Genomic DNA, 47,750 nt, shown 5'->3' with positions numbered 1-47,750 from the left:
AAGCGTCGTCGCCCGCGTCGAGTCCGGGTTGCAGGAAGGTCCAGTCCACGGGGAGGCGGATCAGCCGGTGACCGCGCTCCCGCAACCGGGCGTACGTGATCGCGGGTTCCCCGGTCCCGGTGACGGTGGGGTGGTCGTAGATCGTGACGGCCTGCGTGAGCATGGTCGCGACGTTGATCCCGCGCATCCAGGTCGTGGCCGGCTCAGCCACCCGCGGCCGCGGTATCGCGAGCGTGGCGAGGACGAGCGCTGCGACGATCACCACGATCAGGGCTCCGCGGCGGATCGTGGTCATGTGCTCACCCCCGCAGCGGTTCTCGACGGTGCGCGGGGCACCGGGCTCGACACCGGCAAGCCTACTGCATTCGCAAACGGGACCGGTACCCTGAACCCGTGCACGACGTACACATGCTCGGGGTCCGGTTCGACGATCTGCCCTTCGACGAGGCCGTCTCGCGGCTGCGGGAGGCGGCGCGCGGCGACCGGACGCGCACCGTCGTCTTCCCCAATGCGGCGACGCTCAACCTCGCCGCGCAGTCGCGCGACTACCGCGACGTCCTGAACTCCTCGTCGTTCGTCTTCGGGGACGGCACCGGTGTGCGGGGGCCGCGCGGATGCGCGGCGTGCGGCTGCGCGCGAACCTCAACGGCACCGACGTGATCCCCGCGCTGCTGGCGGCGGCGCCCGGCCTGCGGGTGTACCTGCTGGGTGGGACCGAGGAGGTGAACGCGGCCGCGGCCGCGGCGGCCGCGCAGCGCTTCCCGGTCGAGATCGTGGGCCGCCACCACGGCTTCTTCGACCTCGACGACTGCCCCGAGATCCTGGCGGCGATCACCGCGGCCGCACCGGACGTGCTGCTCGTCGGCTTCGGCAATCCCCTGCAGGAGCAGTGGATCGCGCGCCACCGCGCCGCGCTGGCCGTGCCGCTGATCGCGGGAGTGGGCGGGCTCTTCGGGTTCTGGGCCGGCACCCGGACCCGCGCGCCCGGCCTGGCGCGGCGCCTGGGAGTGGAGTGGGTCGACATCCTGCTGCGCGAGCCGCACAAGGCCCGGCGCTACCTCCTCGGCAATCCCGCGTTCCTCGCGCGCGCCGCCCGGACCAGGGCCGCCGACCTGCGGAGCTGACCGGGTCCGATCCCCGTCACCCGCGCGGTGCTCAGCGCCGCGCGGGGCGGGCGCGCCGTGCGGGCCGGACGCTCCGCGCGAGGACCTCGGCGAGCGGCCGCACGGAGACCGGCGCGGCGTACGCGTGCAGGTAGTGCTCCCGCGCCGCGCGTCCCCGCCGCTCCGCCTCCGCGGGGTCGGCCAGGGCGTCGAACGCCCGGGCCAGGCCGGCCACGTCCTCCACGCCGATCGCGTCCTCCCCCGGGGGCTGGAACTCCGGGAGGGCGCCCTCGGTGGAGACGATCGGCGTCACCCCGAGCTGCATCGCGAGCACCTGCACCCCGCTCTGCGTGGCGAGCCGGTAGTGCGCCACCGAGCCCTTCGCGCGGGCCATCGGCGCCAGCACGTCGTCGTACGAGTACCGCCCTCGCTCCCAGCGCACCGACGGGGGCAGATCCTGCGGCAGGTCACCGTCGCCGATGAGGACCAGTTCGTCGCCGCGCCACCCCGGCCCGGCGACGTGACGCTCCCACGCGGCGAGGGTCACGCCGAGGTTCTTGTACTCCGACAGTCGCCCGACCGCCACGAAGTCCCGGCGGCCGGCGGCGGCCACGAACGGCGGCACGCGGGCCTCGTCGAGATCACTGGTCAGCGGCGCGACCGCGGCCGCGCCGACCCGCGCGCCGACGTGATCGCTGAACGCGACGGTCGCGGCCGCCGAACGGTTCCACCGGCCGAACAGCGCCCGCTCCCAGGCGGGGAAGACCTCGTCGGCACCGTGCGGTCGATCGTCGTGCACGAGGTTCACCCGGGGGCGCCGCCCGCGAGCAGCATCCAGCGCGGGTCGCGCACCAGCTCGGTGACCACCACGTCGGGGGCGAAGGCCCGCACCGCCCGCAGCCCGGCCGCGAAACCCGGCCAGGTGGAGGCCGTGCGCGGGCGGGCGTCGAGCACCCGCTCGTAGGCGCGCGCCCCGTCGGACTCCGGGTGCTGATCGGTGGTCACCAGGAGCACCTCCCAGCCGGCCTCGATCAGCTGCTCGCAGTACACCCGGGCCAGGGGCCGCATCCACGGCGAGAGCCAGAGAACGCGTCCCGTCATCGCAGGACCCCGGCGAACGCCGCCTCGTAGGCGTCGGGCCATGGCCTCGACGGAGTAGTTGGACCGCATCCGCTCGAATCCCCCTGTCGCCCAGGGCCGCCCCATTCCTGCGGGTGGGCGAGCATGTCGGTCATCGCCCGCGCGCCAGCCGTCGACGGTGACCTCCTCGACGAGGCGCCCGGCCTCGCCGTGGGCGAGGATCTCCGGGATCGCGCCGACGGCCGAGGCGACCACCGGCACGCGGCGGGCCATGGCCTCGAGGATCACCAGCGGGAAGGCCTCGTCGCGGCTGGGCACGCACAGCAGATCCGCCTCGGCGAGGGCCGCCTCGGGGCCGGGCGTCCATCCGCGCCAGTGCACGCGATCGCGCACGGAGTCCGGGGTCATGGCCTCGAGCCGCGCGCGGTCGGGACCGTCGCCGTAGATGGAGAGCTCCCAGTCCTGATCGGGAACGCCCGCCAGGGCGGCGGCCAGTAGGTGCGGGTTCTTGAACTCGACGGCGCGGGCGAGCACGACCAGGCGGCGCGGGCGGCCGAGCGGGGGCCGCGGCGGGACCTCGCCGCGGGCGGCGGCGCGGTCGATGCCGTTGGGCGCGGTGAAGACCGGTGCGTTCAGGTCCTGGAACTGCGGGCCCACGTCCCAGTGCCCGTCCGCGAGGCCGACGAAACCGTCGGCGCGGCGCATCGCGCGGGCCAGGGGCGCCGAGAAGGTCGGCTCCTGCGCGTCGAACCAGGAGTGGGAGGCGACCAGCCAGCGCCGGTCACGGCGGCCGGCGCGCCACAGCGTCGCGAATCCGGTCTCGGTGTTCGTGGTCGCGCTGATGAGGATCTGCGGGCCCGTGACGGGATCGAGCACGGGCGCGAACCAGGGCTGCCGGACGACGCGCACCGAGTGCGGGACGTCGGCGACGAGCGGGCCGAAGCGTTGCATGCACGCGATGGTCACCGGGTAGCCGCGCCGGTCGAGCTCGGCGGCGAGGAGCACGTGCTGCCGCTCGGCGCCGCCGTAGACCAGCCGGTTCGTCGTGATCACGATCGCGGGTCGATCGGTGGCGCGCGCCGCGCGGCGTGCGCGCGGCGGGTGGAGCGCTGCACGCGGTCGAGGACCGAGGTGCCGGCCAGGTACAGATCGGCGGTGCGGGCCCCGCCGTCGTGCTCGAGGTTGAGTGCGATGTTGGCGCGGAGCAGGTCGCCGGAGCGCCGGCTCGCGCGCGCGTCGTCGGCGACGGTGCCGCCGCTCGTGTGCGTGATCCCCTCGTCGTCAGTGAGGACCAGCCGCCAGCCCGCGCCGCGGGCCCGCTGCTGCCAGTCCGTCTCCTCGCCGTAGAGGAAGAACTCCTCGTCGAACGGGCCCAGCGCGTCCCAGGCGTCGCGCTGGATCGCCAGGCACGCGCCGGTCAGGTAGCCGTCGACCTCGGCCGGGGCCTGCGCGTACAGGTCGGAGAGCGGCGTGGCGCGCAGGCGCGGGGCGTACCCGGCGTACGAGACCAGTGCGCGGATCGGGCCCCGACGGCGGTGCGCGACGTCCCACTCGCGGTCGGCGGCGTCCCGATGTGCAGGATCATGAATTCTCGGCGCGGCTGCGGCGACGCCCGGAGACCGCAGCGCGGCACGGGTCGCAGCCAGATCGCCGCGCAGCACCGCGTCCGGGTTGAGCAACAGCAGATCGGCGTCGGGTGCGAGTGCGGCGAGCCGGTTGACCGCGGCGGCGAAGCCGACGTTCGTCCCGTCGCCGTGCCATGCGACATCGGGAAAATCTGCCCGCAACTCGGCCATCCCGGGCCAGTCCGCACCGGAGTTGTCCCAGATCAACGTACGTGTACGAGAAAGGTGCTCGGCGACGGAGTCCAGACAGGCCCGCAGGTCGTCCGGATTCTTGTAGGCCACGACGAGCACCGCGAGCGGGCGGTGCCCCGGCGTCGCCGGCGGCGGGGCGGACCGGAGTCCGCCGGGGAGATAGGCGCGGTCGAGCTCGCTCGGCACGAACTTCTCCTCACAGGTCGCCGGGTCCTTCAGCTTCGACATACTATACGGAAGGACAGCGTGGCATGATTCGGCATTGCACAGTCGGATCGCCGGCGCCGGCGCGAGGGAGAGGACGGCGGTGGACGAGTCAGCACGCCGCGGGCGGCCTCTCCGGGAACCCGGTCGCGTCACCGGGTCCGCGTCACATCGCGGTCAGCATGTCGGCCAGGTGCGCGGCCATGACCTCCGTCGTGAACCGCTCGCGCGCCCGTGCCGCTGCGGCGCGGCCCATCGCGATCCGCGCGGCGTCGTCGGCGAGCAGCTCGGAGATCGCCGCGGCCATCGCGTCGGGGTCCTCCGGCGGCACCAGCAGTCCCGTCACGCCGTGCTCCACGTAGTCGGAGACGCCGGGATTGTCCGTCACCACGACCGGGCGCCCGCTGGCCATCGCCTCCAGCACCACCGTGAGACCGGAGCCGGTGACTGTACGATGAAGTGCAATCGCAATCAGGCCCGCCCGGGCGTAGAGGTCGCGGATCCGTCCGTCCAAACGCTCGGTGTGCACCGTCACCAAGCCTTCGGGAGCGTCGAAATGCAATCCGGAGGCCAGTTCGAGATGTGCTCGGGGCCGCGTCGCGCGAACCCGCTGCATCGCACGGATCAGGGTGGCGTGGTCGCGGAAGCGGTCCTCGCCGGCGCTCACGACGAGATCCGTGTCTTCCGGAACCGGTTGCTCGACATAGAAATCGGTATCGATACCCAGGGGGATGAACTGCATACGGGAAGCGGCCAGCCCCCACTCCCGCTGGAGCACCGGCAGTACGGCCGAGCACTGCGCCCACACCGCCGCGGCCCGCGGCAGTGCGCGCGCCGCCAGCTCGCCGTGCACCCGGCCGGCGCCGGCGCGAGTGGTCAACCAGCCGACGCCCGCGGCGACCGGCGTCCTCCCCGTCAGCAGCGCCGGGACCCCCGTGCGCTCGTCGTAGGCGAGGATCGCGTCGCCGCCGCGCGCACCGGCTCCGAGCGTCCGTTCGACGAACTCGTAGCCGCCGGTGCGGTGCCGCACCGATCGGGCGAGCCGCTGCTCGACGCGCCCGCGGAGCCCCTCGCCGGGCCGCGCGGAGGCGAACTCGACGCGCATCCCATGATTCTCGAGCCGATGGAGGCCGTACGGTGACCGATCGGGAACTTCACCCGCCGCATGGCGGCGCGCCCACGCCGGAGCCGTCAATCCCCAGCAAGAGGCACCGTCACCCGCACCGAATCATCCCTTCGATCCGACGGCCACCCCGCCTCGGGAACGCACGCCCCCGCACCGTCTGGGGATGAGGGTATCGAGTCGCACAACGACACGGAGCGGGGGCGGGCGACACCCCGGCCGTATCGCCAAGGCGTTCGGCCTGCAGCTCGTCGCCCGCGTCGTCGGCCTCGTCGCCTCGCTCGCCACGATGGCGATCACCACGACCACCTCGGGCTCGTCTCCTACGGGCACCTGACCTCGGCGATCGTCTTCATCGGCCTGTGGACGAGCCTCACGGAACTGGGCATCGGCGCGGTCGTGGTCCGGCGCGTCACGTCCGGCACCGGCGATCTGCAGCACCTGATCCGGCTGAACGTCGGGCTGTCGCTGGCCTACTGCGTTCCCCTCGCCGCCGCGGCGATCGGGACGGGCTGGCTGATCTACCGCGACACCGCGGAGGTCCCGATGATGATCGCGATCATCGCCGGCGGCCTCGCGCTGACCACGTTGGCCTCGTGCTTCCAGCCGCTGTTCATGACCGACGTGCGGTTCGGCGCGGTCGCGGTCTCCGACGTCGGCGGACGCGCACTCTCGCTGATCGGCACCATCGTGCTGGTCCGGATCGACGCCGATCTGGTGTGGTTCGCGGCGGTGCAGCTGATCCCGCCGCTGGTGATGCTGCTCATCCAGGGCTTCGTCGCGCATCGGGCCGTGGGCATCCGCCCGGTGTTCTCGGCCCGGCAGAGCTGGGAGCTGATCCGCGAGAGCCTGCCCCAGACCGGCGTGCTCATCGTGGCGGCCCTGTACTGGCGCGCCGACGCCTTCCTGCTCAGCGTGCTCAGCACGCCGGCGCAGACCGGTGCCTACGGCCTGGCCTATCAGATCACCTCGAACGCCACGGTGATCTCCGCCGTCTTCCTGGCCTCGTCGCTGTCGACCATGACCAACCTGTTCGCCACCGACAGAGCCCGCTTCGCGCAGTTCGTCCAGCGCAGCGCGGAGGTCCTGATCTTCGTCGGCGCGCCGATCGCGGTGGTCGGCCTGGTCCTCTCGCCCAGCCTGATCGGGCTGCTCGCGACGCAGGAGTTCGTCGTGGCGGGCGGCCGGACGCTCGCGCTGCTCTTCATCGCGCTCGCCGTCACCTTCGTCACGGCGGTCCTGAGCCAGGCGCTCTTCGCGGCCCACGACCAGGTGTTCCTGCTGCGCCTGAACGTGGTGAACCTCACCGGCAACATCGTGCTGAACGTCGCCCTGATCCCGTTCTTCGGCGCGATCGGCGCGGCGAGCGCGCTCATCGTCAGCGAGGTCATCGGGATGGTCGTCGCCGGCTGGCGCCTGCGCTCGCGCGCGCCCTTCCAGGCGCCGTGGGGATACCTGCTCCGCCTGGCGGTGCCGCTCGCGGTCGCCACGAGCGTGGCGATCGTCCTGCGCCACCAGTTCGTCCTGATCCCGCTCACAGCTTCGGCAGTGGCATACCTGCTCACCAGCGCACTCGTCGGGCCGATCCGCCTGCGGACGCTGATGGGACTGGCGAAGCCCAGCTCCGGAGCCGACGAAGTGTGAGCAAGGCCGCAGGTGTGAGGTGCACTGCGTGAATCGACGTAGTACAGTCAATGCCGTATATATGCGATTGCAACAGCACTGAGGGAGACCCTGCCAATGAACGTCGCCGGCTTCCTGCGCTGGCACTCACCAAACCCGCGATCATCCTCCTGGTGATCGTCGCCGGCATCGCCGGCGGCGCCATCGGTGGAAGTCGACCACCTCGCACTTCGAGAGCAGTGCGCAGTCCTGGTGATTCCCCCGGAGCCGGCAGCGTCAACGCCAGGACAACCCCTTCACCAGCCTCGACTACGGCGCGGCCAGACGCCCAGGTGCTCACCGTGGTGGCCGGAGTCCCGCGCGGTGCCGCCGCGCTCGAGGGGGCCGGTGCCTCCCCCGACGTGACGATGATGCGCCGCGTCCGGCGACGGGCAACCCAAGCAGATCTCCCCGCTCATCACCTTCACGGTGTCCGCGCGACGGCCGAGCCAGTGAAGCACCTGGGGTCTGTGGGCTTGCGCCGTAATGAGCGCTGGCTCGGAACCGCCGGGGTGAATCACAGTTGCGTTGGAGCTGCCAAAAGTCCGGCGGACGTGCCGCCCAATCACCAGGACTGCCGCACTGCTCTCGAAGTGCGAGGTGGTCGACTTCCACCGATGGCGCCGCCGGCGATGCCGGCGACGATCACCAGGAGGATGATCGCGGGTTTGGTGAGTGCCCAGCGCAGGAAGCCGGCGACGTTCATTGGCAGGGTCTCCCTCAGTGCTGTTGCAATCGCATATATACGGCATTGACTGTACTACGTCGATTCACGCAAGTGCACCTACACCTGCGGCTTGCTCACACTTCGTCGGCTCCGGAGCTGGGCTTCGCCAGTCCCATAGCGTCCGCAGGCGGATCGGCCCGACGAGTGCGCTGGTGAGCAGGTATGCCACTGCCGAAGCTGTGAGCGGGATCAGGACGAACTGGTGGCGCAGGACGATCGCCACGCTCGTGGCGACCGCGAGCGGCACCGCCAGGCGGAGCAGGTATCCCCACGGCGCCTGGAAGGGCGCGCGCGAGCGCAGGCGCCAGCCGGCGACGACCATCCCGATGACCTCGCTGACGATGAGCGCGCTCGCCGCGCCGATCGCGCCGAAGAACGGGATCAGGGCGACGTTCAGCACGATGTTGCCGGTGAGGTTCACCACGTTCAGGCGCAGCAGGAACACCTGGTCGTGGGCCGCGAAGAGCGCCTGGCTCAGGACCGCCGTGACGAAGGTGACGGCGAGCGCGATGAAGAGCAGCGCGAGCGTCCGGCCGCCCGCCACGACGAACTCCTGCGTCGCGAGCAGCCCGATCAGGCTGGGCGAGAGGACCAGGCCGACCACCGCGATCGGCGCGCCGACGAAGATCAGGACCTCCGCGCTGCGCTGGACGAACTGCGCGAAGCGGGCTCTGTCGGTGGCGAACAGGTTGGTCATGGTCGACAGCGACGAGGCCAGGAAGACGGCGGAGATCACCGTGGCGTTCGAGGTGATCTGATAGGCCAGGCCGTAGGCACCGGTCTGCGCCGGCGTGCTGAGCACGCTGAGCAGGAAGGCGTCGGCGCGCCAGTACAGGGCCGCCACGATGAGCACGCCGGTCTGGGGCAGGCTCTCGCGGATCAGCTCCCAGCTCTGCCGGGCCGAGAACACCGGGCGGATGCCCACGGCCCGATGCGCGACGAAGCCCTGGATGAGCAGCATCACCAGCGGCGGGATCAGCTGCACCGCCGCGAACCACACCAGATCGGCGTCGATCCGGACCAGCACGATGGTGCCGATCAGCGAGAGTGCGCGTCCGCCGACGTCGGAGACCGCGACCGCGCCGAACCGCACGTCGGTCATGAACAGCGGCTGGAAGCACGAGGCCAACGTGGTCAGCGCGAGGCCGCCGGCGATGATCGCGATCATCATCGGGACCTCCGCGGTGTCGCGGTAGATCAGCCAGCCCGTCCGATCGCCGCGGCGGCGAGGGGAACGCAGTAGGCCAGCGACAGCCCGACGTTCAGCCGGATCAGGTGCTGCAGATCGCCGGTGCCGGACGTGACGCGCCGGACCACGACCGCGCCGATGCCCAGTTCCGTGAGGCTCGTCCACAGGCCGATGAAGACGATCGCCGAGGTCAGGTGCCCGTAGGAGACGAGCCCGAGGTGGGTCGTGGTGATCGCCATCGTGGCGAGCGAGGCGACGAGGCCGACGACGCGGGCGACGAGCTGCAGGCCGAACGCCTTGGCGATACGGCCGGGTGTCGCCCGCCCCCGCTCCGTGTCGTTGTGCGACTCGATACCCTCATCCCCAGACGGTGCGGGGGCGTGCGTTCCCGAGGGCGGGGTGGCCGTCGGATCGAAGGGATGATTCGGTGCGGGTGACGGTGCCTCTTGCTGGGGGATTGACGGCTCCGGCGTGGGCGCGCCGCCATGCGGCGGGTGAAGTTCCCGATCGGTCACCGTACGGCCTCCATCGGCTCGAGAATCATGGGATGCGCGTCGAGTTCGCCTCCGCGCGGCCCGGCGAGGGGCTCCGCGGGCGCGTCGAGCAGCGGCTCGCCCGATCGGTGCGGCACCGCACCGGCGGCTACGAGTTCGTCGAACGGACGCTCGGAGCCGGTGCGCGCGGCGGCGACGCGATCCTCGCCTACGACGAGCGCACGGGGGTCCCGGCGCTGCTGACGGGGAGGACGCCGGTCGCCGCGGGCGTCGGCTGGTTGACCACTCGCGCCGGCGCCGGCCGGGTGCACGGCGAGCTGGCGGCGCGCGCACTGCCGCGGGCCGCGGCGGTGTGGGCGCAGTGCTCGGCCGTACTGCCGGTGCTCCAGCGGGAGTGGGGGCTGGCCGCTTCCCGTATGCAGTTCATCCCCCTGGGTATCGATACCGATTTCTATGTCGAGCAACCGGTTCCGGAAGACACGGATCTCGTCGTGAGCGCCGGCGAGGACCGCTTCCGCGACCACGCCACCCTGATCCGTGCGATGCAGCGGGTTCGCGCGACGCGGCCCCGAGCACATCTCGAACTGGCCTCCGGATTGCATTTCGACGCTCCCGAAGGCTTGGTGACGGTGCACACCGAGCGTTTGGACGGACGGATCCGCGACCTCTACGCCCGGGCGGGCCTGATTGCGATTGCACTTCATCGTACAGTCACCGGCTCCGGTCTCACGGTGGTGCTGGAGGCGATGGCCAGCGGGCGCCCGGTCGTGGTGACGGACAATCCCGGCGTCTCCGACTACGTGGAGCACGGCGTGACGGGACTGCTGGTGCCGCCGGAGGACCCCGACGCGATGGCCGCGGCGATCTCCGAGCTGCTCGCCGACGACGCCGCGCGGATCGCGATGGGCCGCGCCGCAGCGGCACGGGCGCGCGAGCGGTTCACGACGGAGGTCATGGCCGCGCACCTGGCCGACATGCTGACCGCGATGTGACGCGGACCCGGTGACGCGACCGGGTTCCCGGAGAGGCCGCCCGCGGCGTGCTGACTCGTCCACCGCCGTCCTCTCCCTCGCGCCGGCGCCGGCGATCCGACTGTGCAATGCCGAATCATGCCACGCTGTCCTTCCGTATAGTATGTCGAAGCTGAAGGACCCGGCGACCTGTGAGGAGAAGTTCGTGCCGAGCGAGCTCGACCGCGCCTATCTCCCCGGCGGACTCCGGTCCGCCCCGCCGCCGGCGACGCCGGGGCACCGCCCGCTCGCGGTGCTCGTCGTGGCCTACAAGAATCCGGACGACCTGCGGGCCTGTCTGGACTCCGTCGCCGAGCACCTTTCTCGTACACGTACGTTGATCTGGGACAACTCCGGTGCGGACTGGCCCGGGATGGCCGAGTTGCGGGCAGATTTTCCCGATGTCGCATGGCACGGCGACGGGACGAACGTCGGCTTCGCCGCCGCGGTCAACCGGCTCGCCGCACTCGCACCCGACGCCGATCTGCTGTTGCTCAACCCGGACGCGGTGCTGCGCGGCGATCTGGCTGCGACCCGTGCCGCGCTGCGGTCTCCGGGCGTCGCCGCAGCCGCGCCGAGAATTCATGATCCTGCACATCGGGACGCCGCCGACCGCGAGTGGGACGTCGCGCACCGCCGTCGGGGCCCGATCCGCGCACTGGTCTCGTACGCCGGGTACGCCCCGCGCCTGCGCGCCACGCCGCTCTCCGACCTGTACGCGCAGGCCCCGGCCGAGGTCGACGGCTACCTGACCGGCGCGTGCCTGGCGATCCAGCGCGACGCCTGGGACGCGCTGGGCCCGTTCGACGAGGAGTTCTTCCTCTACGGCGAGGAGACGGACTGGCAGCAGCGGGCCCGCGGCGCGGGCTGGCGGCTGGTCCTCACTGACGACGAGGGGATCACGCACACGAGCGGCGGCACCGTCGCCGACGACGCGCGCGCGAGCCGGCGCTCCGGCGACCTGCTCCGCGCCAACATCGCACTCAACCTCGAGCACGACGGCGGGGCCCGCACCGCCGATCTGTACCTGGCCGGCACCTCGGTCCTCGACCGCGTGCAGCGCTCCACCCGCCGCGCGCACGCCCGCGCGGCGCGCGCCACCGATCGACCCGCGATCGTGATCACGACGAACCGGCTGGTCTACGGCGGCGCCGAGCGGCAGCACGTGCTCCTCGCCGCCGAGCTCGACCGGCGCGGCTACCCGGTGACCATCGCGTGCATGCAACGCTTCGGCCCGCTCGTCGCCGACGTCCCGCACTCGGTGCGCGTCGTCCGGCAGCCCTGGTTCGCGCCCGTGCTCGATCCCGTCACGGGCCCGCAGATCCTCATCAGCGCGACCACGAACACCGAGACCGGATTCGCGACGCTGTGGCGCGCCGGCCGCCGTGACCGGCGCTGGCTGGTCGCCTCCCACTCCTGGTTCGACGCGCAGGAGCCGACCTTCTCGGCGCCCCTGGCCCGCGCGATGCGCCGCGCCGACGGTTTCGTCGGCCTCGCGGACGGGCACTGGGACGTGGGCCCGCAGTTCCAGGACCTGAACGCACCGGTCTTCACCGCGCCCAACGGCATCGACCGCGCCGCCGCCCGCGGCGAGGTCCCGCCGCGGCCCCCGCTCGGCCGCCCGCGCCGCCTGGTCGTGCTCGCCCGCGCCGTCGAGTTCAAGAACCCGCACCTACTGGCCGCCGCCCTGGCGGGCGTTCCCGATCAGGACTGGGAGCTCTCCATCTACGGCGACGGTCCCGACCGCGCGCGGCTCGAGGCCATGACCCCGGACTCCGTGCGCGATCGCGTGCACTGGCGCGGATGGACGCCCGGCCCCGAGGCGGCCCTCGCCGAGGCGGATCTGCTGTGCGTGCCCAGCCGCGACGAGGCCTTCCCGCTGGTGATCCTCGAGGCCATGGCCCGCCGCGTGCCGGTGGTCGCCTCGGCCGTCGGCGCGATCCCGGAGATCCTCGCCCACGGCGAGGCCGGGCGCCTCGTCGAGGAGGTCACCGTCGACGGCTGGCGCGCGGCGATGACCGACATGCTCGCCCACCCGCAGGAATGGGCGGCCCTGGGCGACAGGGGATTCGAGCGGATGCGGTCCAACTACTCCGTCGAGGCCATGGCCGACGCCTACGAGGCGGCGTTCGCCGGGGTCCTGCGATGACGGGACGCGTTCTCTGGCTCTCGCCGTGGATGCGGCCCCTGGCCCGGGTGTACTGCGAGCAGCTGATCGAGGCCGGCTGGGAGGTGCTCCTGGTGACCACCGATCAGCACCCGGAGTCCGACGGGGCGCGCGCCTACGAGCGGGTGCTCGACGCCCGCCCGCGCACGGCCTCCACCTGGCCGGGTTTCGCGGCCGGGCTGCGGGCGGTGCGGGCCTTCGCCCCCGACGTGGTGGTCACCGAGCTGGTGCGCGACCCGCGCTGGATGCTGCTCGCGGGCGGCGCCCCCCGGGTGAACCTCGTGCACGACGATCGACCGCACGGTGCCGACGAGGTCTTCCCCGCCTGGGAGCGGGCGCTGTTCGGCCGGTGGAACCGTTCGGCGGCCGCGACCGTCGCGTTCAGCGATCACGTCGGCGCGCGGGTCGGCGCGGCCGCGGTCGCGCCGCTGACCAGTGATCTCGACGAGGCCCGCGTGCCGCCGTTCGTGGCCGCCGCCGGCCGCCGGGACTTCGTGGCGGTCGGGCGACTGTCGGAGTACAAGAACCTCGGCGTGACCCTCGCCGCGTGGGAGCGTCACGTCGCCGGGCCGGGGTGGCGCGGCGACGAACTGGTCCTCATCGGCGACGGTGACCTGCCGCAGGATCTGCCCCCGTCGGTGCGCTGGGAGCGAGGGCGGTACTCGTACGACGACGTGCTGGCGCCGATGGCCCGCGCGAAGGGCTCGGTGGCGCACTACCGGCTCGCCACGCAGAGCGGGGTGCAGGTGCTCGCGATGCAGCTCGGGGTGACGCCGATCGTCTCCACCGAGGGCGCCCTCCCGGAGTTCCAGCCCCCGGGGGAGGACGCGATCGGCGTGGAGGACGTGGCCGGCCTGGCCCGGGCGTTCGACGCCCTGGCCGACCCCGCGGAGGCGGAGCGGCGGGGACGCGCGGCGCGGGAGCACTACCTGCACGCGTACGCCGCGCCGGTCTCCGTGCGGCCGCTCGCCGAGGTCCTCGCGCGGAGCGTCCGGCCCGCACGGCGCGCCCGCCCCGCGCGGCGCTGAGCACCGCGCGGGTGACGGGGATCGGACCCGGTCAGCTCCGCAGGTCGGCGGCCCTGGTCCGGGCGGCGCGCGCGAGGAACGCGGGATTGCCGAGGAGGTAGCGCCGGGCCTTGTGCGGCTCGCGCAGCAGGATGTCGACCCACTCCACTCCCAGGCGCCGCGCCAGGCCGGGCGCGCGGGTCCGGGTGCCGGCCCAGAACCCGAAGAGCCCGCCCACTCCCGCGATCAGCGGCACGGCCAGCGCGGCGCGGTGGCGCGCGATCCACTGCTCCTGCAGGGGATTGCCGAAGCCGACGAGCAGCACGTCCGGTGCGGCCGCGGTGATCGCCGCCAGGATCTCGGGGCAGTCGTCGAGGTCGAAGAAGCCGTGGTGGCGGCCCACGATCTCGACCGGGAAGCGCTGCGCGGCCGCCGCGGCCGCGGCCGCGTTCACCTCCTCGGTCCCACCCAGCAGGTACACCCGCAGGCCGGGCGCCGCCGCCAGCAGCGCGGGGATCACGTCGGTGCCGTTGAGGTTCGCGCGCAGCCGCACGCCGCGCATCCGCGCGGCCCACCGCACACCGGTGCCGTCCCCGAAGACGAACGACGAGGAGTTCAGGACGTCGCGGTAGTCGCGCGACTGCGCGGCGAGGTTGAGCGTCGCCGCATTGGGGAAGACGACGGTGCGCGTCCGGTCGCCGCGCGCCGCCTCCCGCAGCCGCGAGACGGCCTCGTCGAAGGGCAGATCGTCGAACCGGACCCCGAGCATGTGTACGTCGTGCACGGGTTCAGGGTACCGGTCCCGTTTGCGAATGCAGTAGGCTTGCCGGTGTCGAGCCCGGTGCCCCGCGCACCGTCGAGAACCGCTGCGGGGGTGAGCACATGACCACGATCCGCCGCGGAGCCCTGATCGTGGTGATCGTCGCAGCGCTCGTCCTCGCCACGCTCGCGATACCGCGGCCGCGGGTGGCTGAGCCGGCCACGACCTGGATGCGCGGGATCAACGTCGCGACCATGCTCACGCAGGCCGTCACGATCTACGACCACCCCACCGTCACCGGGACCGGGGAACCCGCGATCACGTACGCCCGGTTGCGGGAGCGCGGTCACCGGCTGATCCGCCTCCCCGTGGACTGGACCTTCCTGCAACCCGGACTCGACGCGGGCGACGACGCTTTCCATCCGGCGTACTGGAACGCGATCCGGGCGGAGGTCGGCAAGATCGAGGCGGCCGGCATGCGGGTCGTGCTCGGCCTGCACAACGGGTGCGAGTGGCGCGCGCCGCGCTCGACCGCGGCACCGCGGGTCTGCGGCGCCGGGCTCACCGTCGAGCAGACGAACCGGGTCTGGCGCATGCTGTCCGCCGGCTTCCGCGACGAGCCGGCCGTCGTCGCCTACGACCTGTTCAACGAGCCGACCCGGTTCAGCCACCCCACCCGCGGGGACCTGCAGTCCGCGGACAAGCCCCCGTACGCGGTCTACCAGCGGCACGTGCAGGAGGTGGTCACGGCGCTGCGCGAGGTCGGCGACCGCAAGGTTCTCTGGGTGGAGTCCCTGTGCTGTTCGCGGTTCTCCGACTTCGCCTACACGGACCCGCGCGGCGGCTGGGTCGACGACCCACTGGGCCGCATCGTGTACTCGCAGCACATGTATCCGGTCAGCAAGAGCGGCGAGGGCGAGGTCTTCGACCCGGCCAAGCTGGACAGGAACTACGTCCGGGACGCGGGACGGCCCTGGTCGGACCGCGGCTACGAGACGGGTTTCCTCGGCCGGCTGCGCACGTTCGGCGAGTGGTGCGCCCGCAGCGCCGTGGAGTGTTCGGTCGGCGAGGTGGGCTGGTACGGCCCCGGCCAGAGCGCGGCCAGCGCCGAGCAGTGGAACCGGCTCGGCGATCGGTGGTACGCGCTCGCCAACACGTACGGCCTCGCCGTCACGTACTTCGGGACGTCCTCGGCCTTCCACGGTCCGCTCTGGGCCTACGACGCTCCGGGCCCCGACGCGTGGTTCCCCGCGCCGGGCCTGTCCCGCCTCCAGTCCCAGGCCGCCGTCATCGAGAAGCCCGAGCACCTCACCCGCGAGTAGCCGCGGGCCCGCCCTCTGCCGCCAGCTCGATCCAGAGCGCCGCCAGCCGCGCGTGCCACGGCTCGATCGCGAAGTCGTCGGCACGGGTGCGGGCCCCGGCCGAGATCGCAGCGCGCAGTGCGGGATCGGTCACCAGCCGCGCGAGCGCGGCGCTCAGCGCGGGGACGTCGCCCGGCGGGACGAGGAGGGCGTCCGCGCCGTCGGTCACCGCGTCCGGGATCGCGCCCACGGGTGTGGTCAACGGCGCCAGGCCCGCGGCCATCGCCTCCAGCAGCGCCATCGGCAGACCCTCGTCGTAGCTGGGCAGGGCGAAGACCTGCGCGGCCGCGAGCAGCTCGTCGCGCCCGGCCGCGTCGACCCAGCCGCGCACCGTCACCGCGTCCCCGACGCCGGCCGCGGCGACCGCGGCGCGGACCTCGTCCACCTCGCCGTCGCCGGCCAGCGTGAGGTGCAGGCGCGCCCGGATCTCCGGTGGCAGGGCCGCCACCGCCGCGACGAGGTCGTAGCTGCCCTTGCGCTCGCCGAGCCGGCCGAGCGCGACGACGCGGACCACCCCGTCGGGCGGCGCGGCGGCGGCCCGGGCGGGAACGGCGGGCACGGGGTTGTAGAGCACCTCCACGTCGCCGCGGGGCAGTCCCATCGCGGCCGCGTACTCGGTGGCGAGCCCGGTCCCGAGGACCAGCCAGCGGTCCGCGGGCAGGGCCGCACGCACGAGCGGCCGTGCGGGAGCGGGGAGCCCGGTGACCCACCCGCCGAAGTCGTAGCTGTGCCCGTGCACCACGGCCGGCACGCGGCGCAGGCGCGCCGCCCAGAGCACGGGGGCCTTGCGGACCACGCTGCCGCCGTGCGAGAGGTGCACGTGCACCACGTCCGCCTCGCCGCGCAGCACGGCCAGCACGCCGCGCGCCATGCCGCCGAGGCCGGTGCGCAGCCGCTGCCCGACGGTGCCGTCGACGTAGGTGGTCAGGAGCCGCACCGCGATCGCGGGATCGGGCTGCGCCGCCATGTGCCCGACGACGGTCGCGATCCCGCCGCGGCTCGCCGGGCCGGGCGCCGCGGGGCCCACCACGAGCACCCGGGTCGGCGCGGTCACGACGGGCCTCCGGTCAACCGCCGCGGCGCCGCGGTCCGGCGCAGTGCGGGCGCCACGGGCCGGCCCTCGAGCAGCCCCTCGACGGTGCCCGCCTCCAGGGCCTTCCGGTACGGCACGAGCGCCGCCGCGACCGCGTCGACGGTGTGGTCGACGTCGGCGTCCGTGTGGGCCGCGGAGATCACGAAGGACTGGCCGAGCACACCGCGCCGCAGCAGCTCCTGCAGGAACAGCGTCCGGTACGCCTGCGACGGCGCGCCGTCGGCGTCGCGGGTGGTGAAGACGAGGCACGACGGCCGCCCGATGGCCCGCACCGCGTCGCCGACGCCCGCCGCCGCGGCGGCCGCGTTCACCCCGTCGGCCAGGCGCCGCCCGGCGCGCTCCATCGCGCCCACGGGATCGCCCTCGCGGTAGGACCGGGCGACGGCGCGGAAGGCGGTGAGCGAGACCGTCTCCGGGCCGTGGGTCGTGGACAGCAGGAAGACCCGGTCGGCGTCGGTGTTCAGGCCGCCGAGTTCCATGAGCGCGCGCTTGCCGGCGAGCGCCGAGATCGGGAAGCCGTTGCCCATGGCCTTGCCCCAGCACGAGAGATCGGGCGTCACGCCGAAGACGGACTGCGCGCCGTGCGGCGACCAGCGGAACCCGGTGATCATCTCGTCGAACACGAGCACGGCGCCGTGCTCGTCGCACAGGGCCCGAACGGTTTCCAGGAAGCCGGGCTCGGGCTCGGCGAGCGCGGTGGCGGCCTCGAGGAACACCGCGGCGATGCGGCCGGGGTGCTCGGCGAACCGGGCGCGCAGGGAGTCGGCGTCGTTGTAGCCGAACCGGACCGTGAGATCGGTGATCGCGGTGGGGATCCCGCCCGCCATCTCGGTGGATCCGATGAACCAGTCGTCCACGGAGAAGAAGGGTTGATCGCAGATCGCCACCAGATCGCGGCCGGTGGCGGCGCGCGCGAGCCGCAGCGCCGCGGTGGTGGCGTCGGAGCCGTTCTTGCCGAACTTGACCATGTCGGCGGTGGGCACCATCGCGAGGAAGTCCTCGGCGGCGTCGAGCTCCGTCGTCGTGGGCCGGCTGAAGTTGAGCCCGTCGTCGAGGCAGGCGCGCACGGCGTCCACCACGGGCGGGTACGCGTGGCCCAGGGTCACGGCGCGCAGGCCCATCCCGTACTCCACGTACTCGTTGCCGTCGGCGTCCCAGACGCGCGCGCCGCGGCCGCGGGTCAGCACCGGCGGCATGAACTCGGGGTACTGGTCGGCGCCGCGGGCGTAGGTGTGCGCGCCGCCGGGCACCAGGTGGTGCAGGCGGTCCTGCAGTTCGCGCGAGCGGGTGAAGTCGGGTTCGGTCATAGCTCGGTCACCAGTCTTCCGCGGAGGGCCGGCCAGGCCTCCAGCACCTCGTCGTGCAGGTCGGGCAGGGTCAGCAGGACGGGCCCGTCGAGCGCGGCGAGGTGCTCGGGCGGCACGATCGGGATGTCGGTGCCGGGCATGCGACGGCCCTGCTTCGACGGGGAGGCGTCGGCCACGCAGGACACGAGGGCCGCGTCCAGTCCGGCCAGCGCGAACAGGGCGACGGCCCGCGAGGCGGCGCCGTAGGCCCCGACGGTGCGGCCGGCCGCCGCGTGCTCCTGCGCCCACGCCCGGAGCGCGCGCGCCTGGTCGGCGGGCGCCGCACTGAGGGTGCGCAGGCCGGCGGGGGTGCCGAGGCCGGAATCCGCCTCCTCGGCGAGGATCCGGCGGACGACGGGGTCCGCCGTGCCGGCGCCGGGGACGACGTCGGCCGCGCCCGTGTGCCGCACCGCGAGCAGCACGGTGCCCCCGTAGAGGTCGAACTCGAAGGCGCGCACCGGCTCCAGCCCCGCGGCGGCGAGCAGTCGCACCAGGGCGGTCAGCGTGTAGTAGCCGAAGTGGCCGTGCCGTAGGGCGGTCCACTGCAGGTGGTCGACGATGCCGCCGAGCGGCTGGTACTGCAGCAGGAGCACGCCGCCGGGTGCGACGGCCGCGGCGCGCGCGGCGAAGGCGGCCCGCTGGTCGGGCTCGTGCATGATGCCGAAGCTGTCGAGGACCACGTCGGCGGGACCGTCGGCCTCGTGGAAGCCGCGGTCGGCGAGCAGCGGCAACCAGGTGCCGCCGTGCGGGCTGCCGAACTCGCGCACCGTCGTGCCGCGGAGCAGGCCGGCGTCGGCGACCCGGGCCACCGCGTCCGCGGCCTGCTCGCGCAGGGCCCGCGGCTCCACGCCGCGGGGCTCGTCGGTGACGGTGTCGTCGTCGGCGAGCTGCGCGAGGCCGCACGCCGCGCACAGGTCCATCGCGAGGGGATGGGCGGATTCGCCCGGGTCCACCGGGGTACCGGCGGGCGGGAAGTGATCCGCCGCGGGGACGCGGCCCAGGTCGAGCACCCGGGTGAGTTTGACGGAGCCGCAGGCGCGGCACGTGCGCGCGTGTCTCATGGCAGCATGTCCCCATGCGCATCGAGCAGACCGACCTGGCCGACGTCCTGCTGCTGGTCCCCACCCCGCACGCGGACGACCGGGGCCTGTTCACCCGCACCTTCGACGCGGACGTCTTCGACGAGTACCTCGGAGAGCGCGGCGCGGCAGCGCGTTTCGTGCAGGATTCCCAGTCCCGCTCGGTGCGCGGCGTGATCCGCGGGATGCACGGCCGATCGGGTCGCGGCGAGGCCAAGCTGGTGCGCTGCGCGCACGGTGCGGTGCACGACGTGCTGGTCGACGCGCGACCGTACTCGCCGACGTTCGGCCGCAGCAGGGCCTTCCGACTCGACGACGAGACCTTCCACACCCTGTACGTGCCGCCGGGCTTCCTGCACGGCTTCCAGGCGCTGACCGACGTGGCGGACGTCTGCTACCGGATCGACCGTCCGCACGATCCGAGCGAGGATCTGGCGGTGCATCACGCGGATCCCGAGCTGGCCCTGCAGTGGCCGCTGGCCGCGTCGATCGTCTCGGCGCGCGACCGGGCGGCGGGCACCTGGGCGCAGCTGCGCGGCCGCCTGGGCTGAGCGGTCCGTCATCGCCGCCGCATCGCCGCGTCGATGACGTCCCTGCCCTGCAGGTCCTTGAGCACCGCGAGCCGGGTGAAGTCCTGGTGGAAGGAGTGCTCGGTGAGCCCGTACTCGGTGTAGGCCTTGTGCAGCTCGGCCGCGCCGTCCGGCACGGTCCACTGCGCCTCGAAGCCGAGTTCGTCGCGCGCGCGGGAGAAGTCGACCCGGTAGGAGCGGGGGTCGTTGCCGGCCTCGCCCGTGATCCGCACGCCGGCGTCGGGCACCACGTCGACCACGGCCTGCGCGATCTCGGCGACGGTGACGTTGTTGCGCTCGGTGCCGACGTTGTACGCGCGGGCGGAGACGGTCTCCTTGGGCGCGGTCAGGCAGGTCGCGAAGGCCCGGGCGATGTCCTGCGCGTGCACCAGCGGACGCCACGGCGTCCCGTCGGAGAGCACCAGCACCTCGCCGGTGAGCACCGCGTAGCCCATCAGGTTGTTGAGCACGATGTCGGCGCGCAGCCGGGGCGAGAAGCCGAATGCCGTGGCGTTGCGCAGGAACACGGGCGTGAAGTCGGCATCCGCCAGCGCCGCGGCGTCGTCCTCGACCCGCACCTTGCTGATCGCGTAGGGCGTGATCGGGTTGAGGGGCGCCTCCTCGTCGACGAGGCCGTCGCCGGCCGCGCCGTACACGGAACAGGTGGAGGCGTAGAGGAACCGGGAGACGCCCGCCTCCTTGGCGAGCCGGGCGAGGCGGCTCGAGGCGGCGTGGTTGATGTCGTAGGTGATCTCCGGGGCGAGCGAGCCCAGCGGATCGTTGGACAGCGCCGCGAGATGGATCACGGCGTCGAAGCCCTCGAGCTGCTGAGCCGTGACGTCGCGCAAGTCGGTGGTGAGCGTGGGCGGGTCCGTGACCGCGGGGCCGAGCACGCGATCGGCGAAGAGCCCGGAGTCGAGGCCGGTCACCTCGTGGCCCGCCTCCTGCAGGACCGGCGTCATCACTGTTCCCAGGTACCCCTGGCTGCCCGTGAGCAGGACCTTCATCGGTTGCCTCCGAATTCCACGATCGCTTTCTCCAACATGAAGCCCTCGGCGTAGGTGGAGCGGCACTGGATGCCGCGCAGACGCGCGAGGCCGAGGAAGGACTCGTCGTCGAACCAGTCGTGCTCCACCTGCGAGGGGTAGTGCTCCGCCAGCAGCCGCGTCTTCGCCATCACGGCGTACGCCGAGAGCGGGTTGAAGACGGTGGGGCGCGGGGTGTCGGTCTCCCACTTGAGGATCTCGTAGCCGAGGATCAGGTGGTCCCGGAACTCCTGCGGCACCAGCTCCGCGAGTTGCCGGTGGTCCTGGTGTGCGTCGCCGCGGTGCGGCGCGAACACGATGTCGGGCGAGGTCGACCGCTTGAACTGCGCCAGCAGCGATTTCTCCCGCTCCCAGTGCGCGGGCGTCCGCCCGTCGGGCAGGTCCAGCACGCTCACGTGCAACTCCGCCTCGGGCGTGAACGCGGCCAGCGCCGCCCGCTCCTCCGCCTCGCGGGGGGTGCCGGCGCCGGTCGCGACGAAGGCCCGCACGCGCAGGCCGGGATTGGCCTGCGCCAGCTGTAGCAGGGTGCCGCCCATACCGATCGCGATGTCGTCGCAGTGCGCCCCGAGGACCGCGATCTCGGCGACGCGGCCGGGGGAGAGTCCGATCATGCGACCGGGTCTTTCCAGACCATCCAGGGGCGATCGCCACGGGCGTAGCCGGCGTCGAGCTCGGCCCGCTCCTTGAAGGTGTCGGCCGGCTTCCAGAAGCCGGTGTGCTTGTAGCCCAGCAGCTTCCCTTTCGCGGACAGGGCCGTGCACGCGTCGGCGACCAGGTCGCCCCCGGGCGGCAGGTGATCGAAGACCTGCTGGGTGAGCACGAAGTAGCCGCCGTTCTCCCAGATCGGGAACTCGGAGACCGGGGTGATGCCGGTGACCTTGTCGTCGCCGTCGACGTCCACGCAGTGGAAGGAGGACTGCGGCGGCACCAGCAGCATCGAGGCCGCGGAGCCGCTCTCGCGCACGCGATCGATGATGGTGTTCATCGGCGCGTCGCTGAGCACGTCGGCGTAGTTGGCGAGGAAGTACTCGTCGCCGTCGAGGTAGGGGCGTACGCGCCGAAGCCGTTCGCCGATGGCCGATTCGAGGCCGGTGTCCACGAAGCTGATGGACCAGTCGCTCATGTCCGTGCCGAGGAGCTCGACCTCGCCGCCGCGGATCACGAAGTCGTTCGACTCGGTCTCGCGGTAGTTGAGGAAGTAGTTCTTGATGTGCTGCGCGCCGTAGCCCAGGCACAGGATGAACTCGGTGTGCCCGAAGTGGGCGTAGTACCGCATCACGTGCCAGATCAGCGGGCGCGGGCCCACCAGCTGCATGGGCTTGGGCACCATGTCGTCCGCGGTGTTGCGCATGCGCATGCCGTAGCCGCCGCAGAACAGGACCACCTTCATCTTCAGACCTCCTCGGCGACGGCCTGCGGCCGTGCGGTGTGCAATCGGGGCATGGGGTAGACCACCTCGGTGCCCTGCTCGATCAGGGGACGCAACTGTTCGGTGATCTCGGTCTCGAGGTTCCAGGGCAGCACCACCACCACGTCCGGGCGGTCGGCTTCGAGGCGCTCCGGCGCGTGGATGGGGATGCGCGTGCCGGGCGTGAATCTGCCGTGCTTGTACGGGTTCCGGTCCACGGTGTACTCGAGCAGGTCGGGCCGCACACCGCAGTAGTTCAGCAGGGTGTTGCCCTTGCCGGGTGCGCCGTAGCCGACGACCCGCTTGCCCTCGGCGCGCCGCTCCAGCAGGTAGCGCAGCAGGTCCTGCCGGGCCCGGTCGGCCATCGCCTGCATGCCGGCGTACCCGGCCAGCGCGTGCAACCCGGCCTCCTCCTCGATCCGCAGCACCGCGCGGACGCGGTCCGACGGTGCCTGCGCCACCGCGTCCGGCCGCGCCCACACGCGGATCGATCCGCCGTGCGTGGGGATGGTCTCGACGTCGACGACGGTCAGCCCCGCGGTCGCGAGCGCGCGCTGGGCGCTGAGCACGGTGTAGTACTGGAAGTGCTCGTGGTAGATCGTGTCGAACTGGCCCTCGGCGACGAGCGCGAGCGCGTGGTGGACCTCGATGCTCAGCCAGCCGTCGTCCGCGAGCAGACCCCGCAGTCCCGCAGTGAATCCCAGCAGATCCGGGATGTGGGCGTACACGTTGTTGGCCACCACGAGATCGGCGGGGCCGTACTCCGCCCGCACCTGTGCGGCGGTCTCCGGGCCGAGGAAGGCGGTCACTGTCGGGACGCCGCGCTCGCGGGCGGCCTGCCCGACGTTGACCGATGGCTCGATGCCGACGCACGGCACGCCGGCCGCGACCGCGTGCTGCAGCAGGTAGCCGTCGTTGCTCGCGACCTCGACGATGAGGCTGTCGGTGCCGAGGCCCAGCCGGGCGATGGACTCGTCGACGAAGCGGCGGGCGTGGTCGACCCAGCTCGCGGAGAACGACGAGAAGTACGCGTACTCGGAGAAGGTCTCCTCGGGGAGGATGAGTGCGGGGATCTGCAGCAGCAGGCACTGCTCGCAGATGCGCAGGTGCAGCGGGTAGGTCGGTTCCGGGGCATCGAGATCGGCCGCGGTGAGGAACAGCTCACACGGCGGTGTGGCACCGAGATCGACCACACTCCGCAGCTGTGACGAGCCGCACAAACGGCAATTCATGATGGTTTCCGTAACTGTCGGCGGGCGCTTCGTTGATGGCTCTTCCCAGATGAGGGTGTAGGTCGGTCGGGCGCGTCGGTCCGCAGATAGACGTCGAGGTCTCCCGACGATGGAGGTTCCTACGCCATCCATCCGAAAGACCTCGACGTGACCGACACAACCCCGCCGGCCGGCTTCGGCCGCCCTGACCTCACCGCCTTCGCGGCTCATCCCAATCGACCCTGATCGGGTCTGCTGACCCCCTCGACGAGAACGCAGCGACATCACAGCCACCCAACCCCGACCGTCCGGGAAGCTGGGGCACGTCACACGGCCTGTGCTGCGGGCGTGTCGAGTGGGTCGTCCAGGGGCGACGCAGGAGCGTCGACGCGACGTGCTGAGAGGTGGTTCCAACCGAGCGCTAGGACACTGGCTACAGGCATGGCGATAGGTCAGGAACGGCGTCGCTCCCTGCGCAGGAGGGAGCGCAGAGTCTCGGCGTTCGCGTAGCCGACCCGTAGCGCGATCTCGGCGGAGGTGAGGTCCGTGGTTGCTGAGAGGTGCCGAGCTCGTTCGATGCGAAGCCGTTGGACGAAGCCGAGCGGAGTGAGGTTGAGCGCCGCACGGACTCGTCGTTCGAGGGTGCGCCGGCTGGTGCCGAGCGACTGCGCGACGAAGGCGACGTTGAACGGTTCGTCCAGGCGGGCGCGCACGAAGCGTTCGAACTCGACGACGATCGGGTCCTCGTGCCGGAGATGTTCGTAGGCGACGAAGGCCGCCTGCGACGGACGCTCGTCTATGATGAGGAGCTTGGCGACATGTTGGGCCAGGTCGGGGCTGATCGATCGCACGAGTGAGAGCGCGAGGTCGATGTGGGCGAACGCGGCGCCGGCGGTGACGAGGTTCCCGTCGACCACGACCATGGTGTCGAGATCGAGGGCGACGGTCGGATAGCGCTTCAGGAACTCCGGCCCCAGGAACCAACTGGTCGTCGCCCGCCGATGATGCATCCGTCCAGTCTCGGCGACAGCGAACACGCCGGTGCACGCCGCGGCGATCCGGGTGGTCGCCTCGTCGAGGCGCCCGAGCGAGGCGATGACCGAACGAGCATCTCGGCTCTGGAGGGCGTCGTGGGTCGCGGCGGCCGTGAGGGTTCCAAGCGCAGGGACGACGACCACGTCGAACTCTCCGGACTCCGACAGCGGGTGGTCCACCGACAGGGTCATCGATGCCGTCGTGGTCACTCGCCGTTTCGGTCCGAGGATGGCGAGTTCGATCGCGTCGATCCGCGGGTCGACATCGCTGCGGGCTCCGTCGGCCACCCGCACGATGTCGATGATCGACGCGACAGCCGAACCGAAGCAGCCGTCGATCGCGATCAGTCCGATACGCATGGCGCCAACAATAGCAATACTGCCGTATACGCCACTTCTCACATGCCCTTGCTCGTCATACGCTGAACTCGCTTCACCAAGAAACCTCGACACCTAGGAGAACCCCTCATGTCCACACCCGCATCACTTCCGTATGCCTTCGTCGCCAAGATCGTCGCGGCCGATGGACAGCACGACGCGCTCGCCGATCTGCTCGCCGGCGCTGTCGCGCTCGCCAACGAAGAAGTAGGAACGATTGTCTGGTTCGCGGTCAGGACCCACGCCGACACCTTCTGGATCTTCGATGCATTCCCCGACGAGGCCGCTCGCGACGCCCACGCCAACGGCGCCATCGTCGCAGCCCTGATGGCCAACCAGCACCTCCTCGGCGCAGCACCCGAGATCCTGGCGGCCGACGTCCTCGCGTCCAAGCTTCCGTAGTCCGCCAACGCACGAGACGATCGCGCCCCGCCGAGCCGTCGCCAGGTCGCGACGCAGCGCCACGCTGCGTTGCCGAGCGGTGCGAGGCCTATCGGCACACGGACAGGATGTCCGAGCGTTCATCCGGCGAGGGGTCCGTCGCAGAGGAGAGCGACGTCGGGTGTCGGGCAGAGCCGTGAGGCCAGCGCATCGCGCGACCATCAGAACCGAACCGCCCCTGCCCTACGTTTCCGCAGGTCAGGGGCTGTTCGCCGGAGCCGCCTGTCGGAATCGAACCGACGACCTAATCACGTCGGCTTTGCGTCTATCGCCTGATGCGCCCACTGGGCGAACGAGCCGCTGACCTGCGCGAACGCCGAGCGTGGGGGACGCCGCCATCCGGTGGTGACCGACGACGACCGACTAGTACCGACCGTTTCACCGGAGCTTGCGGCGGCGTCGAAGCCGAGCAAGCTCCATTCTTTTAGCTCACCGCGCCCTCCTCCTCGCCGGTCCCGTCTTCGTCGAAGACGTTTCAGGGGTCTTCTCAGATGCCGGTGTAGGTCGGCCGGGCGCGTCGGTCCGCAGATAGACGTCGAGGTCTCCCGACGACGGAGGTTCCTACGCCATCCATCCGAAAGACCTCGACGTGACCGACACAACCCCGCCGGCCGGCTTCGGCCGCCCTGACCTCACCGCCTTCGCTCGACTCGACGGCCTCGGTCTGAGCGTGACCGGACAACGACTTGAACCGGATCGTGCGGTCCTAGCGTGCCGCGTGGTGGAACCAGATCAGTGGTGCCGACGGTGCGGCAGCGAAGGCGCTGCTCGTGACACCGTGATCCGGCGGTTGGCCCACGAGCCGCTGGGCTGGCGACCGACCGTGCTGGAAGTTGTAGTGCGCCGCTACCGCTGTGCCGACTGCGGACACGTGTGGCGCCAAGACACCAGCGCCGCTGCGGAGCCACGCGCGAAGCTCTCGCGCACCGGGCTGCGGTGGGCGCTGGAAGGGATCGTGGTCGCACACCTCACCGTCGCCCGTGTCGCCGAGGGACTCGGGGTCGCGTGGGACACCGCCAACAACGCGGTCCTGGCTGAAGGCAAGCGGCTGCTGATCAACGACCCCACGCGGTTCGAGGGCGTGAAGGTCATTGGCGTCGATGAGCACGTCTGGCGCCACACCAGGCGTGGCGACAAGTATGTCACCGTGATCATCGACCTCACCCCGGTCCGCGATGGCGCCGGCCCAGCAAGGCTGCTGGACATGGTCGAGGGCCGGTCGAAGGCGGCGTTCAAGACCTGGCTCGCCGACCGCGACGACGCCTTCCGTGACGCGGTCGAGGTGGTCGCGATGGACGGCTTCACCGGGTTCAAGACCGCCGCTGCGGAGGAGATCCCGGACGCGGTCACGGTGATGGATCCCTTCCACGTCGTGCGCCTGGCCGGTGACGCCCTCGACAGGTGCCGGCGCCGGGTCCAACTCGCGATCCACGGGCACCGTGGGTTCAGGGACGACCCGCTCTACAAGTCGCGGCGCACGCTGCACACCGGCGCGGACCTGCTCACCGACAAGCAGAGCGACAGGCTACGCGCGCTGTTCGTTGATGACGCTCACGTCGAGGTCGAGGCGACCTGGGGTGTCTACCAGCGCATGATCGCCGCCTATCGCCACGAGGACCGGCAACGTGGCCGCGAGCTCATGGAGAAGCTGATCACCGACCTCAGCGCCGGCGTCCCCAAGGTGCTCACCGAGCTCACCACCCTGAGCCGGACCCTGAAGAAGCGAGCCGCTGACGTGCTCGCCTACTTCGAACGACCCGGCACCAGCAACGGGCCGACCGAGGCGCTCAACGGACGGCTCGAACACCTGCGCGGCTCCGCACTCGGGTTCCGCAACCTGACCAACTACATCGCCCGAAGCCTGCTCGAGACCGGCGGCTTCAGACCCCAACTCCTACACCCCCGATTGGGATGAGCCTCGTTGATTGAGAATAGCGCTCACATCTTTTCTGGTTGCAAATACGTGTCCGTCTTGCGATTGCAATCGGTGCGGTCTACGGTAGCAAGCGGCGGCGACTCCTCACCGCCCGCGGGGTGTCGTCGAGCAGAGGCGCCGCGCCGAGGGTGGGGACGAGTCCGAACCGGACAAAATAGCACGTGAGCAGTAATAACGAGCTTGTCGGTCGGGTTCGGTGACGATCCCGGGATCGCCGTGACGGTCGTCACGCCCGCCGGGCGTGAGGGCGTGCGGTGCGACGGGGCGGTGGGTCACGACCGGGCTCGAGGCAGTGAGTGTTGAGTCACATATTCGCGATTGCAATATGTGACTTGCCAATTCTGACTCGCCCGGGAGAGCCATTCCCCGCGCCGAAGCGGATGGATGTGAGGAGCGGGACTTGTCGATCGACACCTGGACAGCGGTACCCGTCGGTCCGGCGACGAAGGCGCCTGCGCTGTCCGAACCGCGGCCCGCTCGAGCCTCGCGCACGAGTGAGGTCCCGCCGGCCCTCGTCGCGCCGCAGGCCATCACCGCGCCGCAGCCACTGGTCGTGACACCGTCGCTGGTCACCCCGCCGCGGGTGTCCTCCGCCCGCGCGCTCGCGGAGGCGCACCGCGCCCGGCTCGCGCGGCGCCTCGTGTCCGCGGACGCCCTCGTCGCGATCCTCGCCGCCGGTGCAGGGCTGACGGTCGGCTACGCCCAGGGTGAGAGCGTGCCGGAGCTCGCGGCGCTCGTGATCGGGGTGAACCTGTTCTGGTTCCTGCGCCTCTGGCGCTCCCGCCCGCTGGCCGTGCCGCTGGTGCGGCTCGGCACGCCCGAACTGCGCCGCGTCCTCACGACCGCGCAGCTCGTCTACGGTCCGGTCGTCCTCTTCGAGCTGCTCGTCCCGCGCATGCTCCCCTCGGCACTCCTGCTCGCCTCCGCGCCCGTCGCGCTGGCCGGTGCCCTCCTGGTGCGAATGCGCCACCGCCGCAGGGCGACCGCCGTCGCCCCGATGCCCACCCTCGTGGTCGGCGGCGTGGCCTCGGCCACGGCCTCCGCGGGGAGCCTGCTGCGCGCGGAGACCGCAGGGGCGCACGTCGTGGGCGTGTGCCTGCCTCCGGCCGACGCCGAGATCGGGACGCTGGAGATCGGTGATGCCCGGATCCGGGTGGCCGGCACCGATCGAGCGGTGCTCGAGGCCGTCCGGGAGACCGGCGCCGCGGTCGTCGTGCTCACCCCGACGGATCATCTCGGCCCCGACCAGATCCGGGAGCTGATGTGGCAGCTCGCCGCGGAGGGCGTCGAACTCGTGGTCACCGCCGGCCTGCCGGAGGTCGCGGCCGCCCGCATGGTGTCCGGTTCCGTCGGGCGGACGCCGATGACCCACGTCGCCGCCCCGAGTCCCGCGCGCTCCTTCGGATTCGGACAGCGGGTGCTCGACGTGGTCGTCGCCGTCACCGGTCTGCTCCTCGCGGCACCCGTGATGCTCGCGATCGCCGTCGCGGTGAAGCTCGACAGCCGTGGCCCCGTCCTCTACCGCGCGCAGCGCGTCGGCGCGAACGGCGAGCCGTTCGACATGATCAAGTTCCGCAGCATGTACGTCGACGCGGACGCGCACCGCGCGGTGCTCGTGGACGAGAACATCGGCGCCGGACCGCTGTTCAAGATCGAGAACGATCCGCGCGTGACGCGCGTCGGCCGGTTCATCCGCCGGTTCTCGCTCGACGAGCTGCCCCAGTTCTTCAACGTGCTCGGCGGATCGATGTCCGTGGTCGGGCCGCGCCCGGCCCTCGCGCACGAGGTCGCGCAGTACCCGCCCGTGATGCTGCGGCGGCTGCTGGTCAAGCCGGGCGTCACCGGCGCCTGGCAGGTGAGCGGCCGCTCGGACCTGAGCTGGGACGAGTCGATCCGCCTCGATGTGGGCTACGTCGAGAACTTCTCGATCCCCTCGGACGTGGGCATCATCGCTCGGACGGTGCGGACGGTCTTCACCTCCGACGGCGCCTACTGACGGAGCGTATATCGTCGTCGACGTGCAGGAGACGCCCCCCGATCGGACGGCCCCCGACAGTGTGCGGCTGCCCACCGACCGTCGCACCCTCGCGTGCGTCGCGCTGGGTGGCGCGCTGGCGGCCGTCGCCGTCACGAAACTCTCGCACTCGTCGACCTGGCGGGCGTTGGAGTTCGACGTCCGCATCGCCGGCCTGACGCTCGTCTCGTTGATCACCGGGGCGCTGTTCGCGCTGCGGGACGTGCTCGGCGACAGGTGGTTCGGCTTCCTCGTGTTCGGCGTCCTCGCGGGTTTCGCCTCGGTGGGCGTCTACGGGCTGGTGTCCCTGCTCGGTATGCCCCCGTCCGCCGGCGTGCGGTTCCTCGTCGCCGCGCCGCTCGTGGCGGCGCTCGGGACGGCGGCCGGGGCCGCGATCGTGCGACGGGTGCGGCGATGATCCTGCTGGTCGCGCTCGCCGGGGCCGCCGGCTCGCTCCTCGGCTACCGCCTCCTTGCGCGCGGTCCGCGATGGACGACGATGCTGTGCGTCACGCTCGGCGTCTCCCTGCTGCTGGGCGGCGTGGCGCGGATGGTGCGCATCGTCGGGCACGACGGCTACGCGGTCCTGCCCGTCGCACTGCTCGGGCCGATCGTCACGTTCCAGGGGATCGCCTGGTGGCTCACCGCCGCGCCGCGCCGCGACGCCGGGCGCGCGGCCCTCGTGATCGGCGGCGGTGTGGCCGCCGCGGTGCTCGGCTATCTGTCGATCGACCTGCTCGGGCTCGCCTACGTGAAGTTCCCGCGGATCGGCTGAGCGCTCAGGAGCAGGTGCCCTGCATGGCGGCCTTCGCCGTGCCGAAGAACTGGTACAGGTAGATCAGCTCCCAGTCGGCGGGGCCGTAGTCGTACTCCCGCGGCACCGCCCGCATCACGGTCTCGCCCGAGAAGCAGTTGTCGAAGATGTAGCGCGAGCGGGTCAGGTGGTAGCTCCAGCTGATGACGATGACCGACCGCCAACCGCGCTCCCGTGCCAGGCGCTCCGTGAAGATCGCCTCGCCGCGGGTGGTGCTCGGCGCGGGCACCTCGCAGGTCACGGTGATCCCGTCGGTCCGGGTGTCGCACAGCTCCTGCATGGTGCGATCGGAACGGTCGTACGGGTTCGACAGCACGACGGTGTCCGACCAACCCTCCTGGGCCAGCCGGATGCCGTACTGCTCGCGACCGTCGTGCTCGCCGCCGAGCACGATGATCGCGTCGACCTTGCGCAGCGGGTCCTGGCCGTCGACGCCGAACAGCGCGTAGCCGCCGGCGCCGACCGCAGCGAGAGCGAAGACGACGGTGAACGTCGTGCCCCACAGGAGCTTCTGCCATCGCCGCACTCCCGCCACACTACCGGCGGGGGCGCCGCACCGTCATACCGGCGGTAGAGCGATGTACTTGGTGTTCAGGTACTCCTCGATGCCCTCGCTGCCGCCCTCGGAGCCGAGCCCGGACTGCTTGATCCCGCCGAACGGGGCCGCGGGGTCGGAGATGACGCCGCGGTTCACGCCGACCATCCCGGCCTGCAGTGCGCGCGCGAGCCGCTGCGCCCGGCCCAGGTTCTCCGTGAAGAAGTAGGCGGCGAGGCCGTACTCGGTGTCGTTGGCCAGGGCGATCGCCTCCTCCTCGGTCTCGAAGCCGACGATCGCGGCGACCGGTCCGAAGATCTCCTCCCGGCGGATGCGGGCACCGTCGGGCAGATCGTCGACGACGGTGGGTTCGTAGAAGAACCCGGCACCGTCGACCGGCCTGCCGCCCGTGCGCACGGTGGCGCCGGCGGCGACGGCCTCGTCGACGAGCGCCGCGATCGAGCCCCGCTGCTCGGCGTTGATGATCGGGCCGATCGCGGAGGTCTCCTCCCAGCCCGGCCCGACGCGCATCGCGGCGACGCGCTCGGTGAGCTTCGCGGTGAAGGCCTCGCGGATGCCGTTCTGCACCAGGATGCGGTTCGCGGCGGTGCAGGCCTCGCCGCCGTTGCGCATCTTGGCGAGCATCGCGCCGTCGACGGCCTTGTCGAGATCGGCGTCGTCGAAGACCAGGAACGGCGCGCTGCCGCCGAGCTCCATCGAGGTGCGCAGGACGTTGTTCGCGGCCTGCGCGAGGAGGATCTTGCCCACGCCGGTGGAGCCGGTGAACGAGACCTTGCGCAGCCGCGGATCGTCCATGAGCCCGGCGACCACGGCGGGCGCGTCGAGGGTGGGGAGTACGGACAGCACTCCCGGCGGCAGGCCCGCCTCCGCGAAGACCTGCGCGAGCAGCAGCATGGTGAGCGGGGTGTCCTCGGCGGGTTTGACGATCACGGTGCAGCCGGCGGCCAGGGCGGGGCCGATCTTGCGGGTGCCCATGGCCAGGGGGAAGTTCCACGGCGTGATCGCCAGGCACGGCCCGACGGGCTCCTTGACGACGGCGATCTCGCCGGTACCGCCGGGCGCGGTGGCGGTGCGGCCCCCGATGCGCACCGCCTCCTCGGAGAACCAGCGCAGGAATTCGGCGCCGTAGGTCACCTCCCCGCGGCTCTCGGCCAGGACCTTGCCCATCTCGAGGGTCATCAGCAGGGCGAAGTCGTCGGCGCGCGCGGTGACGGCGTCGAAGGCCGCACGCAGGACGTCGGCGCGCCGGCGGGGCGGGGTGGCGGCCCACTCGTCGGCGACGGCGCTCGCCGCGTCCAGGGCGGCGGTCGCGTCGGCGGGCGTCGCGTTCGCGACGGCGACCAGGACCTCGCCGGTCGCGGGGTTGACCACGTCGAAGGTGCGGCCGGACTCACTCGGAGCGGAACGGCCGCCGTGCCACAGGCCGGTGGGAACGGAGTTCAGCAGATCGGTGACGTTCACGCGGACGCCTCGCGGATCGCCGTCTCCAGCACGGTGAGGGCGTCGTCGAGCAGCTCGTCGCCGATCACCAGCGGCGGCAGCAGGCGGATGACGTTGCCGTAGGTGCCGCAGGTGAGGATCACCACGCCGGCGGCGAGAGCCTTCGCGGCGATCGCCTTGGTCAGTTCGGCGTCCGGCTCGCTGGTGCCCGGGCGGACCAACTCGATCGCGAGCATCGCGCCGCGGCCGCGGACGTCCCCGATCACGCCGACCTCGGCGGCGAGGGCGCTGAGTCGGGCCTGCGCCCGATCGCCGATGGCGCGGGCGCGCGCGGGCAGGTCGAGCTCGGTCATGGTGTCGAGCGCGGCGAGCGCGGCGGCGCAGGCGACGGGATTGCCGCCGTAGGTGCCACCGAGGCCGCCCGCGTGCACCGCGTCGAGCAGGTCGGCCCGGCCCGTGATCGCGGAGAGCGGCATCCCGCCGGCGATGCCCTTCGCCATGGTGATGATGTCCGGCACCACGCCCTCGTCCTCGCAGGCGAACCAGTCGCCGGTGCGGGCGAAGCCGGTCTGCACCTCGTCGGCGATGAAGACGACGCCGTTCGCGGTGGCCCACTCCTGCAGCGCCGGAAGGAACCCGGGGGCGGGGACGATGAAGCCGCCCTCGCCCTGGATCGGCTCGATGATGACGGCGGCCACGGCATCGGCGCCGATCTGCTTCTCGATCTGGGAGATCGCGCGGGCAGCGGCGGCGGCACCGTCGGCGTCGAGACCGGCGACCGCGTCCCGGTACGGGTACGACATCGGCATCCGGTAGACCTCGGGGGCGAACGGACCGAAGTCCTTCTTGTACGGCATGGTCTTCGCGGTCAGCGCCATCGTCAGGTTGGTGCGGCCGTGGTAGGCGTGGTCGAACGCGACGACGGCGTCGCGACCCGTGGCCAGGCGCGCGACCTTGATCGCGTTCTCCACGGCCTCGGCGCCGGAGTTGAACAGCACGGTGCGCTTGTCGTGATCGCCGGGCGTGAGCGCGTTGAGCCGCTCGGCCACGGCGACGTAGCCCTCGTACGGGGTCACCATGAAGCAGGTGTGGGTGAAGTGCGCCGCCTGTGCCGCAACGGCTTCCGCGACGCGCGGGTCGGACGCGCCGACGCTGGTCACGGCGATGCCGGAGCCCAGGTCGATGAGCGAGTTGCCGTCCACGTCCACGATGACGCCGCCGTCGGCGTCCGCCGCGTACACGGGGACGGACGAGCCGACCCCGCCCGCCACTGCGGTGCGCCGGCGCTCGGCCAGGCGCGCGGACTCCGGGCCGGGAAGCGCGGTCACGAGGTTGCGGACCTGGGGAAGGCGGTGGGTCCGCGCGGTGGTGGCGGTCATGTCAGTGTCTCCTTGTCGACGTCGACGGGGGCGATGGAGCGGCGCAGGGTCTCGCCGCGGAAGAAGGCGGGGTGGGTGGCCCGCCGGATCAGCATCAGGACGGCCCCCAGGAGCAGCAGGCCGAACCCGATGTAGAAGACGAGCCCGATGCCGAACAGCGAGGAGCCGCTGCCGTTCTCGGGGTCGAGGCTCTCCTGCACCGAGATCACGAAGACCACCGCGAGGATGGTGCCGCCGATCAGCGGGAACAGGAACTTGTAGACGATGTTGTGCGGGCCGGTGAAGAGCTCGCGGCGGAAGAACCAGACGCAGGCGAAGGCCGTGATGCCGTAGTACCAGCAGATCATGATGCCCAGCGCGGCGATCGTATCGAGCAGGGCGCGATCCGAGAGCAGCTTGACCACCGCGTAGAACACGCCGGTGATCACGCCCGAGACCACGGTGGCGTAGGTGGGGACGAGGTAGCGGGGATGGATCGCGGCGAGCCTCGCGGGGAAGGCGCCGTACGAGCCCATCGCCAGCATGGTGCGGGCGGCGGGCAGGAAGGTGGTCTGCAGGCTCGCGATGGACGAGGCGAAGATCGCCAGGAACAGCAGCAGGCCGCCCACGTCGCCGAGCACCGGCGTCGCCAGCGGCCGGAAGACGTTCTCGGAGTTGTCCGGGTTGCCCAGGCCGACGCCCTCGGTGCCGACGCCCGCGTACATCATCACGGCGACCGCGACGAGCAGGTAGGTGATGAGGATCGACACCACGGCGAGCAGGCCGGCGCGGCCGGGGACCTTCGTCGGGTCCTTGGATTCCTCGCCGAGCGTCAGGCACGTGTCCCAGCCCCAGAACGCGAAGATCGAGCCCGTCAGGCCCACGACGAACGCCGCGATGGTGATGCCGGTGAAGGGGTTGAACCAGTCGAGGGAGAACGACAGGCCGGTGGGCACGCCGCCGGAGCGCACGATCGCGGTGACCGCGAAGGCGACCAGCACCACCATCTGGAAGCCGACGAGCGCGTACTGCACCTTGGCGCTGGTGGTGATGCCGCGGCCGGCGATGATCGTCGCGATCACCAGGAACAGCAGCGTGGTCGCGATGTTCACGGGCGTGTTCGCGGCCAGGTCGGCGAGGGACTCCCGCCCCGAGATCTGCGCCAGGAACAGGTAGAAGTAGTCCACCGCGATCGCCGCGAGGTTGGAGAGCACGATGATCGTGGCGAGCACCATGCCCCACCCGCACATCCAGCCGACGTACGGGCCGAAGGCCTTGGTGGACCACGTGAACGAGGCGCCGCAGTCGGGCACCCGCGCGTTGAGCTCGCGGTAGGCGTAGGCCGTGAGGAACATCGGGATGAAGCCGGCGATGAAGATCGCGGGCATCTTCAGGCCCACCGCCGCGACGATGAGCCCGATGCTCGCCGTCAGCGTGTAGCCGGGCGCCACCGTCGAGATGCCGAGGACCGCGCCCGCGAGGGTGCCGATCCGGCCCTGCGCCAGGCCCTTGTCGACGATGGCGCCGCCGGCCGGGGCGCCGTCCCCGGGGTCCTCGCGGCGCGTACCCGCGGTGCTCATGACAGGCCGGTTCGGGGGACGACCACCATCGGGACGTCGAGGACGCGGAGCATCTTCGCGGCGGTGGAGCCCAGGAACAGGCGCCGCGGTGCGGCGAGGCGGCTCGAGCCCACCATGATGAGATCGCCCGGCTGCCATTCGAGCCCGTTGACGGCGTCCTCGACGGTGTCGCCGAGCACCACCACCGAGCTCACTTCGACGGTGCCCGCCAGGCGGGCCTTCGCCTCGTCGAGCACGGCGGCCGCGTGCGCGCGGGCCTGCTCGATGGCCTCCTGATCGGCCTGATGGACGCCGGGCATGAGATCGACGGCGATCAGGGAGACCAGCCGGAGCGGGACACCCGCGCGCTCGGCCGCGGTGATGGCGGCGTCGAGCAGTTCCTCGGCGCCCGCGCGGGAACCGACGGCGCAGGTCACCGAGCGGACCCGTTCGGCCTTGGTGTGCCGCTGCCCGCGCGGGGCGAGCGCCACCGCCACGGGCGAGGAGTGGATCAGGTCGTTGACCACGGGACCGAGCGAGTGCCGGCCCAGCAGGCCGCCGCCGGTGCCGCCGACGACGATCACGGAGGCGCCGAGCCGCTCCGCCTCGGCGATCACGCCGCCGGCGATGGAGTCGTACACGCCGATGTGGGTGGAGGCCTGCACGTCGTCCGGCACGAGGCCCTCGGCCTGCTTGAGCCAGGTCTTGGCCTGCGCGGTGAGGACCTGGTCCACCAGGTCGCCGGAGACGAAGGCACCGGTCTGGTCCGGCGGGACGACCATGCCGATCGCGAGCTCGGCACCCAGGGTCCGGGCGAACTGCACGCCGAGGGCGACCGCGTCGCGGCCGCCGTCGGTGGCGAGATAGGCGACGTAGACCTTCATTTCTCTCCCTCACAGCAGGCGGAACCGGCGGCGGCGCCGTCGGATTCGGAGGATCCGGTGGAACAGCACGACGATCCCCTCGCGGGCGTGGGCGCCACGTCGAGCGACGGATTGCGGTCGAAGAAGCCGAAGGGCTTGAGCCAGAAGCTCACCGTGTCGGCCGGCATGATCGGCCAGTCCTCCGGCCGGGTGATGTGGTGGATGCCGAAGGTGTACCAGAGCACCACGTCGGTGTTCTCGATCGAGCGGTTCTGCGCCGTCCACGCGGGCAGCCCCATGCCGCCGCCGCCCTGGTTGACGAACTCGCCCGCGGGCCAGCGCTCCTCGCGGTCGTTGGGGGTGACCCACAGGGTGTGCTCGATGGCACGGCAGCGGTCGAGGATGGGGGAGTCCGGGTCGAACATCGCGGGGACGTTCGCCGAGGCCACCAGCTTGTACGAGGGGGAGACCCCGAGGCCGGTCTTCACGTTGTCGTTGACCACCTTCCACGACCGCTGCGTGGGGTAGTGCGGGTCCTGCTTGCCCTCCTCCTCCGTCCGGAGGGGCGTGTTCACCTGCCGCAGCGAGAGGCCGTACGGGTTGTCGGGCCCGGTGGGCACCCTCTGCGTCTCGGACCGGTAGACGGTGTTGTTCTCGCCGTCCACGTCGAGGTCCATGCGGGCGACGATGAAGTGCTGGTGGAAGGGCGCGTAGGTGCGGTCGTCGACGAGCGTGCCGTGCGGGTGGGAGCCGCCCTCGGGGAAGTGGCTGACCACCATGATGCCGGTGGCGCGCACCTCGCACTCGATGTTGCCGTCCTCGTAGAACCGCCAGTAGGTCAGGTACTCGTAGTTCGCGACGGTGACGTGGAAGGAGACGGTCAGGCGGCGCATGCGGCGGACCTCGGCGCCGGCGTGGTGGTCGACGTGCTTCCACAGGACGGCGTTGTCCTCCTCGTGGATGCAGATCGCGTTGGCGATGTCGTAGGGCTCGCCCTTGCTGTCGTGGAGGACGGCGTCCAGGTACCGGATCTCGCCGAGGCAGTCGCAGCCCAGCGCCAGCGAGGTGGTCATGAATCCCAGGCCCCACTCGCCGATGTCGAAGGCGGTGCGGCGGTAATGGTCCTCGCAGTGGTCGCGGTACGGCACCATCATCTCGGCGAAGGAGAGGCGGTGCGCGATCTTGCGCACGTTCCCGTTGTCGTTGTAGGTGATGGCGTGCAGGGTCATGCCCTCGCGGTAGTTGAAGCCCACCCGCAGCGACCAGTTCTGCCAGGTCAACTTGTTGCCCTCGAGGGTGAAGCCGGGGCCCTCGGGCTGGGTGATCTCCAGGGGCTTGCGCTCGGGACGGGTGCTCGCCTCGCGGATCTCCTTGGGCAGCATGCGCGGCACGTACTCGCCCATGATCTGCGGGCGGTCCACGCGGAAGACGTCCTCGATCTTCAGCAGCTCCATGGTGTTCAGGTCGATCACGCAGTGGAAGCCGTTCACCGGCCCGGCGTACGGGTTGGCTCCGTCGGACGCGCGGACCCAGGTGTCGGACCAGCCGATCCGCCGCCCCGCGAACTCTTCGGGGATGAGGACCGCGCCGTAGGTCCAGGTGTCCATGAACACCAGCGACATGTCGGTGATGCCGCGCGCGGCGAGGGCGGCGATCACGTCGGGGTGCGCGCGCAGGGCCCGGTCGGCCTCGTCCCATTCGTCGACGGTGACGTTGGCCTGCACGCCCGGGATGTGGTCGAACGCGGTCACGGCATCCGCGGTCAGCGAGAGGCGGGCCTTGTAGGTGCGGTTCGCGGTGCGGTCGAAGAGCACCGCGACGGCGACCCGCTCGCACGGCGTCCCGTCGGTGTCGAAGGCGGCGAGCTCCGCCTTGGTCGGCTCGAACATCTCGATCGAGGCGTAGCGCCAGTCGTCGTTCACGCCGTGCTCCCGGGCGAGCAGGGCGGTCACGGCGCGGATCTCGTCGGCGGAGAGCGGGTCGAGCGGATGGGCGGCGGCGGGGGTCTGCATCGCGGGGTGCCTTTCTCGGCGGGCGGATCGCTCGCCCGGAACGGGAGGTCGGTCGGTGCTGCTCATGCGTGCTTGATACGGGTGTAGTCCTCCGGGCCGTGCGCCGCGAGGCCTTTGCCGTAACCCGGCTGCGGGAATCCGTGGTTCCTCCTACTGTGCGCGGGGTCACCGCGAGACGCATCTGCCACAATGGCGAAATCATTCGGGGCGGTTCGACGGATTGGAGTGCCGTGGCGGTCACCGTGCGCTGGCTCCTGGCGCAGCGCGATCTCGGCCTGGACCTGCGCGCCGGCGCGGCCGCGGTCGACGCGCCGATCAGCTTCGTCATCACCACCGAGCTGGCCGACCCCACCCCCTGGCTCGCCGGCGGCGAGATGCTGCTGACCACCGGCCTGGGCATCCCGCCGGGGGACGACGGCTGCCGCGACTACGTACGGCGGCTGACCGGACGCGGGGTCCGCGCCCTGGGCTTCGGCGTCGGCGTGTCCCGGGCCAGCGCGCCGTCGGCGCTGGTGGCGGCGGCCGATGAGTTCGGGCTCGCCCTCGTGGACGTGCCGCTGCCGACGCCCTTCGTGGCCGTGGCGCGCACCGTGATCGACGAGATCGCGCGCCGCGCGAACGCGTCGCGGGCGGCGGCGGGCCGAGCCCAGCAGCGCATGACCCGGGCTGCGGTGACCGGCGGACCGTCGGCCACGCTGCGCGAGCTGGCGGTGGCCTGCGGCGGATCGGCGATGCTGCTCGACCGCAGCGGCCGGATCGTGCAGGCGCATCCGGCGGACGTCGATCCGGCGGCCGCGCGCGCCGTCGGTGCGCAGGTGCGGGCGCATCTGACGGCGTCGGCGGTCGGTCCCGCCGGCTCCGCCGGGCCCCGGGCCACCGTCGTGACGCAGCCGATCCGGGTGGGCGATCGCGGGCACGGCCACCTCGGCGTCCTGCTGCCGGACGATCCCTCCCCGGCCGATCACACGCTCATCGGGCACGCCAATTCCCTGCTGGCGCTGGACTTCGAGCGCCCGCTGCGGCTGCGGCTCGCGCAGTGGCGGATGAACGCCGCGGCGCTGCGGCTGGTGCTCTCGGCCGGCGGCGATCCGGGTGAGGCCGCGCAGCTGGTCGCCGAGGCGGCCGATCCGTCGGGCCTGCGGGCGCTGGTGATCCGCGGCAGCGCCGACCCGGAGGCGCTGGTCACGGCGGTACGCACCGCCCTGCACACGGCCGGACGGCCCGTCTTCGCCGCTGCGGCGGGCGCGGCGGGCGCGGTCGTCGTGCTGCTCGGCGGCGATGACGGCCCGGCGTTCGCCGACGCCCTCGTCGCGGGTCTGGCCCCGCGTGAGCGCGCCCGCCTGCAACTCGGGCTCGGGGCGCCCCACGCCCCGGGCGCCGTCGCCGAGGCGGTGGCCGCGGCCGAGCTCGCGGCCCGCGCCGCCCGGCCCGGGGGAGGCACCGTCGACGCCTCGGTGCTGGCCGGACGCACCCTGTTCACCGACCCCGGAACCCGTGCGGCGCTCGCCCGCCTGGACCGGGCCGTGCTCGAGCCGCTGCGCGCGCACGACGGCCTGGCCGAGGCGCTGCGGGCGTACCTGGAGAACCACGGCCAGTGGGAGGCGACGGCGGCGGCGCTGGGGGTGCACCGGCACACCGCGCGGGCGCGGGTGGCGCGGGCGGAGGAGCTGCTGGGCGTGGACCTCCGCTCGGCGCGGGTGCGCGCCGAGCTGCTACTGGCGTTGCTGCTCGGCGACGAGTAGCCCCCGCAGGCCCTCGATCAGCGCCGCGAGCCCCAGGTCGAAGGCCTGCGACGAGCGACCCGGGCCCGACGGTGCCGCCGCAAGCGCGCGGCGCAGGTCCTCGGTGCCGGCCTCGTCGTCGAGGTGGATCGGCTCGTCGGGCGCCGAGACGTCGAGCGCGGCACCGAGCAGGAAGTTCTCGACCGCGACGACGATGCCCATGACCTGGTCCTCGGGGAAGCCGGCGCGGAGCAGGCCCGACGTCGCTGCGCTGTACATCGCGAGGTTCTGCGTGCCGCCGATCGGCTCGGTCGCGAGCAGCCGCACGGCGGCGGGATGCGCCGCGAACGCCGTGCGATAGGTGCGCGCCCAGGTCTCGAGGCCCCGGTCCCAGGGCGTGCTCGCGAAGCCGCTCGCGTCGATGCCCGCGGTCACCAGGTCGCGCACCAGGCCGATGACGCCGGCGCGGCCGTCGACGTGGTGGTAGAGCGAGGAGACCTGCACGCCGAGGCTGCGGGCCAGCGCGGGCATGCTCAGCGTGCCGTCGCGATCGACGAGCTCCAGCGCCGCCGCCCCGATCGAGGCGCGGTCCAGCTGAGGGGTGCTCGGCCGCCCGACACGTCTGCTCACCTGCACGAACCTACCCGATCGCACGACGGAATCGAACACCTTTCTATTCGGCTCTTGTGGTCCCGGTCACGCCGGTCTATCTTTTATCGAAAGGGTATCGATTAAGGAGTCGAGATGGAGCTCATCGTCGCGCCGGGGATCCCGGACTCGCCCGCCCGCGTGGAGCCCGCGGGCCGCGCTCCGCTGCGCGTCGCGCTCGTGCAGCACCGCTGGCACGACGATGCGGAGCTGCTGCGCGCCGAGCTCACCGCGGCGATCGGGCGCGCCGCCGCCGCCGGTGCGCAGGTCGTCTTCCTCTCCGAGATCACCCTGCTGCGCTACCCGGCCTTCGAGCGGGGCGGGGAGCGGCCGAGTGCGCTCGCCGAGGACCTGCGGACCGGGCCGACCTTCACCTTCGCGGCCGCCGCGGCCCGCGAGCACGACGTGGTGGTGCACGCCTCGCTCTACGAGCGGCACCCCGACGCCGAACCGCTGGGCTACAACACGGCGATCATGGTCTCCCCGTCCGGGGAGCTGCTGGCGCGCACCCGCAAGCTGCACATCCCCGTCACCGCCGGCTACTACGAGGACACCTACTTCCTGCGCGGCCCCGGCCCGGACGACGGGGCGGACCCCTACCCGGTGCATGCGCCGCCGGAGCTGGGCGGCGCGCGATTCGGCCTGCCGACCTGCTGGGACGAGTGGTTCCCCGAGGTGGCGCGCGCGTACTCGCTGGGCGGCGCGGACGTGATCGCGTACCCCACGGCGATCGGCTCCGAGCCCGATCACCCGGAGTTCGACACCGCGCCGCTGTGGCGGCAGGTGATCGTGGGCAACGGGATCGCGAGCGGCACCTTCATGGTGGTGCCCAACCGGTGGGGGAACGAGGGTGCGATCACCTTCTACGGCAGCTCCTTCATCTCGGATCCGTACGGCCGCGTCCTCGTCGAGGCGCCGCGCGACGCCTCCGCCGTCCTCGTGGCCGATCTCGATCTGGACCAGCGCCGCGACTGGCTGACGCTCTTCCCGTTCCTCGCCACCCGCCGCCCGGACACCTACGGGCTGCTGACGGACCCCGTCGCCGCCCGCTCCCCGCTGGGAGGCGCGCGATGACGTGGCGCATGCCGGCCGAGACCGCGCCCCAGGCGCGCACCTGGATGGCCTACCCATCGGCCGGGTACTCGCTCGGCGACACGGCCGAGGAACAGCACGCCGCCCGCGCCACCTGGGCGGCCGTCGCCAACGCGATCGTGGAGTTCCAGCCGGTCACCGTCGTGGTCGATCCCGGCGAGCGGGAGGCGGCCGGGCGGTACCTGTCGGACCGGGTGGAGGTCGTCGAGGCGCCGCTGAACGACGCGTGGATGCGCGACATCGGACCCACCTTCGTGGTCGACGGGGCGGGCCGGCTCGGCGCCGTCGATTGGGTCTTCAACGGCTGGGGCGGCCAGTCCTGGGCGCGGTGGGACCGCGACAGCCGGATCGGGGCCCGCGTCGCCGAGCTCGCCGGCGCCGAGTACGTCGGGTCCGAGCTGGTGAACGAGGGCGGCGGAATCAACGTCGACGGTGCTGGGACCGTCCTGCTCACCGACACCGTCCAGCTGGACCCGGGGCGCAACCCGGGGCTGACGAAGGCGCGGGTCGAGGCGGAGCTGGCGCGCACGATCGGCGCGACGCACGCCGTGTGGCTGCCCTTCGGGCTGGCCCGAGACTCCGACACGTACGGCACCCGCGGCCACGTCGACATCGTCGCGACGATCCCGTCGCCGGGCACCGTCCTCCTGCACGATCAGCGCGACCCGTCGCACCCGGACCACGAGCGCTGCGCCGCGCTGCGCGAGGTGTTCGCGACGTCGACCGACGCCGCGGGCCGCAGCTGGAACGTCCTGTCCGTGCCCGCCCCGACGGTGCTGCGCGACGACGAGGGGTTCGTCGACTACAGCTACATCAACCACGTCGTCGTCAACGACGCCGTGGTGGCCTGCTCCTTCGACGATCCGAACGATCAAGCGGCCGTGGAGATCCTGGCCGCCGCCTACCCGGGGCGGGAGATCGTCACCGTCGACGCGCGGCCGCTGTTCGCCCGGGGCGGCGGCATCCACTGCATCACCCAGCAGCAGCCCGCGGTCTGAGCCGGGGCCAGGACGGTCGCGGTCAGGGCGTGGCCGCGCCGGTGCCGAACAGCGCGTCGAGCATGCGCGCCTGGGTCCGGTTGCAGGCGGCCTCGGTCAGGCGCCTGCGCTCGATGAGGTGGAAGATCGTGCTCCAGGCGAGCGCGGTGTCGACGGCGTCGAGCAGGCCGGGGTCGTCCGACCGTGCCAGCTCGGGCTCGAAGGTCCGGGCCCAGTTCGCGCGGATCAGGCTCTCCGTCCCGGCCATGGAGGCGTCGATCGCCGGCACCCGCAACGCCGAGATCAGGCCCGCCGGCCGGACGTTGCGCTGCAACCGGTAGATCGCCATGCTCTGCGCGACGGCCTCGTCGATCCGGTCGGCCAGCGGCCCGGTCGGGTCGATCGCGGTGACCAGCGCCCGGACGAGCTCGGCCTGGCGCTCGGCCACCGCGGTCCGCAGGTCGTCGAGCACGGGGAAGTGGACGTAGACGCTGCGCTCCGAGGTTCCCGCGTGCGCCGCGACCTCCTTGGCCGTCGGGTCGCCGGAGCCCGCCGTGACCAGCGCCAACGCGCTCGTCACCAGGGCGGCCCGCGTCTGCTCGGGGTTGCGGCGCCGGCGCGGGGGTGCCTCGGACATCCGCTGCTCTCCTCTGCTCGACGTTCCTGCTCGGCGTCGGCTGCGCGCCGCGGGCGCGGGCGGCCGTCCCGCCGACGTATCCCGTCCATTGTGGCCGATTCCTGGCGCGACGCCACTATTGCAGTCATACTGCAATAGTCATGCGCGGCGACTCCCGCCGCCCCGTCGCGATCGAACCAGGAACGCCATGCACGAACGAACCGCCCACGACACCCCTCCGACCGGCGTCTCGCGCCGCCGCGTCGTCGGCCTCGGCGCCGCTGCCCTCGCGGCGCTCGGCGTGGGGAGCACCGCCGCGTGCTCCTCGGACGGGCGCTCGACGGGTACCGGCGTGCGGGTCGATCCGCCCGCCGCGCAGACGGATCCGACGAAGCACGTGATCGAGGCCAACCGGAGGGTCCGCGAGGCGCTGCCCTTCTCCGACACGGCGGACTTCGCCGCAGCCGACCGGGGCTTCCTGCGCGGCCCCGAGAGCGGGGTCATCAAGGACGCCCGCGGAAGAACGGTGTGGGACATGGATTCCTACGGCTTCCTGCGCGGTGAATGCCCGCCCTCCGTGAACCCCAGCCTGTGGCGCCAGTCGCAGCTGAACATCCGGCAGGGCCTCTACGAGGTGGCGCCGGGCATCTACCAGCTGCGCGGCTTCGACCTGTCGGTGATGACCGTGATCGAGGGGCGTACGGGCATCGTGATCATCGACCCGCTCATCTCCGCGGAGACCGCGGCCGCGGGCCTCGCGCTGTACCGGGCGCAGCGCGGTGCGGACCGGCCCGTGCTCGGTGTGGTCTACAGCCACTCCCACATCGATCACTTCGGCGGGGTCCCGGGGGTGACCACCGCGGAGGACGTGGCGGCCGGTCGATGCGCGATCCTGGCACCCGCGGGCTTCATGGACGAGGCCGTGGCCGAGAACGTCTACGCCGGAACGGCGATGACGAGACGGTCGACGTACATGTTCGGCCCCGCGATCCCGCGGGGCCCGAAGGGCTCCGTCGGCACCGGGCTCGGCCAGACGACCTCACTCGGCGACAAGGGCCTGATCGCCCCGACCGTGTCGATCGACCGGACGGGGCGGATCGAGACGGTGGACGGCGTGACGATGGAGTTCCAGATGACGCCCGGCACCGAGGCGCCCGCGGAGATGAACGTCCACCTGCCGGAGATGCGCGCACTCTTCGTGGCGGAGAACGCTTCCCACACCCTGCACAACGTGCTCACCCTGCGCGGCGCGCTCGTGCGCGACGCCCGCGTCTGGGCGCGGTACCTGACCGAGACGATCAACCGCTACGGCCGCCGGGTGGACGTGTGCTTCGGTGCGCACCACTGGCCCACGTGGGGGACCGACGAGGTCGTGCGGTTCCTCGGGGCGCAGCGCGACGTCTACTCCTACCTGCACGATCAGACGCTGCGGATGCTCAACCAGGGCCACGTCGGCAGCGAGATCGCCGAGCGGATGGTGCTGCCGCCCGCCCTGGAGAAGGCGTGGTCCACCCGCGGCTACTACGGCACGGTCAGCCACAACGTCAAGGCGATCTACCAGCGGTACATGGGCTGGTTCGACGGTAACCCCGCGCACCTGTGGGAGCACCCGCCGGTGGAGGGGGCGAAGCGGCACGTGGCGGCGATGGGTGGCGCCGACGCGGCGCTGCAGGTCGCGCAGAAGGCGTACGACGACGGTGACTTCCGCTGGGCGGCGCAGGTGAACGACTACGTCATCTTCGCCGACGAGGCGAACGAGACGGCGAAACGCCTGCAGGCCGCCACCTTCGAGCAATTGGCCTACGCCAGCGAGAGCGCGACCTGGCGCAACTTCTACCTCACCGGTGCGCACGAACTGCGGCACGGGAAGATCCCGCCCTCCGCCGTGGTGAGCACGCCGACGCTGACCGCGGCCCTCACGGTCCCGCAGCTCTTCGACGCCGTGGCGCTGCGGATCGACGGACGCCGGGCCTGGGACGTCGAGTCCGTCATCGACTGGGAGATCACCGACGGGCCGGGGGAGGTGTACCGCACCGAGCTCCGCAACGGCGTCTTCACGCACTTCGCCACTGCGGAGTACGAGGGCCTGCCCGCGGCGACCACGACGGTGCAGCTGACGAAACCCGTGCTGGCGCAGGTGCTCGGTGGGGCGGACGTCGCCGATCTGGCCGGTTCCGGGCGGCTTCGGGTCGTGGGTCCGGCCGAGCCGCTCTCGACGCTCCGTTCGGTCGTCGACGATCCGGATCCGGGCTTCTCCATCGTGACGCCCTGACGGGGCGCGGGGACGCCGCAGCGCCTCCGCGCCCCGCGCGCCCCCCGTGTCAGGCGCGCTCGACGGACCGTCGCACGCGGAAGTCCGCGTCGTCGGGCGTCGAGAGCATGCGCACCATGGTCTTCCGGTCGAAGGGCCACAGGTCGATGGACCCGCCCTCGGTGAAGTACCAGGAGTTGCAGCCGGTGTTCCACACCGTCGGCCCCATCGCCTCGGCCACCTGGCGGTTGAACTCCGCCGTCGCCTCCTCGGTGACCTCGACCTGCCTGACCTCGCCGCGGCGGAACCGGTCGAACCACTGCGCGATGTACTTCGCCGTGAGATCGGCGGAGAACTGCAGGGAGATCGAGCCCGTCGGCGAATTGGGGCCGAGCACGGTGAACAGGTTGGGGAAGCCCGGGATCGCCGTCATGCGGTAGGCCCGCGGACCGTCGGCCCAGGCGTCGTCGAGCTCGACCCCGTCGCGCCCGGTGACCCGCATGGGCCGCATGTAGTCGTGCGCGCGGAAACCGGTGGCGAGCACCAGCACGTCCGCCTCGTGCAGCGTCCCGTCGGCGGTGCGCACGCCCGTCGGCTCGATCCGCTCGATATCACTCGTGACCAGAGAGGCGTTGCGCGCCTTGAGCGCTGAGTAGTACGTGCCGGAGACCACCTGGCGCTTGCACAGCGGCTCGTAGTCGGGTGTCAGGTCCTTCCGCATCGACGACGGCACCTGGGCGCGCAGCGAGAGTCGCGCGTAGGCCTGCACCGCACGGCGCCGCCACGACGGTCTCGTGACGACGTCGGCGAGGATGCCCGAGCCCCAGAGCAGGCCCTGGTGCACCTGATCGAGAACCGTGGGCGCGCGGCGGAACAGCTCGGAGACGAGACCGATCTGCGGCAGTCGCATGGGCGCCCACAGCACCCACTGCGGGGAGCGGACGAAGTGCGTGAGGTGCTTCGCCGTCGGCTGCAGCGCCGAGACCACCTGCACGCCGGTCGATCCGGTGCCGATCACCGCGATCCGCCGGCCGTCCGTGACCAAGGAATCGTCCCACCGGGCGGTGTGCACCACGTCGCCGTCGAAATCGGCGAGGCCCTCGATGTCGGGGATCGCGGGGTTGTGCAGCACGCCGGTGGCACAGACGACGAAGTCGGCGACCATAGTCTCGCCCGTGTTCAGCGTCAGCGTCCAGGTGGCGGAGGCATCGTCGAACTCGGCGGCGAGAACCTCGGTGTTGCAGCGGATCCGGTCGGCCAGGCCCAGTTGCTCGACCACGTCGCGGTGGTAGCGCTGGATCTGCGGCCCGGTGGCCCAGATCTTCTCCCAGTCGGCCTTGGGGGCGAAGGCGAACTGATAGATCTGCGAGGGCACGTCGCAGGTGAGTCCGGGGTAGTGGTTCCAGAACCACACGCCGCCCACGTCGGCGCCCTTCTCCAGCACCACCCAGTCGGTGAATCCCTGCTCCTGCAGCACGTGTGCGGTCGAGATGCCGGCGACGCCGGCGCCGATGACCACGATGCGGGGCTCGGTCATCGTGCCTCCTCCAGTCCCCGCCGGACGGCGTCCGGGGCGGTGCGCCGCGCTGCGGCGAACGCCTCCGCGCGCTTGCCGCGGGCCATGAAGTTGGGGCCGAGGCCGGCGAGATCGGCACCGTCGGGCGCGATGACGGTGACCTTCTGCCCCCGAGCCCGCGCGATCGCCACCTCCGTCCAGAAGACCTGGGACATGGGGCGGCGCAGAACGCCGTACTCGAGCAGGCCACCGAGGCCCGGCCCGCGCACGCCGGGCGCCGAGGCCATGGAGACCACGGCGACGATCTCGTCGGCGTCCTCCGGGCCGACGAGATCGACCGAGGCGGTCGACGCGGCGCCGCCGTCGACGAAGGTGCGGCCCTCGATCTCCACCGGGGGCATCCAGGCGGGGATCGCCCAGGACGCCCGGAGCGCCTCACCCGCCGTGGCTTTCGGGGCACCCGGAGCGCCGAAGGCGACCCGCTCCCCGGTGGCGGGTTCGTACGCCACCAGCCGGGCCTTCGGGGGCACGAGGGCGCCGGGGCCGACGGTGGCGTCGGCCAGCTCCTGCAGCCAGGTGGCGTCCCCGCGGCCGCGCGGGGCGACGCCGGTGAGCGGGGCGTGGCCGCCGCGGCGGGTCCACAGCGTGGACGGGTCCGACGGCAGTGAGAACGGGACGCGCGGCAGCGGCGCCGGGGTGGCGGCCAGATGATGCTGCAGCACGGGCGATTCCGCGCGGCCCTCCTGCATGGCGACGAGATCCTGCACGGAGAAGGCCTGCAGCGCGGTGATGATCTCCGAGCCGGCGGAGGTGCCCTGCAGGACGTCGGCGTCGCGCACGTCCCAGCCCAGTCGCTCCTCGAGCGCGGCCAGCGCGGCGATGGTCCACGCGCCGCCGATGGTGCCGCCGCAGCCGATGACGAGTGCGCGGCTCACCGCTGCGCCTCCTCGCGCGCCGCGGCGTGATCGCCGGCCTGCCGGGAGATGCGGTCGGTGTAGGCCTTGCGGGCCGCGGCGTCGAGATCGAGGCCGCGCCGATCGCCGGCGAGCTTGCGGGCCAGGCGCTCGAC

General features: G+C 72.1%; 43 protein-coding genes and 3 pseudogenes (1 of these 46 running past the window's edge). 18 read left to right on the top strand and 28 right to left on the bottom strand.

Annotated elements, in window-relative coordinates; translation table 11 throughout:
• Positions 1-295, bottom strand: a pseudogene (locus BLQ62_RS23105) (glycoside hydrolase family 5 protein); the annotation flags it as partial.
• Positions 296-393: 98 nt separating this feature from the next.
• Between BLQ62_RS23105 and BLQ62_RS23100 the strand changes: the two are divergent.
• Complete coding sequence (locus tag BLQ62_RS23100) at positions 394-660, top strand: hypothetical protein (protein WP_139184295.1); 267 nt, start codon at positions 394-396, stop codon at positions 658-660.
• Positions 624-1,124 (top strand): WecB/TagA/CpsF family glycosyltransferase, encoded by a 501-nt coding sequence (locus BLQ62_RS23095; RefSeq protein ID WP_139184293.1) that lies wholly within the window; start codon positions 624-626, stop codon positions 1,122-1,124. The genes BLQ62_RS23100 and BLQ62_RS23095 overlap by 37 nt, the downstream gene beginning before the upstream one ends.
• Positions 1,125-1,155: 31 nt before the next feature.
• On the opposite strand, the pseudogene BLQ62_RS23090 reads toward BLQ62_RS23095, so the two are convergent.
• The 4 genes and pseudogenes from BLQ62_RS23090 to BLQ62_RS23075 form a co-directional block, all read right to left on the bottom strand.
• Positions 1,156-2,204 (bottom strand): annotated as a pseudogene (locus BLQ62_RS23090) (glycosyltransferase family 4 protein).
• A 210-nt stretch (positions 2,205-2,414) separates the two neighbouring features.
• A pseudogene (locus BLQ62_RS24320) lies at positions 2,415-2,888 on the bottom strand (glycosyltransferase); the annotation flags it as partial.
• A gap of 344 nt (positions 2,889-3,232) precedes the next feature.
• A complete protein-coding gene (locus tag BLQ62_RS24315) occupies positions 3,233-4,228 on the bottom strand; it encodes a glycosyltransferase (protein ID WP_083350838.1) in 996 nt (331 codons plus the stop codon).
• A 142-nt stretch (positions 4,229-4,370) separates the two neighbouring features.
• Positions 4,371-5,309 carry a glycosyltransferase family 4 protein gene (locus BLQ62_RS23075; RefSeq protein WP_231857555.1) on the bottom strand — a complete coding sequence of 313 codons (939 nt, stop codon included), beginning with the start codon at positions 5,307-5,309 and terminating at the stop codon, positions 4,371-4,373.
• Between the two features lie 184 nt (positions 5,310-5,493).
• Between BLQ62_RS23075 and BLQ62_RS24310 the strand changes: the two genes are divergently transcribed.
• Both BLQ62_RS24310 and BLQ62_RS23070 read left to right on the top strand, forming a co-directional pair.
• Positions 5,494-5,664, top strand: a complete 171-nt coding sequence (locus tag BLQ62_RS24310; RefSeq protein WP_244499929.1) for a hypothetical protein — start codon at positions 5,494-5,496, stop codon at positions 5,662-5,664.
• Positions 5,661-6,971, top strand: a complete 1,311-nt coding sequence (locus BLQ62_RS23070; RefSeq protein WP_244499928.1) for an oligosaccharide flippase family protein — start codon at positions 5,661-5,663, stop codon at positions 6,969-6,971. The genes BLQ62_RS24310 and BLQ62_RS23070 overlap by 4 nt, the downstream gene beginning before the upstream one ends.
• A 583-nt stretch (positions 6,972-7,554) precedes the next feature.
• On the opposite strand, the gene BLQ62_RS23975 is transcribed toward BLQ62_RS23070, so the two are convergent.
• From BLQ62_RS23975 to BLQ62_RS23970, 3 genes are all read right to left on the bottom strand, one after another.
• The gene (locus BLQ62_RS23975) at positions 7,555-7,695 is read right to left on the bottom strand and encodes a hypothetical protein (RefSeq protein ID WP_170842931.1); all 141 of its coding nucleotides are present in this window, start codon (positions 7,693-7,695) and stop codon (positions 7,555-7,557) included.
• A gap of 64 nt (positions 7,696-7,759) precedes the next feature.
• Positions 7,760-8,887 carry an oligosaccharide flippase family protein gene (locus tag BLQ62_RS23065; protein WP_083350836.1) on the bottom strand — a complete coding sequence of 376 codons (1,128 nt, stop codon included), beginning with the start codon at positions 8,885-8,887 and terminating at the stop codon, positions 7,760-7,762.
• A gap of 26 nt (positions 8,888-8,913) precedes the next feature.
• The gene (locus BLQ62_RS23970; protein ID WP_170842890.1) at positions 8,914-9,420 is read right to left on the bottom strand and encodes a lipopolysaccharide biosynthesis protein; all 507 of its coding nucleotides are present in this window, start codon (positions 9,418-9,420) and stop codon (positions 8,914-8,916) included.
• 32 nt (positions 9,421-9,452) lie between these two features.
• Here BLQ62_RS23970 and BLQ62_RS24425 point away from each other — a divergent pair, with 32 nt between their 5' ends.
• From BLQ62_RS24425 to BLQ62_RS23045, 3 genes are all read left to right on the top strand, one after another.
• Positions 9,453-10,391 (top strand): glycosyltransferase family 4 protein, encoded by a 939-nt coding sequence (locus BLQ62_RS24425; protein WP_231857555.1) that lies wholly within the window; start codon positions 9,453-9,455, stop codon positions 10,389-10,391.
• Positions 10,392-10,533: 142 nt separating this feature from the next.
• Positions 10,534-12,558 carry a glycosyltransferase gene (locus tag BLQ62_RS23050; protein WP_068564749.1) on the top strand — a complete coding sequence of 675 codons (2,025 nt, stop codon included), beginning with the start codon at positions 10,534-10,536 and terminating at the stop codon, positions 12,556-12,558.
• On the top strand, positions 12,555-13,604 hold the full coding sequence (locus BLQ62_RS23045) for a glycosyltransferase family 4 protein (RefSeq protein ID WP_068564751.1): 1,050 nt from the start codon (positions 12,555-12,557) through the stop codon (positions 13,602-13,604). Before BLQ62_RS23050 ends, BLQ62_RS23045 begins: the two co-directional genes overlap by 4 nt.
• A gap of 31 nt (positions 13,605-13,635) precedes the next feature.
• Here the strand turns inward: BLQ62_RS23045 and BLQ62_RS23040 are convergent, their stop codons facing one another.
• Positions 13,636-14,367, bottom strand: coding sequence for a WecB/TagA/CpsF family glycosyltransferase (locus tag BLQ62_RS23040; RefSeq protein WP_133298589.1), 732 nt, complete (start codon positions 14,365-14,367; stop codon positions 13,636-13,638).
• Between the two features lie 98 nt (positions 14,368-14,465).
• Here BLQ62_RS23040 and BLQ62_RS23035 point away from each other — a divergent pair, with 98 nt between their 5' ends.
• Complete coding sequence (locus BLQ62_RS23035) at positions 14,466-15,665, top strand: glycoside hydrolase family 5 protein (protein ID WP_068531885.1); 1,200 nt, start codon at positions 14,466-14,468, stop codon at positions 15,663-15,665.
• Here BLQ62_RS23035 and BLQ62_RS23030 read toward each other — a convergent pair.
• The 3 genes from BLQ62_RS23030 to BLQ62_RS23020 are packed head-to-tail and all read right to left on the bottom strand — an operon-like array spanning position 15,652 to position 19,204.
• Positions 15,652-16,758 (bottom strand): glycosyltransferase family 4 protein, encoded by a 1,107-nt coding sequence (locus tag BLQ62_RS23030; protein WP_068564753.1) that lies wholly within the window; start codon positions 16,756-16,758, stop codon positions 15,652-15,654. The two genes, BLQ62_RS23035 and BLQ62_RS23030, sit on opposite strands and share 14 nt — an antisense overlap.
• On the bottom strand, positions 16,755-18,104 hold the full coding sequence (locus BLQ62_RS23025) for a glutamate-1-semialdehyde 2,1-aminomutase (RefSeq protein WP_068564754.1): 1,350 nt from the start codon (positions 18,102-18,104) through the stop codon (positions 16,755-16,757). The genes BLQ62_RS23030 and BLQ62_RS23025 overlap by 4 nt, the downstream gene beginning before the upstream one ends.
• Positions 18,101-19,204 (bottom strand): class I SAM-dependent methyltransferase, encoded by a 1,104-nt coding sequence (locus BLQ62_RS23020; protein WP_068564756.1) that lies wholly within the window; start codon positions 19,202-19,204, stop codon positions 18,101-18,103. Before BLQ62_RS23020 ends, BLQ62_RS23025 begins: the two co-directional genes overlap by 4 nt.
• A 14-nt stretch (positions 19,205-19,218) precedes the next feature.
• On the opposite strand from BLQ62_RS23020, the gene BLQ62_RS23015 reads away from it, so the two are divergent.
• Positions 19,219-19,773: a dTDP-4-dehydrorhamnose 3,5-epimerase family protein gene (locus BLQ62_RS23015; RefSeq protein ID WP_068531893.1), complete on the top strand. Its 555-nt coding sequence runs from the start codon at positions 19,219-19,221 to the stop codon at positions 19,771-19,773.
• A gap of 8 nt (positions 19,774-19,781) precedes the next feature.
• Here the strand turns inward: BLQ62_RS23015 and BLQ62_RS23010 are convergent, their stop codons facing one another.
• From BLQ62_RS23010 to BLQ62_RS22990, 5 genes are all read right to left on the bottom strand, one after another.
• Positions 19,782-20,798: an NAD-dependent epimerase/dehydratase family protein gene (locus tag BLQ62_RS23010; RefSeq protein WP_068531895.1), complete on the bottom strand. Its 1,017-nt coding sequence runs from the start codon at positions 20,796-20,798 to the stop codon at positions 19,782-19,784.
• Complete coding sequence (locus tag BLQ62_RS23005; RefSeq protein ID WP_068564758.1) at positions 20,795-21,448, bottom strand: PIG-L deacetylase family protein; 654 nt, start codon at positions 21,446-21,448, stop codon at positions 20,795-20,797. The genes BLQ62_RS23010 and BLQ62_RS23005 overlap by 4 nt, the downstream gene beginning before the upstream one ends.
• Positions 21,445-22,227: a glycosyltransferase family protein gene (locus tag BLQ62_RS23000; protein ID WP_068564760.1), complete on the bottom strand. Its 783-nt coding sequence runs from the start codon at positions 22,225-22,227 to the stop codon at positions 21,445-21,447. Before BLQ62_RS23000 ends, BLQ62_RS23005 begins: the two co-directional genes overlap by 4 nt.
• Before the next feature lie 2 nt (positions 22,228-22,229).
• A complete protein-coding gene (locus BLQ62_RS22995) occupies positions 22,230-23,477 on the bottom strand; it encodes a class I SAM-dependent methyltransferase (protein WP_068531901.1) in 1,248 nt (415 codons plus the stop codon).
• A 431-nt stretch (positions 23,478-23,908) separates the two neighbouring features.
• Positions 23,909-24,850, bottom strand: coding sequence for a GlxA family transcriptional regulator (locus tag BLQ62_RS22990; protein WP_068568955.1), 942 nt, complete (start codon positions 24,848-24,850; stop codon positions 23,909-23,911).
• A 108-nt stretch (positions 24,851-24,958) separates the two neighbouring features.
• On the opposite strand from BLQ62_RS22990, the gene BLQ62_RS22985 reads away from it, so the two are divergent.
• The 5 genes from BLQ62_RS22985 (at position 24,959) to BLQ62_RS22965 (ending at position 30,033) form a co-directional block, all read left to right on the top strand.
• Positions 24,959-25,270 carry a putative quinol monooxygenase gene (locus tag BLQ62_RS22985; RefSeq protein ID WP_003941073.1) on the top strand — a complete coding sequence of 104 codons (312 nt, stop codon included), beginning with the start codon at positions 24,959-24,961 and terminating at the stop codon, positions 25,268-25,270.
• A gap of 628 nt (positions 25,271-25,898) precedes the next feature.
• Positions 25,899-27,224, top strand: coding sequence for an ISL3-like element ISPfr2 family transposase (locus BLQ62_RS22980; RefSeq protein WP_068568956.1), 1,326 nt, complete (start codon positions 25,899-25,901; stop codon positions 27,222-27,224).
• Between the two features lie 421 nt (positions 27,225-27,645).
• Positions 27,646-29,241, top strand: a complete 1,596-nt coding sequence (locus BLQ62_RS22975) for a sugar transferase (protein ID WP_068531903.1) — start codon at positions 27,646-27,648, stop codon at positions 29,239-29,241.
• A gap of 22 nt (positions 29,242-29,263) precedes the next feature.
• Positions 29,264-29,677 carry a hypothetical protein gene (locus tag BLQ62_RS22970; protein ID WP_068563787.1) on the top strand — a complete coding sequence of 138 codons (414 nt, stop codon included), beginning with the start codon at positions 29,264-29,266 and terminating at the stop codon, positions 29,675-29,677.
• Positions 29,674-30,033 carry a hypothetical protein gene (locus BLQ62_RS22965; protein ID WP_068531907.1) on the top strand — a complete coding sequence of 120 codons (360 nt, stop codon included), beginning with the start codon at positions 29,674-29,676 and terminating at the stop codon, positions 30,031-30,033. The genes BLQ62_RS22970 and BLQ62_RS22965 overlap by 4 nt, the downstream gene beginning before the upstream one ends.
• A 4-nt stretch (positions 30,034-30,037) precedes the next feature.
• Here the strand turns inward: BLQ62_RS22965 and BLQ62_RS22960 are convergent, their stop codons facing one another.
• The 6 genes from BLQ62_RS22960 to BLQ62_RS22935 are packed head-to-tail and all read right to left on the bottom strand — an operon-like array spanning position 30,038 to position 37,860.
• Entirely contained in the window at positions 30,038-30,598 is a 561-nt protein-coding gene (locus BLQ62_RS22960) for a YdcF family protein (protein ID WP_068563789.1), read from the bottom strand.
• 33 nt (positions 30,599-30,631) lie between these two features.
• Positions 30,632-32,089: an NAD-dependent succinate-semialdehyde dehydrogenase gene (locus BLQ62_RS22955; protein ID WP_068563791.1), complete on the bottom strand. Its 1,458-nt coding sequence runs from the start codon at positions 32,087-32,089 to the stop codon at positions 30,632-30,634.
• Positions 32,086-33,447, bottom strand: coding sequence for a 4-aminobutyrate--2-oxoglutarate transaminase (gene gabT / locus BLQ62_RS22950; protein ID WP_068531913.1), 1,362 nt, complete (start codon positions 33,445-33,447; stop codon positions 32,086-32,088). The genes BLQ62_RS22955 and gabT overlap by 4 nt, the downstream gene beginning before the upstream one ends.
• Positions 33,444-35,006 carry an APC family permease gene (locus BLQ62_RS22945; protein WP_068531915.1) on the bottom strand — a complete coding sequence of 521 codons (1,563 nt, stop codon included), beginning with the start codon at positions 35,004-35,006 and terminating at the stop codon, positions 33,444-33,446. The genes gabT and BLQ62_RS22945 overlap by 4 nt, the downstream gene beginning before the upstream one ends.
• The gene (locus BLQ62_RS22940) at positions 35,003-35,869 is read right to left on the bottom strand and encodes a universal stress protein (protein ID WP_068531917.1); all 867 of its coding nucleotides are present in this window, start codon (positions 35,867-35,869) and stop codon (positions 35,003-35,005) included. The genes BLQ62_RS22945 and BLQ62_RS22940 overlap by 4 nt, the downstream gene beginning before the upstream one ends.
• Entirely contained in the window at positions 35,866-37,860 is a 1,995-nt protein-coding gene (locus BLQ62_RS22935; protein ID WP_068563793.1) for a primary-amine oxidase, read from the bottom strand. Before BLQ62_RS22935 ends, BLQ62_RS22940 begins: the two co-directional genes overlap by 4 nt.
• A gap of 230 nt (positions 37,861-38,090) precedes the next feature.
• Here BLQ62_RS22935 and BLQ62_RS22930 point away from each other — a divergent pair, with 230 nt between their 5' ends.
• The gene (locus BLQ62_RS22930; protein WP_068563795.1) at positions 38,091-39,602 is read left to right on the top strand and encodes a PucR family transcriptional regulator; all 1,512 of its coding nucleotides are present in this window, start codon (positions 38,091-38,093) and stop codon (positions 39,600-39,602) included.
• On the opposite strand, the gene BLQ62_RS22925 is transcribed toward BLQ62_RS22930, so the two are convergent.
• On the bottom strand, positions 39,573-40,211 hold the full coding sequence (locus tag BLQ62_RS22925) for a TetR/AcrR family transcriptional regulator (protein WP_068564621.1): 639 nt from the start codon (positions 40,209-40,211) through the stop codon (positions 39,573-39,575). The two genes, BLQ62_RS22930 and BLQ62_RS22925, sit on opposite strands and share 30 nt — an antisense overlap.
• Positions 40,212-40,325: 114 nt before the next feature.
• On the opposite strand from BLQ62_RS22925, the gene BLQ62_RS22920 reads away from it, so the two are divergent.
• Complete coding sequence (locus BLQ62_RS22920) at positions 40,326-41,303, top strand: nitrilase-related carbon-nitrogen hydrolase (protein ID WP_068563797.1); 978 nt, start codon at positions 40,326-40,328, stop codon at positions 41,301-41,303.
• A complete protein-coding gene (locus tag BLQ62_RS22915; protein ID WP_068563799.1) occupies positions 41,300-42,319 on the top strand; it encodes an agmatine deiminase family protein in 1,020 nt (339 codons plus the stop codon). Before BLQ62_RS22920 ends, BLQ62_RS22915 begins: the two co-directional genes overlap by 4 nt.
• 22 nt (positions 42,320-42,341) lie before the next feature.
• On the opposite strand, the gene BLQ62_RS22910 is transcribed toward BLQ62_RS22915, so the two are convergent.
• Entirely contained in the window at positions 42,342-42,935 is a 594-nt protein-coding gene (locus BLQ62_RS22910) for a TetR/AcrR family transcriptional regulator (RefSeq protein WP_176582427.1), read from the bottom strand.
• A gap of 187 nt (positions 42,936-43,122) precedes the next feature.
• Between BLQ62_RS22910 and BLQ62_RS22905 the strand changes: the two genes are divergently transcribed.
• A complete protein-coding gene (locus tag BLQ62_RS22905) occupies positions 43,123-45,186 on the top strand; it encodes an alkyl/aryl-sulfatase (RefSeq protein WP_082756153.1) in 2,064 nt (687 codons plus the stop codon).
• Positions 45,187-45,235: 49 nt separating this feature from the next.
• Here BLQ62_RS22905 and BLQ62_RS22900 read toward each other — a convergent pair whose 3' ends face one another.
• The 3 genes in view from BLQ62_RS22900 to BLQ62_RS22890 are tightly spaced (each overlapping or abutting the next) and all read right to left on the bottom strand, a layout consistent with a single transcriptional unit that may run on beyond the window.
• Positions 45,236-46,702, bottom strand: coding sequence for a flavin-containing monooxygenase (locus BLQ62_RS22900; RefSeq protein ID WP_068563801.1), 1,467 nt, complete (start codon positions 46,700-46,702; stop codon positions 45,236-45,238).
• Positions 46,699-47,616: a patatin-like phospholipase family protein gene (locus BLQ62_RS22895; protein ID WP_068563804.1), complete on the bottom strand. Its 918-nt coding sequence runs from the start codon at positions 47,614-47,616 to the stop codon at positions 46,699-46,701. The genes BLQ62_RS22900 and BLQ62_RS22895 overlap by 4 nt, the downstream gene beginning before the upstream one ends.
• Positions 47,613-47,750 carry the 3' portion of an SDR family oxidoreductase gene (locus tag BLQ62_RS22890; RefSeq protein ID WP_068531932.1) on the bottom strand. Its footprint extends 744 nt past the window's final position, so 138 of the gene's 882 nt are visible here — the last part of the coding sequence; the start codon falls outside the window, past its right edge; its stop codon occupies positions 47,613-47,615. The genes BLQ62_RS22895 and BLQ62_RS22890 overlap by 4 nt, the downstream gene beginning before the upstream one ends.

It is taken from the genome of Tsukamurella pulmonis (genome assembly GCF_900103175.1).
In the GTDB taxonomy this organism is placed as follows: Bacteria; Actinomycetota; Actinomycetes; order Mycobacteriales; family Mycobacteriaceae; genus Tsukamurella; species Tsukamurella pulmonis.
The sequence above is the reverse complement of the archived record's forward strand: the minus strand, read 5'-3'. Positions and strand labels throughout refer to the sequence as shown.

What these genes read in the sequence shown, in the direction of transcription:
- BLQ62_RS24315 (WP_083350838.1), bottom strand. Translation starts at nt 4,228, where the DNA reads ATGTCGAAGCTGAAGGACCCGGCGACCTGTGAGGAGAAGTTCGTGCCG.
- BLQ62_RS23075 (WP_231857555.1), bottom strand. Translation starts at nt 5,309, where the DNA reads ATGCGCGTCGAGTTCGCCTCCGCGCGGCCCGGCGAGGGGCTCCGCGGG.
- BLQ62_RS24310 (WP_244499929.1), top strand. Translation starts at nt 5,494, where the DNA reads ATGAGGGTATCGAGTCGCACAACGACACGGAGCGGGGGCGGGCGACAC.
- BLQ62_RS23975 (WP_170842931.1), bottom strand. Translation starts at nt 7,695, where the DNA reads ATGAACGTCGCCGGCTTCCTGCGCTGGGCACTCACCAAACCCGCGATC.
- BLQ62_RS23065 (WP_083350836.1), bottom strand. Translation starts at nt 8,887, where the DNA reads ATGATGATCGCGATCATCGCCGGCGGCCTCGCGCTGACCACGTTGGCC.
- BLQ62_RS24425 (WP_231857555.1), top strand. Translation starts at nt 9,453, where the DNA reads ATGCGCGTCGAGTTCGCCTCCGCGCGGCCCGGCGAGGGGCTCCGCGGG.
- BLQ62_RS23050 (WP_068564749.1), top strand. Translation starts at nt 10,534, where the DNA reads ATGTCGAAGCTGAAGGACCCGGCGACCTGTGAGGAGAAGTTCGTGCCG.
- BLQ62_RS23045 (WP_068564751.1), top strand. Translation starts at nt 12,555, where the DNA reads ATGACGGGACGCGTTCTCTGGCTCTCGCCGTGGATGCGGCCCCTGGCC.
- BLQ62_RS23035 (WP_068531885.1), top strand. Translation starts at nt 14,466, where the DNA reads ATGACCACGATCCGCCGCGGAGCCCTGATCGTGGTGATCGTCGCAGCG.
- BLQ62_RS23025 (WP_068564754.1), bottom strand. Translation starts at nt 18,104, where the DNA reads ATGACCGAACCCGACTTCACCCGCTCGCGCGAACTGCAGGACCGCCTG.
- BLQ62_RS23020 (WP_068564756.1), bottom strand. Translation starts at nt 19,204, where the DNA reads ATGAGACACGCGCGCACGTGCCGCGCCTGCGGCTCCGTCAAACTCACC.
- BLQ62_RS23015 (WP_068531893.1), top strand. Translation starts at nt 19,219, where the DNA reads ATGCGCATCGAGCAGACCGACCTGGCCGACGTCCTGCTGCTGGTCCCC.
- BLQ62_RS23010 (WP_068531895.1), bottom strand. Translation starts at nt 20,798, where the DNA reads ATGAAGGTCCTGCTCACGGGCAGCCAGGGGTACCTGGGAACAGTGATG.
- BLQ62_RS23005 (WP_068564758.1), bottom strand. Translation starts at nt 21,448, where the DNA reads ATGATCGGACTCTCCCCCGGCCGCGTCGCCGAGATCGCGGTCCTCGGG.
- BLQ62_RS23000 (WP_068564760.1), bottom strand. Translation starts at nt 22,227, where the DNA reads ATGAAGGTGGTCCTGTTCTGCGGCGGCTACGGCATGCGCATGCGCAAC.
- BLQ62_RS22995 (WP_068531901.1), bottom strand. Translation starts at nt 23,477, where the DNA reads ATGAATTGCCGTTTGTGCGGCTCGTCACAGCTGCGGAGTGTGGTCGAT.
- BLQ62_RS22990 (WP_068568955.1), bottom strand. Translation starts at nt 24,850, where the DNA reads ATGCGTATCGGACTGATCGCGATCGACGGCTGCTTCGGTTCGGCTGTC.
- BLQ62_RS22985 (WP_003941073.1), top strand. Translation starts at nt 24,959, where the DNA reads ATGTCCACACCCGCATCACTTCCGTATGCCTTCGTCGCCAAGATCGTC.
- BLQ62_RS22965 (WP_068531907.1), top strand. Translation starts at nt 29,674, where the DNA reads ATGATCCTGCTGGTCGCGCTCGCCGGGGCCGCCGGCTCGCTCCTCGGC.
- gabT (WP_068531913.1), bottom strand. Translation starts at nt 33,447, where the DNA reads ATGACCGCCACCACCGCGCGGACCCACCGCCTTCCCCAGGTCCGCAAC.
- BLQ62_RS22945 (WP_068531915.1), bottom strand. Translation starts at nt 35,006, where the DNA reads ATGAGCACCGCGGGTACGCGCCGCGAGGACCCCGGGGACGGCGCCCCG.
- BLQ62_RS22940 (WP_068531917.1), bottom strand. Translation starts at nt 35,869, where the DNA reads ATGAAGGTCTACGTCGCCTATCTCGCCACCGACGGCGGCCGCGACGCG.
- BLQ62_RS22935 (WP_068563793.1), bottom strand. Translation starts at nt 37,860, where the DNA reads ATGCAGACCCCCGCCGCCGCCCATCCGCTCGACCCGCTCTCCGCCGAC.
- BLQ62_RS22920 (WP_068563797.1), top strand. Translation starts at nt 40,326, where the DNA reads ATGGAGCTCATCGTCGCGCCGGGGATCCCGGACTCGCCCGCCCGCGTG.
- BLQ62_RS22915 (WP_068563799.1), top strand. Translation starts at nt 41,300, where the DNA reads ATGACGTGGCGCATGCCGGCCGAGACCGCGCCCCAGGCGCGCACCTGG.
- BLQ62_RS22910 (WP_176582427.1), bottom strand. Translation starts at nt 42,935, where the DNA reads ATGTCCGAGGCACCCCCGCGCCGGCGCCGCAACCCCGAGCAGACGCGG.
- BLQ62_RS22905 (WP_082756153.1), top strand. Translation starts at nt 43,123, where the DNA reads ATGCACGAACGAACCGCCCACGACACCCCTCCGACCGGCGTCTCGCGC.
- BLQ62_RS22900 (WP_068563801.1), bottom strand. Translation starts at nt 46,702, where the DNA reads ATGACCGAGCCCCGCATCGTGGTCATCGGCGCCGGCGTCGCCGGCATC.